The organism is Bradyrhizobium sp. CCBAU 21365, assembly GCF_015291305.1.
Classification (GTDB): Bacteria; Pseudomonadota; Alphaproteobacteria; order Rhizobiales; family Xanthobacteraceae; genus Bradyrhizobium; species Bradyrhizobium elkanii.
In genome coordinates this window covers 681838-739508 of record NZ_CP030036.1, presented here as the reverse complement: position 1 = coordinate 739508, position 57671 = coordinate 681838, and the positions used below count along the sequence as shown (strand labels likewise).

Below are 57671 nucleotides of genomic sequence, written 5' to 3'. Positions count from 1 at the left end.
TTCCTCGGCGGCGCGGTTGCGCCCGCGATCATGGCGGCACTCGTGGCCTCGATCGGCGGCCTCGGCGCGCTGATCGTCGCCGGCGCGGTCGGTCCGCTGGCGGCGCTGTTCCTGATCGTGCTCGGCATTCCCGATGCCGGCGCCAACAAGAACAAGTCAAAGGACGACACGGCATCGAAGGCGAGCGTGATCACGCCAGCGCTGATGGTGCTGACAGCCTTCTTCACGCTGCTCAGCCTGTCGACCTCGGGCATCAACAATTTCGGCGTGGTCGCACTGATGGGCGGTTACGGCGCGTCGTTCTCGACCGCCAATATCGCGCTGACCGCGTTCCTCGGCGCCAGCGCGGCCGGCGTGCTCGCCGGCGGCTATCTCGCCGACTGGACCCATCGCCACAGCCAGGTCGCCGCGGCTTGCTTCGCGGTCAATGCCGCCCTCGTGCTGCTGATTGCGCTGCTCAACCTGCCGCCCGTGGCGCTCACGCTGGCGATGGGGCTCGCCGGATTCCTCGGCGGCGTGATCGCGCCGTCCCGCGACATGATGGTGCGCAACGCGGCCCCGCCCGGCGCCGCCGGCCGCGCCTTCGGCATCGTCTCCACCGGCTTCAATTTCGGCGGCATCGTCAGCCCGCTGCTGTTCGGCTGGATCATGGACCAGCACATGCCGCACTGGGTGTTCGGCGCCTCCGTGGTGTTCATGGTGCTGACCGTGCTGCTTGCTCTGGTTACCGAGCGCAAGCCGCAGGCTTCGGCGTATCAGGCCGAGACCGCCAGCCCGCGCGCCTGACGCGCGAACGTCGTGCGTGCGGCGCGGTCATTCCGACCGTCGCGACAGCACCTGCTTCAGGAGCGGCTCGATCCGCGACAGCTCATCGAGATGGACCGCCGACAATTCGGCGAGATGATCGGCCGCAAGGCCGGTTAATTTCAGCAGCACCCGCCGCTGGTCGGCGGGATCGAGCACGCGCTCGACCAGCCCGGCCTCGGACAACCGGTCGACCAGTTCGACCGTGGTGTGGTGACGAAGCCGCAGCCGTTCGGCCAGATCACCGACCGCAACCGGCCCGCCGCCCGGATACCCCCTGATCGCCAGCAAGGCCTGATGCTGCCGCGGCGTCAGGCCCGCGGCCTTCGCGGCATCCTGGCTGAACTCCAGAAACCGGCGGATCAGATAGCGAAATTGCGACAGCGCCTCGTAATCGGCCTGGTTGGGAACCCGCTTTGGGTCCTGCCTCGGCGATTTCGACGGTCCTTTCAACGCTGTCATTCGATGTCTCCCGCTTGTAATTATATCGTAATGCGATATGACGCCCCGCGTCCACTTCATCCGAGCCTTACGCCACCAATGAGTGTCATTTCCACCAAATCGAGCGCCTCCGCCAAGACCAGTGCCAAGATCGGCGACAAAGCGAGCCACCTCCTGAGCGACTTCACGACCGATCCCCGCGTCGTGGTGATCTCGGCGATCGCCGTGTTCGTCTCCGCCGCCGGCGTGCTGGCCGGTGCGGGACTGCTGCAGCTGATCAAGCTTGCCACCAACATCGCCTATTTCGGCCAATTCAGCTTCGCCGACCTGAAATTGCAGGATTCGCCGCTCGGGCTCTGGACCGTGCTGGTGCCGGTCGCGGGCTCGCTGATCATCGGCCTGATGGCGCGTTTCGGCAGCGAGAAGATCCGCGGGCACGGCATCCCGGAAGCCATCGAGGCCATCCTGCTCGGCCGTTCCCGGCTCGACCCCAAGGTCGCGATCCTGAAGCCGTTGTCGTCGGCGGTATCGATCGGCACCGGCGGCCCGTTCGGCGCCGAGGGCCCGATCATCATGACGGGCGGCGCGATCGGCTCGCTGATCGCGCAGATGCTCCCGGTCAGCGACAACGAGCGCAAGACCCTGCTGGTGGCGGGCGCCGCAGCCGGCATGACCACCGTGTTCGGAACGCCGATCGCCGCGATCATGCTCGCGGTCGAACTGTTGCTGTTCGAATGGACGCCGCGCAGCTTCATTCCCGTCACCGTTGCCGCCGTGGTGGCGGCGGTCGGACGCACCTTCCCGCACATGCCCGCGCCGCTGTTTCCGTTCACCGGCGGCGTCGACATCTCGGTGCTGCAGCTCGGCGCCTGGATGCTGATCGGAATCCTCTCCGGGCTGCTGTCGGGCGTGCTCACCCAACTGGTTTATGGCTGCGAGGACATCTTCCTCAAGCTGCCGATCCACTGGATGTGGTGGCCGCTGATCGGCGGCCTGGTGGTCGGCCTCGGCGGACTGATCGAGCCGCAGGCGCTCGGCGTCGGCTATGACAACCTCGCGTCGATGCTGAGCGGCGACGTCGTGCTGAGGGCCGCGCTGCTGCTGCTCGTGGTGAAGGCCGTCATCTGGTCGGTCGCGCTCGGCTCGGGCACGTCGGGCGGCGTGCTGGCGCCGCTGCTCATCATGGGCGGTGCGATGGGAACGGCGCTGAGCGGCTATCTGCCTGAAGCGAGCCCCGGCTTCTGGGCGTTGCTGGCGATGGCGGCGACGATGGGCGGCACGATGCGCTCGCCGCTGACCGCGACCTTCTTCGCCGTCGAGCTCACCGGCAACACCCATGTGCTGTTGCCGTTGATCGCAGCCTGCGGCACCGCGCATGGCGTCACCGTGCTGCTGATGCGGCGCTCGATCCTGACCGAGAAGGTGGCGCGGCGCGGCCATCATCTGGTCCGCGAGTACCGCGTCGATCCGTTCGCGCTGACCCGCGTGCGCGACGTCATGACCAAGGCGGTCGAGACCGTCGCCGACACCATGACGCTGCACGGCGCGGCCGCCTTCCTGACCAACCCGAAGACAGCTCACCCGAGCTTTCCCGTCGTCGACGCCAACCATCACGTGCTCGGCGTGATCGACCCGCCTTCCGTGCTGCGCTGGCGCCGCGCCGGCAAGCATCGCACCGCGACGCTCAAGCAGCTGCTGGCCGGCACCAAGATCACCGTCGCCTATTCCGACGAATATCTCGACCGGCTCGCCGACCGCCTGATGCAGGTCAACGTCTCGCATCTGCCGGTGATCTCGCGCGAGGATCAGCGCCTCGTCGGCTATATCGGCTGGAAGGACCTGATGCGGGTGCGCGCGAGGCTGCAGGCCGAAGAGACCCAGAAGACAGCGTTCTTCGGCGCTCGATAGGTTCGCGGCGAGTTGCCCGGCGGAACAAATTTCCGCCGGGCGGCAACGCTCGATCCCAGCTGGCAAATCGTCGCCAGCGCATCCCAGAGCTTCATCGGCGCTGGTTGACAGCATCAGGGGCTGACCCATGATGCCGTCAACCAAAAACAGCCTCGGGATGAAATGCCATGACCTCGACCCCAGACCTCGTGATCCGCGGCGGCACGATCGCCGATGGCAAGGGCGGCGACCTCTATGAAGCCGATGTCGCGATCTCAGGCGGCAAGATCACCGAGGTCGGCAAGGTCTCGGCAAAAGGCACGGAAGAGATCGACGCCAAAGGCAAGCTCGTCGCGCCCGGCTTCGTCGACGTCCACACCCATTACGACGGCCAGGTGACCTGGAGCCAGGACATCACGCCGTCGTCGCAGAACGGCGTCACCACGGCGATCATGGGCAATTGCGGCGTCGGCTTCGCGCCCTGCCGGCCGAGCGACCACACCAGGCTGATCCAGCTGATGGAAGGCGTCGAGGACATTCCGGAGCCGGTGCTCTCCGCCGGCATTCCCTGGGCGTGGGAGAGCTTCCCCGACTACATGGAGTGGCTGTCGAAGCGCAGCTTCGACATGGACGTCGGCGCGCAGCTGCCGCATGCGGCGCTGCGGGTCTATGTCATGGGCGAGCGCGGCGCGCGCCGCGATCCGGCAACGCCTGACGACAACAAGGCGATGGCGGCGCTCGCCGGCGACGCCGTGCGTGCGGGCGCGCTCGGTTTCTCGACCTCGCGCACGCTCAATCACCGCACCTCGACCGGCGACTACACGCCGACGCTCAAAGCGGGCGAAGATGAACTGACCGCGATCGCCGGCGCGATGCACGGCGTCGGCCGCAGCGTGCTGCAATTCGTGCTCGACCAGAGCACCGTGCACGAAGACCTGCCGATGATGCTGCGGGTCGCCGAGAACACAAGATGCCCGATCTCGTTCTCGGTCGCCCAGGCTGACAAGGCGCCGCGGCGCTGGCGGCAGACCATGGACACCATCAATGAAGCCGCCGCCCGCGGCCTGTCGATCACGACCCAGATCGCGGCGCGGCCGGTCGGCCTGCTGCTCGGGCTCGAATTGTCGCGCAACCCGTTCCAGACCCATCCGAGCTATCGCGAGATCGCCAGGCTGCCGCTGGCCGAGCGGCTCGCGCAGCTGCGCCGGCCCGAGGTGCGCGCGGCGATCCTGAGCGAGAGCGCGACGGCAACCGACGATCCGCTGTTCTTCCGGCCGAATTACGACAAGATGTACCTCCTGGGTAATCCGCCGGACTATGAGCAGCCGCCGGAAAACGCGCTCGGCCCGCAGGCGCGCCGCCAGGGCCGGCAGCCGGAAGAGCTCGCCTATGACGCGATGCTGACTGACGAGGGCCGCGGCATGCTCTATGTGCCGTTCCTGAACTATGCCGACGGCAATCTCGACGCCGTGCATGAGATGCTGCGCGAGCCGAGTGCCGTGCCCGGCCTCTCCGACGGCGGCGCGCATTGCGGTATTATCTGCGATGCCAGCTTCCCGACCTATCTCTTGACGCACTGGACGCGCGACCGCAGCCGCGGCGAGAAGCTCTCGATCCCGTTCGTCGTCGCGGCGCAGTCGCGCAAGACCGCGCTGTCGGTCGGCCTGCATGATCGCGGCGTGATCGCTCCTGGCTTCAAGGCCGACGTCAACGTGATCGATTACGACCGGCTGCATTTGCACCCGCCGAAGGTGCATTACGACCTGCCGGTCGGCGGCCGCCGCCTCTTGCAACAGGTCGACGGCTATGACGCCACCATCGTGTCGGGCATCGTGACCCAGCGCGAGGGCAAGGCCACCGGCGCGCGCCCGGGCAGACTGGTGCGCGGCGCGCAGGGCTTGAACTGAGAGACACAGCGATCGGCGCGTAGCCCGGATGCAGCGAAGCGCAATCCCGGGCAGCTCTGTCCGCAGATGGGGCAGCCCCGGATTTCGCTGCGCTTCATCCGGGCTACAGAGAGCTCGACATTGATGCGAACTGCGGCCACCGCGTCACCCTCCCCTGGAGGGGGAGGGTCGCTGGGCATGTAGCAAAGCGGAATGCACAGCGGGGTGGGGTGACAGTCTCTCCACACGGATGCTGCCCGTGTTGAGAGATCACCCCACCCCGTCTCACATTTCGCTGCGCTCAATGTGATCCGACCCTCCCCCTCGAGGGGAGGGTGGAAGGTCACGCGCCCCGTTACGTCGGCGACATCGCGCCTTTGATCGTGCCTGCCGGCTGCGACGTGCCGGTCAGCCGCGCCCGCTCGGTATTCGGCCACAGCAGCAGCAATCCGAGCAGGCCGGAGCCGGCCATGATCGCGGCGTTGATGGTGAAGCCGGACATGTAGCCGGCCATCGGCGTGGCCGCGTGCTGGATCACATTGCCCATCACCATCGGCGCCAGAATGCCCGAGATCGTGTACAGCGCGCCGTAGATCGCGATGATCGCGCCGCGCTGCGACACCGGCGTGAACTCGCCGAGCATCGGCGGGCACACCACATAGATCGAGCCGCACAGGCCGGAGCCGATCACCAGCAGCGCGATCATGATCCCGCCGGGCGGCGCATAGGGCAGCATCGCGAGAATGGCGCCGCCGACGATCAGCGGCACCGATCCGAGCACGCCGCGCGCGCCGCGGGTGGTGAAGCCGCGCGTCAGCATCAGCTGCGAGATCCAGCCGGTCAGCAGCACGATCGTCGCGCCGAAGATCCAGGGCAGGATCGAGACGAAGCCGGCCTGGTGCTGCGAGAAGCCGAGCCCCTCGATGATGAAGGACGTGAACCAGGTCAGCCCGAGCGACAGCGCCCAATAGGCGCCGAAGGTTGCCACCACGCAGCCGATGAAGGTGCGCGAGGTCAAAAGCTTCAAATAAGGAATCCGCGGCTCGTCGGCCGTCACGGCAGACGTCGACACCAGCGGCCCTTCCTTGCCGAGCGCGAACCAGGCGACGGCCCAGATCAGGCCGACGATGCCGAGCGCGCCGAAGGCGTGGTGCCAGCTGTGATTGACGATGATCCAGTTCAGCGCGGGCACGGCGAGGATCACGCCGAACGCGGAGCCCTGCGACAGGATCGCGGTCGGCAGCGTGCGCTTCTCGTCCGGAAACCATTTGTAGATCGCGTGCGCGGCGACCGAGAAGGCCGGCCCCTCGCCCGCGCCGAGGATGATGCGGCAGATCACCAGCGTCGTGAAACTGACGGTGCCGACCATCGGAAATTGCGCCAGCGACCAGATCACCGCCAGGATCAGCAGCACCCAGCGGGTGGCGACGCGATTGACGATGAAGCCGACGACGATGGCCGAGATCGAGAACAGCAGGAAGAATGACGAGCCGAGATCGCCGAACTGCTCCTGGGTGAGGCCCATTTCCTTCTTGATCGGCACGCCGGCGAGCCCGACCACGATCTTGTCGGCAAAGTTCACCACCATGAACAGGAACAGAAGGAAGGTGATCTGCCAGGCGCCCTTCGGCGTCCCCTCTGACGTCCTCTTGGACGTCGCTTGCGTCGTCATGTCCGGCTCCCCGTCGTTTCGTTTTTGGCTTCGTAAATCGGCCCCGTCCGGCGATGCTAGCCACGCCTCGCCGTGCAACGCAACACCGCATTTCTTCGGGGAAGTACGACCCGGAGCGCTTCCAGCGGCCTGATCACGATCGCGTCGGTCGCGCCGGTGGAGCGGTGAACTGTCATGCCCCGGCTGCTATGTTCAGGGGCAACGAAAAGCCCGGGGTTATTTCATGAACAGATCGATCCTACGTGCGGCCGCCTGCATTGCATTCGTATCCGCCGCGCTGCTTGTCGTGCCTCAAGTTCGCGCGGAAGACGCTGCCAATCCCGACTACGCCGCGATCGTCGCCGCACCCGATCGCAGCGATGCGGATCGCCAGGTCGACCAGCGCCGGCAACCGGCAAAGATGCTCGCCTTTGCCGGCGTCAAGCCCGGCATGACGATCCTCGACATGGCGGCCAGCGCGGGCTACAGCACCGAACTGTTGGCGCGCACCGTCGCCCCGTCGGGCAAGGTCTACGCGCAGGATTCCGCGACCGTGCTCGAGCGTTTCGTCAAGGACAGGTTCGACACCCGCGCCAAGGCGCCGGCGATGAAGAATGTGGTCCATGTGGTGCGGGACTATGACGACCCGATCCCGCGCGAGGTCAAGGACCTCGACATGATCACCTTCTTCTTTTTCTATCACGACATCACCTATCTGCCGGTCGACCGCGCCGCGATGAACAAGAAGATGTTCGCCGCGCTCAAGCCGGGTGGCTTCCTCGTGATCGCGGATCACTCGGCCAAGGCGGGCGAAGGCACCAGTGTCGCCAAGACGCTGCACCGGATCGAGGAGAGCACCTTGAAGCAGGAGATCGAGGCGGCCGGCTTCAAGCTGGTGGCCGAGGGCGATTTCCTGCATCATGCGGAGGACCCCAAGGACATTCCCGTCTTCAAGGCACCGGTGCCGATCGACGAGTTCGTCCTGAAATACCAGAAGCCGCAATGAGGCACGGCCATCGCTTCATCTGACCAGACCGCCGCGGTGCTTCGCGTCACCGGCCTGACCAAGAGTTACCGCTCTGCCGGCGAACACGTCGCCGTGCTGCGCGGCGTCGACCTTGCCGTTGCAACCGGCGAGAGCGTGGCGCTGACGGGGGAATCCGGCAGCGGCAAGAGCACGCTGCTGCATCTGATCGCGGGGCTCGATGCCGCCGATAGCGGCGAGATCGCCCTCGCCGACATCGTCGTCTCCCGCCTTAACGACGCCGGCCGCGCCGAATTGCGCCGCGACCGGCTCGGCCTCGTCTTCCAGCAGTTCAACCTGATCCCGAGCCTGACGGTCGCGGACAATCTCGTGTTTCAGTCGCGCATCGCCGGCCGGCATGACGCCGCCTGGCACGACGAACTGGTCGAGCGCCTCGGCCTGAAAAGCCTGCTCAGGCGCTATCCCGAGCAATTGTCCGGCGGTCAGCAGCAGCGCGTCGCGATCGGCCGCGCGCTGGCGCCAAAGCCGCTGTTGCTGCTCGCCGACGAGCCGACCGGCAATCTCGACGAGGACACCGCCGACGAGGTGCTGGCACTGGCGCGAGATCTCGTGACCCGCACCGGCTGCGGCTTCCTGATGGTCACGCACAGCGCGCGGCTCGCGGCGACGCTCGACCGCCAGGTCACTTTGCATGCCGGGATCGTCGCATGAGGCGCGCGCTGTGGATCCTCGCAGTGCTGCTCAGCCACTGGCGGCGGCATCCGATGCAGCTCGCGACGCTCTTGATCGGACTGATCTCGGCCACCGCGCTGTGGAGCGGCGTGCAGGCGCTGAACCAGCAGGCCCGCTTCGCCTATGACCGCGCCGCCGCGACCTTCGGCGGATCGCGCACCGCGATGCTGGTCGCCAAGGACAGCGCGACCTTCCCGCAAACATTGTTCGTCGATCTGCGCCGTGCCGGCTGGCCGGTGTCGCCGATACTGGAGAGCCGGGTCCAGATCGACGGCCGCAGCTTCCGGCTGCTCGGCGTCGAGCCGGTGACGCTGCCGTCCGAGGTCGGCAACGCGCCGGCGGTCGGACGCGGCAGCCTGCAATCCTTCGTCACACCGCCGGGCGAAATGCTGGTGGCGCTGGAAACGCTGCGCGATTTCGGCCTCAGGGAAGGCGAGCGGCCACAGGCCAACGGCACGAGCTTGCCGCCGCTGCGCGTGCAGGCCGAGCTCGCGCCCGGCGCACTGATCGTCGATATCGGCATCGCGCAGGACATCCTCAAAATGCCCGGCCAGGTCTCGCGCCTGCTGGTCGGCAAGTCCAAAGCGCCGCACGCAGCGCTGGAAAGCGTGGCGGGTGACAAGCTCCGCCTGGTCGAGCCGAGCGCCGAGAGCGAGCTCGAACGCCTCACCGACAGCTTCCATCTCAATCTCACCGCGTTCGGGCTGCTGTCGTTCTTCGTCGGCCTGTTCATCGTCAACTCCGCGATCGGCCTCGCCTTCGAGCAGCGGCTGCCGATGCTGCGCACGCTGCGCGCCTGCGGCGTCTCGGCGCGAATGCTCAACACCGTGCTGGTGATCGAGCTGGTGTCGCTGGCGCTGGTCGCCGGCCTCATCGGCCTCGTCTGCGGCTACTTCATCGCGGCTTCCTTGCTGCCGGATGTCGCGGCCTCGCTGCGCGGGCTCTATGGCGCGCAGATCCCCGGGCAGCTTTCGCTCAAACCCGTCTGGTGGTTCGCCGGCATCGCCATCAGCATCCTGGGCGCGCTCGCCGCGGCGGCCGCGAGCCTTGCCAAGGCGATCCGGATGCCGGTGCTGGCGACGGCGCAGCCGCAGGCCTGGCAGCAGGCGCAGCGCCGCTGGCTGATCATCCAGAGCGCGGCGGCACTTGCGGTGTTCGCGGTCGCCGCGGGCCTGATCTGGTTCGGCGATTCCCTGATCGCGGGCTTTGCCGTGCTCGCCGCGCTGATGCTCGGCGCGGCGCTGATTCTGCCGATGGTCCTGCAAATCGCGCTTGGCTTCGGCCAGCGCAGCGCGCGGGCGCCGGTCGGCATCTGGTTCTGGGCCGACAGCCGCCAGCAATTGTCGGGCCTGTCGCTGGCGCTGATGGCGCTGCTGCTTGCGCTCGCGGTCAATGTCGGTGTCGGCACCATGGTGGAAAGTTTTAACCGCACCTTCCTGGTCTGGCTCGACGGAAGGCTCGCCGCCGACGTTTACATCAGCGCCGCCAGCGATCAGCAGGCAAAGGAGATCAAGGCCTGGCTGCGCGACCGGCCCGAGGCTGAGGCAATCCTGCCCGGCGGCCGCGCCGACACCCAGCTCGGCGGCGCGCCGATCGAGGTGCTCGGCCTGCCCGACCACGCCACCTATCGCGACAACTGGCCGTTGCTCGAAAGCGCCGCGAATGCGTGGGTTCGGCTGCGGCCCGGCGACACCTGCCTCGTCAGCGAGCAGCTGTCGCGACGGATGAAGCTGGCGATCGGCGATCGTATCGAGGTGCCCGCCCCCGGTGGCAACTGGCCGCTCGAGATCGTCGGCATCTATGCCGATTACGGCAACCCCAAGGGCCAGATCGCGGTCAACTTCGCCGCGCTGACGCGGCGCTTCCCGCAGACGCCAATGACGCGGATGGGCGTCCGCGTAGCGCCCGACAAGATCGCACCGCTGGTCACTGCGCTGCAGGAGACATTCGGGCTCGATGATCGCAACATCGCCGACCAGGCGCGGATGAAAATGGAATCGAAGCGGGTGTTCAACCGCACCTTCTCGGTAACCGCGGCGCTCAACGCCTTCACGCTCGGCGTCGCCGGCATCGCGCTTTTGACCAGCCTGCTCACGCTGGCCAATTCGCGGCTGCCGCAGCTGGCGCCGCTCTGGGCGATCGGCCTGACGCGGCGGCGGCTCGCCGCGCTCGAACTGTTGAAGACCATGGCGGTCGCGCTGATCACTGCGCTGTTCGCGCTGCCGCTCGGCCTTCTGGTGGCGTGGTGCCTGCTTGCGATCGTCAACGTCAAGGCGTTCGGCTGGCGGCTGCCGTTCCACGTCTTCCCGCTGCAGCTGCTCGAGCTGCTCGCGGTGGCGCTGGCCGCTGCATTCTGTGCCGCGGCGCTTCCGGTCGTGAGGCTGGCCCGCATGCAGCCGGCCAGCCTGATCAGGATCTTTGTCAATGAGCGCTAGCGGCACCATCACCCGTCGCGCCTTTGCCGGCGGTGCGCTGGGGCTGGCGCTCGGCGGCAAGACGTTCGCGCAGGGCTTTGCCGGGCTCGGCGAGACGGCGGAAGGATTTGCCGCCGTCTCGCCGGGCAAGCCGTTCACCTTCCCCGCGGACCATGGTCCGCATCCGGAATTCCGGATCGAGTGGTGGTACGTGACCGCCAACCTGTCCGACACGAGCGGCGCGGCCTATGGCGCGCAATGGACGCTGTTCCGCCAGGCGATGAAAGCGGGCGGACCGGCCGAGGGCTGGGCCAATCAGCAGCTCTGGATGGGCCACGCCGCCGTGACCAGCACCGGCACGCACCGCTTCAGCGAGACCTTTGCCCGCGGCGGCGTCGGGCAGGCCGCTGTGGAAGCCACGCCGTTCCGCGCCTGGATCGACGCCTGGGAGTTGCGCGGGCGCGATGCGTTCGATGCGCAGCGTGTCGCGCCGCTCGAGCTCAAGGCCTCCGCCGCCGACTTCAGCACCGCGCTGCGGCTCGAAGCCGACCGCGCGCTGGTGCTGCAGGGCGACCACGGCTACAGCCGCAAGTCGGATCGCGGACAGGCCTCCTATTACTACAGCCAGCCGTTCTACAAGGCGTCCGGCCGCATCGTGATCGACGACAGACCGGTCGACGTCACGGGCATGGCCTGGATGGATCGCGAATGGAGCAGCCAGCCATTGGCGGCCGACCAGACCGGCTGGGACTGGTTCTCGCTGCATCTGCCCGGCGACGAGAAGCTGATGCTGTACCGGCTGCGCCAGAAGGACGGCCGCGAAAACCTGTTCGGCAACTGGATCATGCCGGACGGCCGCTCGGCCGAGATCGCCGCCGGCGGCAACAGCATCGCGCCGCTCGCAACCACCGAAATCGACGGCCGCAAGCTGCCGACGTCATGGCGCGTCAGCCTGCCCGCACGCGGCCTTGCCATCGAGACCACGCCGCTCAATCCGAAGGCCTGGATGGGAACCAGCTTCCCCTACTGGGAAGGCCCGATCCGCTTTGCAGGCAGCCACGCCGGAATCGGCTATCTTGAGATGACCGGATACTAGGTCGCCGACGGAAGATTGGCGCCGCTCCGCATGTCACACCGGGCTTCGCTGTCCCGTCATGACATCGGGGCCAATGGAAAGAGGACACGCCTGACATGTACCACTACACCGCCATCGTCACCTGCCTTGCGGTCGCGCTGCACTTCTTCTTCGCGCTACAGGTCGCACGCGCCCGCGCGGTCTACGGGGTCAAGCTGCCGGCGATCACGGGCAATCCGGATTTCGAGCGCATCTACCGCATCCAGATGAACACGCTGGAATGGATGCCGATTTTCCTGCCGTCGCTCTGGCTGTTCGCGATCTATGTCGGCGATGCCGCGGCCGCGGCGGTCGGCGCGATCTGGGTGATCGGCCGCATCGTCTATTTCATCGGCTATCGCGAAGCGGTGGCGAAGCGCAGCCCCGGCTTCGCCATCCAGGCGCTGGCCTGCGTCATCCTCTGGGTCGGCGCGATCGGCGGCGCGGTGTGGCGGCTGGCGCATTGAAGCTTCAATAGTCGCCACACACTCCGTTGTCGTCCCGGGCTTGACCCGGGACCCATAACCACAGGGCCAAGTTTTGCGATGGCTGGGGCTCCAGCCCGACGCTACGATTGAGGGCGGTGGTTATGGGTCCCTGCTTTCGCAGGGAGGACGGTGATATTGTGTCGTGAGCTGCGCGGTACACCAGCCCCGCCTCACTTGGTCAGCGGGCAGCCGCTTTCCTTGGCAGTGAAGAAGGCCTGGTCGCCGGGCACCACGGCGATCTGCTTGTAATAGTCCCACGGCTTCTTCGACTCCGAGGGCTTCTTGACCTCGAACAGATAGAGGTCGTGGACCATGCGGCCGTTCGCGAGCACCTTGCCCTTGGCGAAGGCGTCATCGACCGGCAGCTCCTTCAGCTTGGCGGCGACCGCCTCGCTGTCCTTGGTGCCGGCGGCCTTCACCGCCTTCAAATAGCTCAGCGTCGCCGAATAGGTGCCGGCGTGAATCATGCTCGGCATCCGGCTGGTGCGCTTGAAGAAGCGCTCGCTGAAGGCGCGCGAGGCATCGTCGTGATCCCAGTAGAAGCCCTCGGTGAGCACGAGACCCTGCGCCGCCTCGAGCCCAAGACCGTTCACCTCCGACAGCGTCATCAACAGGCCGGCGAGCTTCTGGCCGCCGCGCACGATGCCGAACTCGGCCGCTTGCTTGATCGAGTTGGTGGTGTCGAGTCCGGCGTTGGCAAGCCCGATGATCTTGGCCTTCGAGCTCTGCGCCTGCAGCAGGAAGGACGAGAAGTCCGACGAATTGAGCGGCACGCGGACCGAGCCGACCACCTTGCCCTTCTTCGACACGACGATGTCGCTGGTGTCCTTTTCCAGCGCGTAGCCGAAGGCGTAGTCGGCGGTCAGGAAGAACCAGGTGTCGCCACCCGCCTCCGTCAGCGCGCCGCCGGTCCCGACGGCGAGCGCGCGGGTGTCATAGGCCCAGTGGAAGCTGTAGGGCGTGCAGGCATCGCCCGTGATGCGCGAGGTCGCCGCGCCAACCACGATGTCGATCTTCTTCTTTTCCTTCGACAGCTCCTGCACCGCGAGCGCGACCGACGACGTCGTGAGCTCGGTGATCATGTCGACGTTCTCGACCTCGTACCAGCGCCGCGCGATCGCGGTCGCAAGGTCCGGCTTGTTCTGATGGTCGGCGGTAACGATCTCGATCTTCTGTCCCAGCACCTCGCCGCCGAAATCCTCGACCGCCATCCGCGCGGCTTCAAGCGAATATTTGCCGCCGTAGTCGGCATAGACGCCGGACTGATCGTTCAGGATGCCGATCTTGACGCCCTGGGCCATCGCCGGCGCCGCAAGCATCAGGCTGCAAGCCGCGACCGCGGCCAAAAATCCGGACTTCATTTCATGCTCTCCCAGCAGTTTCTATCAGGAAAATCGGCGCGACATTATTTTATAACCCCACGCCTGCCCATCGATTTCCGCTCAGCCAAAAGTATGGGCTGCGTCGACAGCACTTGCTACTTTCCCGTCACCCCGCCACAGTTGCCTTGGGCTCCGCGGGCTTGCCCTCGTTCTTTCCCTCCGCGAGGTTGCGCACCACCATGTAAAAGATCGGCGTGAAGACCAGGCCGAACAGGGTGACGCCGAGCATGCCGAAGAACACGGCAACGCCGACCGCCTGCCGCATCTCCGAGCCCGAACCGGTCGACACCACCAGCGGCAGCACGCCGAGGATGAAGGCGAACGAGGTCATCAGGATCGGCCGCAGACGGAGCCGGCAGGCCTCGATCACCGCGTCCAGCCGCGATCGGCCCTCGAGCTCGATGTCGCGCGCGAACTCGACGATCAGGATCGCGTTCTTGGCGGCCAGCCCCACCAGCACCACGAAGCCGATCTGGGTCAGGATGTTGACGTCCTGGCCCATGATGCGCACGCCGATCGTGGCCGCGAACAGGCACATCGGCACGATCAGGATCACCGCGAACGGCAAGGTCCAGCTGCCATATTGCGCGGCCAGCACCAGATAGACGAACAGCACGCAGATCGGGAACACGTAGAGGCCGGCATTGGCGCCGGTGACCTGCTGGTAGGACAGGTCGGTCCACTCGAAGGAAAAGCCGCTCGGCAATGTCTGGTCGGCGAGCTGCTTGATGGTGTTGAGCGCCGTCGTCGAGCTCACGCCCGGTGCCGGTTCACCCTGCAGTTCGGACGCCGAGTACAGATTGTAGCGCGCGACGCGGTCGGGTCCCGAGACGTCCTTGAAGTCCACGATGCTGCCGAGCATCACCATGTCGCCGGCGACGTTGCGGGTGCGCAGCCTTGCGAGATCGGGGCTGTCTTTCCGGAACGGCAGATCGGCTTGCGCGGTAACGTGATAGGTGCGGCCGAACAGGTTGAAGTCGTTGACATAGGTCGAACCAAAATAGGTCTGGATCGTGTCATTGATGTTAGCGATCGGCACCCCAAGCTTCTGCGCTTTGACGCGATCAATGTCGACGAACAGCTGCGGCGTGTTCGCGGTGAACGGCGAGAACACCGACGTGAGAGACGGCGACTTGCGCGCGGCTGTCACCAGTTCATCGGTCGCGGAAGCCAGCAGTTCGGGTCCGCGTCCCTGGCGATCCTGGACACGGATGGTGAAGCCACCACCGGTGCCGATACCGGGCACGGCCGGCGGCGGAATGACGATGATGAAGGCGCCCTGGATCACCGACAGACGCTTGCGCAATTCGGCCGTGATCGCGTTCGCCGTCAGCCCCTTCTTCAGGCGCGCCTCCGGCTCGTCGAATACCGGAAACAGCGCCGCGGCGTTGCCCTGCTGCGTGCGCGTCGCACCGGAGAAGCCGGCGAAAGCCGCGACGCGAACGATGCCCGGCGTATCCAGCGCAATCCGCTCGATCTCGCGCACAACAGCGGTGGTCCGCGCCAGCGACGCGGCGCCCGGCAGCTGCGCCGAGATGATGACGTAGCCGCGATCCTGCGCCGGAATGAAGCCCTGCGAGGTGGTCGCGAGCAGCCAGCCGGCGCTGCCGATCAGCACGAGGTAGAGCGCAAGCATCACCACCGTATGCCGGATCACGAAGTCGGCCACCGATGCATAGCCGTGCGCGAGCCGGTCGAACACGCGGTTGAACAGCGCGGTGAAACTATCCCAGCCGCGCGCGATGATGTTCCAGCGCGCCGGCGGGCGTTTCTCCTCATGCGGCACCAGGATCTGCGAGGCCAGCGCCGGCGACAGCGTCAGCGAGCAGAAGCAGGAGATCGCGGTCGCGACCGCGATCGTCACCGCGAATTGCTGGAAGAACTGCCCGGAAATGCCGCCGAGGAAGGCGGTCGGCACGAACACCGCGCACAGCACGAGCGCGATCGAGACCAGCGCGCCGCCGACCTCCTCCATGGTCTTGAGCGCAGCGTCGCGCCTGCTCATGCCGTGCTCGAGATGGCGCTCGACATTCTCGACCACCACGATGGCGTCGTCGACCACGATGCCGACCGCGAGCACCAGACCGAACAGCGTCAGATTGTTGATCGAGAAGCCGAGCGCGGCCATCACCGCGAAGGTGCCGACCAGCGACACCGGGATCGCGATGATCGGGATGATCGCAGGCCGCCATCCCTGCAGGAACACCAGCACCACGATGACGACGAGCGCCATCGCCTCGTAGATCGTCTTGATCAGCTCGTGGACCGATTGGGCGATGAATTCGGTCGGGTTGTAGCCGATATTGTAGTCGAGCCCCTTCGGGAAACTCGCCTTCATCCGCTCCATCGTGTCGGAGATGCTCTTGGCGGTGGCGAGCGCGTTCGATCCGGGCCGTTGCGTCACCAGCAGCGCGACGGCGGATTTGCGCAGCAGGAAGCTGTTGGTTGCGTAGGACAGCGCGCCGAGCTCGACGCGGGCGACGTCGCGCAGACGTACCGTGCGGCCGTCGGAGCCGGCCTTCACCACGATGTCCTCGAACTGCCTGATGTCCTTGAGGCGGCCGGTGAAGACGAGGTTCGGCTGGAATGCGCGATCGGCGATCGGCGGCTCGGCGATCTGTCCCCCGGCGATCTGCAGGTTCTGCGCCCGGATCGCCGCCAGCACCTCGGTCGAGGTCAGACCGAGATTGGCGATCCGGTCGGGATCGAGCCACAGCCGCATCGAGTAATCGCGCGCGCCGAACATCTGGATGTCGCCGACGCCATCGAGCCGCAACAGCTGGTCGCGGACCTGCAGCAGCGCGTAGTTGGAGATGTAGAGCTGGTCGAACGTGTCGTCGGGCGACAGCATGAACACGACCATCAGGATGTCGGGCGAGTTCTTGCGCGTGGTCACGCCGTTGCGCTGCACCTCTTCGGGCAGCCGCGGCTGCGCGATCGCGACGCGGTTCTGCACCAGCACCTGAGCCTTGTCGAGGTCGGTGCCGAGCTTGAAGGTCGCGGTGATGGTGAGCTGGCCGTTCGACGTCGCCTGGCTGTAGAGATACAGCATGTCCTCGACGCCGTTGATCTCCTGCTCGATCGGAGCGGCGACAGTGTCGGACACGGTTTGCGCCGAGGCGCCCGGATATTGCGTGGTGACGACGACGGTCGGCGGCACCACTTGCGGATATTCCGAGACCGGCAGCGTCGGATAGGCGATCGCGCCGACGATCAGCAGCACGATCGACAGCACCATCGCGAGGATGGGCTGGTTGATGGAGAGCCTTCCGAGATTCATGGTTTGGCACCTGCGGCGGGCTTGTCGGCGGCCGCGGGCTTGTCGCCTGCCGCAGGCTTGGAATCCGCCGGAGCCTGCGCCATTTTCGGCGTCACCTTGGCGCCGACGCGGGCGCGCTGCAGGCCGTCGACGATCACGTGATCCTCCGCCTTGAGGCCTTCGCGGACGACGCGCAGGCCGTCATCGAGCGGGCCGAGCACGACCGCCCTCGCCTCCACCGTGTTGTCATCCTTGACCACGAACACGATCTTGCGCGACTGGTCGGTGGCAACCGCGCTGTCCGGGATCAACAGCGCCTCATAGGGCGAGGAGCCGATGATGCGGACGCGGCCGAACTGGCCGGGCAGGACCGACAGATCCTTGTTCGGAACCACCGCGCGGCTGCGCAGCGTCGCGGTCGAGACGTCGAGCCGGTTGTCGAGGAAGTCCATCTTGCCCTCATGCGAGGGCTTGGTTTCGCCGGTCAACGCGATCTGCACCGGGTTCGCCGTGTCGCGCGAGCTCGGCCGCCTGCCTTCGAACCACAGCTTGCTGTTGCGCTGATAGGTCGCCTCGTCGACGTCGAAATAGATGTAGATCGGATCGAGCGACACGATCGAGGTGAGCAGCGTCGCGCCGCCCTCGCTGCCCTGCACCAGATTGCCCGGAGTCACCAGATGCCGGCTGACGCGGCCGGTGATCGGCGCCAGCACATGGGTGAATTCGACATTGAGCTGCGCGGCCTTCAGGGTGCCTTCGGCCTGCGTCTCGGCCGCGCGCGCCGCCTGCAACGCCTGGCGGCGCTGGTCGACGACCTGCTCGGAGACCGCGCTGGTCTGCACGAGGTTCAGTCCGCGCTCGAGATCGCGCTTGGCAAGCTCGCCCTTGGCCCGTGCGTCGGCGAGCTGGCCCTCGGCCTGCAGCACGACCGCCTCGAACGGCCGCGGATCGATGATGTAGAGCAGATCGCCGGCGTGGACGATCGCACCGTCCTTGAACTCGACGCTGTTGACGAAGCCGCCGACACGGGCGCGGACCTGGACCTCCTCGATCGCCTCGAAGCGGCCGGTGAACTCGTCCCAGTCGGTGACCGTGCGCTTGACCGGCTGCGCGACGGTCACGGGCGGCGGCGGAGGCGCGGCCTGCGATTGCGCGCTCTTGTTGTCGCAGCCGCCGAGCGCCAGCGCCGCCAGCAGCCCGATCGGCGCAAGGGCGAGCCATGGCCTGAGCGACAGGCCGCGTGAGGCATGGCGGCGAAGCAAATGACGCTCGACGCTGGCCATCGGAGCCACACGCCCCGTTCTGTCAATCGAACTCAATTCCCTCTCCCCCAGGATCAGTGCAGGGCTACGAAAGTCGCAATTGAACTTGCGGTGATTCAACGCGGATGGACCACCGCAATGTCGCGGCAGCGGACGTCACAGATGTAGCCGCTCCCCAGTCTGTTCAAGATGGCCGCCGGATCAAGCAAATAGTTGCGCAATCTGAAAGCCTTACGACGTGATCGCGAAGCCGTGACGACGGGAAGGGACAGATTCACTGGCCTTTCGGGTGAGAAGAGATCACGGAAGGCGCGCCGCGAATCAATCACAAGGCGAATCGCCGACACATATTCGTCACACAACGCCAACTCGGTCTGCGGCGCAGAAACCACCGGGGGCCGCACAAGATTAAAAATGGTCGAATTCCGACACTCTACCTCCCGCTGCATGGCCGAATCGTGGTTAACGACGCGGTGTCACGCGGACACACATTGACACTCGGAAACATCGACAATACGGTCGTGGTTGCCAACCGGTAAATTTTCTTGGCCGCCGCGCTTTTCTCGAACATTCATTGGGTTTTTCTCGCGGCGAGTGTGAGTGGAAGCGATTACGTAATGGCAAGCGTATTTGAACTTGCTGATGTCGGGACTCCGCAACCGTCGCGGTGTCCGCATATTGCGAGCGGACCGGTGCGATCTCGGGTCGCGAGTGGTCAACCTCAACGTGTGAACCGCTTCACACGTCGTCGTCCCCAACAATTGTAGTTATTGATCGGCTTTCACGCCGATCGCGGGAGTGCTCATGACGACCATACCTGCCTATACAATCGGTGGTTTAACACGCCCCGAGCTTCACCTCGATCCGAGCGGCAATATCATTCTGGATCCGGCCGCGCAGGCGTTCGTCAATACCTATGGCCTGCAATATCTTTACCTGGGCTGTCCTCCCGGCACACCGTGGCCGCCGGTGCCCGGCTTCCTGTCGCCTCCGACCGACGCCAATTCCGGCGCCAACACGGTCGTTGAGGGCGCCGCAGCCAACACATCGGTCGGCATCACCGCGCAATCCACCAGCCTGATCGGTCTTCCGGTCACCTATTCGCTGGTGTCCGATTCCTCGCATGGCGGCTTCAAGGTCGATCCGAATACCGGCGTGGTGTCGATTGCCGATCCCTCCAAGGTCGATTTCGAGAGCTCCGGCGGCAGCTACGTCGTCAATGTGCAGGCGACCGACGGTATCTTCGTCTCGTCGCAGAGCTTCACGATCGCGGTCAGCAACGCGCCGCCCTCGACGCCGACCGACGGCAACGCCACCGCCAACGCAGTCAACGAGGGCGCTGCGGTCAACACCTCGGTCGGCATCACCGCCTCGTCGGCCGACGTCAACGGCCCCGGCGTCACCTACTCGCTGACATCGGATTCCTCCCATGGCGGCTTCAAGATCGATCCCAATACCGGCATCGTCACCGTCGCCGATTCCACCAAGATCGACTTCGAGACCGCGCCGGGTCACGCCTACACCATCACGGTCCAGGCCAGCGACGGCCATGGCGGCGTCAGTTCGCAGAGCTTCACGATCAACGTCAACGACGTCGCGATCAACGCGCCGGTCGACGTCAACGCCGCCGCCAACAGCGTCGTCGAAGGCGCAGCCGTCAACACGCTGGTCGGCATCACTGCCTCCGCGGTCGATCCGAACGGCCCCGCAACCACCACCTATTCGCTGACCGGCGACACCTCAGGCGGCGGCTTCACCATCAATGCCACGACGGGCGTCGTCACCGTCGCCGATCCGAACAAGCTCGATTACGAGAGCGCACCCGGCCACGCCTACACCATCACCGTACAGGCCACGAGCGGCGCGACCTCGACGACGCAAACCTTCACGATCGGCGTGACCGACGCCCCGCCGTCGGCGCCCACCGACTCTGACGCCGCGATCAACACAGTGGTCGAAGGCGCCGCCATCGGCACCGCCGTCGGCATCACCGCGCACGCCACCGACATCAATGGCGGCACCGTGACCTATTCGCTGGTCGGCGATGCCCACGGCCTCACCATCAACGCCGCGACCGGTGTCATCACCGTCGCCGATCCCACCAAGATCGATTTCGAAACCGCGCCCGGCCACGCCTACACCATCACCGCACAGGCCAGCGACGGCACGCAGACCAGCACGCAGACCTTCACCGTCAACGTCACCGACGTTGCGCCGTCGGCCCCGGTCGACAACAATGCTGCCGCCAATACCGTCGTCGAAGGCGCGGCCGTCGGCACCACGGTCGGCGTCACCGCATCCTCGACCGACATCAACGGGCCGGCGGTGACCTATTCGCTGACCGGCGACAGCTCCGGCGGCGGCTTCACCATCAACGCGACAACGGGTGTCATCACCGTCGCCGACCCGAGCAAGCTCGATTACGAAAGCGCGCCGGGCCACGCCTATACCGTCACCGCGCAGGCCAGCGACGGCACCCTTGCGACCTCGCAGACCTTCACCATCGCCGTCACCGAAGCTCCGCCCTCGGTTCCGGTCGACAGCGACGCCGGCGCCAATGCGATCGCCGAAGGCGCGGCCAACGGCTCGACCGTCGGTGTCACGGCGTCATCGATCGACGTCAATGGCCCGCCGGTGACCTATGCCCTGATCGGCGACACCTCCGGCGGCGGCTTCACCATCAACGCGACAACGGGCGTCATCACCGTCGCGGATAGCACCAAGCTCGATTACGAAAGCGCGCCCGGCCACGCCTACACCGTCACCGCGCAGGCCAGCGACGGCACGACGGCGAGCTCGCAGACCTTCACCATCGCCGTCACCGACGTCGCGCCGTCGGCCCCGGTCGATGCCGACGCCGGCGCCAACCGTGTTGCGGTCAACGCGCCGGTCGGCGCGGGAACCGGCGTCACGGCATCCTCGACCGACGTCAACGGCCCCGCGGTGACCTATTCGCTGGTCGGCGACACCTCCGGCGGCGGCTTCACCATCAATGCGACCACCGGCAAGATCACGGTCGCCGATCCCAGCAAGATCAACATTGCCGACCCGTCCTATGACGTCACAGTCGATGCGAGCGACGGCACCCTGCACAGCCAGCAGACCTTCACCATCGCCGTCGTGGTCGACCAGGCGCCGGTCGTCACCGCTGGCCACACGCTGAACTATACCGAGAACCAGGCCGCGACCGTGATCGATTCGGCGATCACCGTCACCGACGGCGACGACGCCAATCTGTTGTCCGCGACGGTGCAGATCACCGGCAACTATGTCAGCGGCCAGGATGTCCTCGGCTTCACCAACCAGAACGGCATCACCGGCTCGTTCGATGCCGTAACCGGAACGCTGACGCTGACCGGCTCCTCCAGCGTCGCGAACTACCAGGCCGCGCTGGCGTCGGTGACTTACATCAACACCAGCGACAATCCGTCAGGGCTGGCGCGCACCGTCACCATCACGACCAATGACGGCACGCTCGACAGCTCGCCGGTCACCGACACCATCAACGTCACCCCGGTCAACGACCCGCCCGTCGTCACCGCCGGTCACACCCTCAACTACACCGAGAACCAGGCCGCGACCGCGTTCGACCCGGCGATCATCGTGTCCGACGTCGACAATGCCACGCTGACCGGCGCGACGGTACAGATCACCGGTAACTACGCCAACGGTCAGGACGTCCTCGCCTTTACGTCCCAGAACGGCATCACCGGCTCGTTCAATGCGGGAACCGGCATGCTGACGCTGACAGGCACCGCCAGCGTCGCCGATTATCAGGCGGCGCTCGCCTCGGTGACCTATCAGAACACCAGCGACAACCCGTCGGGTCTGGCGCGCACCGTCACGATCATCGCAAACGACGGCACGGCGACCTCCACGCCGGTCACCGGCACCATCAACGTCACGCCGGTCAACGATCCGCCGGTCACGACCGCCGGCGGCACGCTGAACTACACCGAAAACCAGGCTGCGACCGTGATCGACGCGTCGGTCAACGTGACCGACATCGACAGCGCCAACCTGACCGGCGCGACGGTGCAGATCACCGGCGGCTTCGCCGCCGGCCAGGACGTGCTGGGCTTCGCAGGCCAGATCGGCATCTCGGGATCGTACAATTCCGCGACCGGCGTGCTGACGCTGACCGGCTCCTCCAGCGTCGCCAACTACAAGGCCGCGCTCGATTCCATCACCTATTTCAACTCGAGCGACAATCCGTCCGGCGCGGATCGCACCGTCAGCTTTACGGTCACCGACGGCACCGACAGCAGCAACACCTCGACCTCGACCATCCATGTCACGCCGGTCAACGATGCGCCGGTCGTGAGCTTCGGTGCCATCACCGGCTTCTCCGAGCCGCCGAACGGCACGCCGGCCGCCAACTCGACGCCGGTCACGATCACGCCGAACCTGACGATCACGGACGCCGAAGGCAACAACCTGACCGATGCGACCTTCGTGCTGAACAATCTGAAGCCGTCGGATGCGCTGTCGATCGCCGGCCACGCCGGCAACAGCGGCGATATCGGCGGCATTCACTTCGAGATCACCAGCACCGCGGGCACCGAGACGATCAGTTTCACCGGTACCGACACGCTCGCGCACTACAATGCGGCGCTGGACCTGATCCAGTTCAACAACACCAGCGAAAACCCCGACACCACCGCGCGTTCCTACACCCTGACCGTGCACGATGACGGTGGCACCGCGAATGGCGGCAGCAACACCGGGTCGGGATCGACGACGGGAAGCGTCACTGCCGTGGACGACGGGCCCACCGCGTCGGTGCCGGCGGACAATTCGATCGGCACGGCGTTCTCGCACACCAACCTCGCGATTTCAGGGCTTTCGGTCGCCGACATCGATGCCGCGAGCGGCAACGTCACGGCAACGATTGCCTCAAGCCATGCGAACCTGACCTTCAATACCGCCGGGCTCGCCAGCTTCACCAACAACAGCAGCCACACAGTGACGCTGACCGGCACCGTCGCGCAGGTCAACACCGCGCTCGCCACGCTGACCTACAACAGCGACGACGGCTTCACCGGCTCGGACACCGTCACGCTGAACATCAACGACAACGGCAATACCGGCACCGGCGGGCCGCTCACGTCGGGCGCCCAGACCTTCCATGTCGGCGTCGTCCCGCAGGTGTTCTACATCGACAACTCGCCCACGGCGCTCGCCAACAGCGCCAATCTCGGCACCGCGGCCGATCCATACACCTCGATCGCCGCCTACAACGCGGCCAATCCGGCGGGCTCGGGCGACTATGTCGTGCTGAGGTCCGGCACCTATACCGAGGCCAACGGCATCAACCTCGCCAACGGCGTCAACCTGGTCGGCGGCAGCCACAGCCTGACCTTCACCAATCCGGTGACCGGCGCCGTGGTTACCGCGAACACCGCGACCGGCACCGATCCGGTGATCCAGGTAACCGGCGCCGACAACGGCATCGACCTGCTCGGCACGTCGGGCCACAGCATCAGCGGCGTCAGCATCGATACCTCGGCCTCGACCGGCATGGGCATCAGCGACGACGGCTTCAATGTCGGCACCGTCACGATGTCCGACATCGTGATCAAGACCGCCAGCGGCAGCGGCATGAGCTTCACCCATGGCGGCACGATCGTCGTCACCGGCAGCAACAACACCATCACGTCGACGACCGGCACTGCCCTCGATGTCGAGCACACCAACATCGGCGCGGGCAATCTCACCTTCAAGAGCATTTCGTCGACCGGCTCGTCGGGCAACGCCGGCATCATCCTCGACACGACGGGAGCGGCCGGCGGGCTCACGGTCACCGGCACGGGAACTGCCGGCTCCGGCGGCACCATCAACAACAAGACCGGGGCTGACATCCTGAGCGGCACCGACGCCGGTGGGCAGACGACGTCAGGCACCGGCGGAACCGGCATCTACCTGCACAACACCTCAAACGTGTCGCTGAGCGACATGACGCTGCATGACTTCAGCAACTTCGCGATCTACGGCAACAACGTCACCGGATTCACGTTCGCGGACGGAACCATCAGCGGCGTCAACGGCACCACCAATGCCGGTGACCGCGAGGAAAGCAGCATCCGGTTCGACAATCTGCTCGGCACCGCCTCGATCACCGGATCCGGCATCTCCGGCGGATACAATCAGAACATCGATCTCTACAACACCAGCGGCACGCTGAACCGCTTGACGATGGACAACGACACGTTCGGCCTGATCAATGCCATCGGCGGCAACGACAATGTCCGCGCGCAGGTTTACAATTCCGCGACCGCCAACTACACGCTGACGAACAGCACGTTCGCCGGCACGCGCGCCGACTTCATCGCGATGACCGCCAACAACAATGCGTCGATGGACGCCGTTGTTCGGGGCAACACGTTCCACAACGGACAGGCCATCATTCCCGGCGGCGGCACCGCGGTCGACATCAGGAGCGGATCCGGCGGTCTCGTCTCTGCCGCGACCACCACGTTCGATATCTCGCACAACACCCTGACCGACGGCGGCGCCAACGCCTTCGACACGGTCGGCATCTTCGTGGCGAAGGGCCAGGACAACGGCACCATGTCCGGCACCATCGCCAGCAACGTCATCGGCCCGGCGAAGGTGGGATCCAACTCCGACGGCATCTTCGTCCGCGACGCCGGCGCCGGCAGCCTGACGACGCTGATCCAGAACAACACCATCACCGGGGTCGGCAACAACGGCATCCATCTCCAGAACAACGACGGCAGTTCGACCCTGAACGCCACGCTTTACGGCAACTCGGTGTCGTCTCCGACCTCCGCCAATCCGTTTGCCGCAATGCTTGTCGACAACGGCGCGACGGCGACCGACACCAGCACGACGAATGTCGTCATCGGCATGGGCGCAGGCGGCACGGGCAGCAAGAACACGCTGAACCACAACGCCAGCTATGCCACCGACGTCGAGCTGAGCAACTTCAACGCCAACACCCATCTGAACCTCTCGCGGAACGGTTCGGCATCGGGCACCGCTGCGGGCGTGATCACCGACGACAACACCAGCGGCACGGGCGCCATCACCGTCGACACCACGGGCGGCGTCGGCACGACGACGCTGGTCAACACGCTGCCGACGCTTCCCGCGGTGGTCGCGCCACTGCTCGCCGAAGCGGGCGGCGTTCAGGTGTCGACTCCGGGCACAGGCGAGATGCACCTGACGCAGGCTGAGCTCAACTCGGTAGTGTCGGCGGCGATTGCGCAATGGGCGAGTGCGGGCGCCAGCGCGACGCAGCTCGCTCTCCTGCATGCGACGACTTTCAGCGTCGCCGACCTCGCCGGCCAGATTGTCGGTCAGGAAGGTGCCGGGCATATCACGATCGATACCGATGCGGCCGGCCATGGCTGGTTCATCGACCCGACGCCATCGGACAATTTCGAGTTCGCGCACGCCGTCAATGCCGCCGGCACCGATCTCTTGACCGACCCGTCGACGGCCGCGGCAGGCCATCTCGATCTGCTGACCACCGTCGTGCATGAATTGGGCCACGTTCTCGGCCTTCCCGACACCGTCTCGCCGTCCGATGCCAACAGTCTGATGTATATCGGCCTCGCCGATGGCGAGCGACGGTTGCCAACGGCTACGGATGTCGCTCAATCCAACCTGGCATTGCAGAAGGCCATGCCGACGCAAGGCTCCGTAGCCTCGCAGACGACCAATACGTCGACGGTCAACCTGACCAACCGCGACAGCTTCGACTTCTCGTCATCGACCCAGACGCAATCGCAGACCAACACAAGCCATGTGGACCTGACCAACCAGACCTTGTCCGATCGGTTCAGCGGGCATGCCAATGCCGCCACGCCATGGTGGGTTGGCCACGAGACGATTTTCGCCGCCATGGGCGGCACGCCGACCGATCATCTCCAAACCCATCACGATCTGGTTGTTTGATCGAACGTTGCGACGGCCCTACCACCGCCTGCCGAATCGATCCGGCAGGCGTTGTTGATTTGGTGAGACCGCATTCGTGTCGATCCTGGTGGCGAAGGTCCACGCCATTACAACGACATTTATGCGTCACGCCCTTCGAAAAAATTCACGAAAGCCAGACAATCGTTGAGGTTGCACTTGGTACAAAACACGCTATCGTGCATTTCGTTATCGCATGACAGCATTTGCCTTGCATTTTCATTAACTGAGTCACTGACAAGACGGATCGTCTGGACGGAGGATCGATGTCTCAACCATATCTCTCGGAAATCAGGATGATGTCGTTCGGCTACCCGCCCAAGGGCTGGGCGCTCTGCAACGGTCAGTTGCTGCCTATCAATCAGAACCAGGCATTGTTCTCGCTGTTTGGTACGACCTATGGCGGGAATGGCACGACGAATTTCGCGCTGCCCAATCTGCAGGGAAAAGTGCCGCTGCATATGGGTCAGGGCTTCACGCAGGGGCAGACCGGCGGCGAGACGTCCCACACGCTGACAATCTCCGAGATGCCGCAGCACCCGCACACATTTCAGGGCACGACCAACAATGCCGACAACGCCGTGCTCACCGGCAATCTGATGGCGACGTCAGCCAATCTCTATACGGCCGCGAACAATCTGACGACGCTGGACCCGAGCACCGTCGCCAATGCCGGAGGTTCGCAGCCTCACGAGAACATGCAGCCCTATCTCACGGTCAACTTCTGCATCGCTTTGCAGGGCATCTTCCCCTCCCGGAATTGAAGGACGCGCGCCATGGGCGAGCCATATGTTGGCGAGATACGCATGTTCGGCGGCAATTTTGCGCCGAACGGCTGGATGTTCTGCCAGGGACAAATCCTGGCGATCTCCCAGTACGACGTTTTGTTTAACCTGATCGGTACCACGTATGGCGGCGACGGCCAGTCGACGTTCGCTCTGCCGAACCTGCAGGGACGCCTGCCCATGCACCAGGGCAGCAGCTTCGTCATGGGGCAGAGCGCCGGCGTCGAGCAAGTGACGCTGACCACCCAGCAACTGCCCATCCACTCCCACCCGATGGCGGCATCCCTGAACAACGCGACCGGCAGCACGGTGACGGGCAACGTCGTCGGCGCCGTGGGTGCTACGCAGATTTACCGCGAGGTCCCGGCAGGTTCGGCGATGGCGAACCAGGCCTGCACATCCGTCGGCGGCAACCAGCCGCACGACAACATGCAACCTTACCTCTGCGTCAGCTTCATCATTTCAATGTTCGGCGTTTACCCGAGCCAAACCTAGGACGGGACCATGTCTGACCAATTCCTGGCCGAGATCCGTATTTTTCCGTTCAACTTCGCCCCCGTCGGGTGGGCCCTCTGCAACGGCCAGCTCATGCCGATCTCGCAGAACACCGCGCTGTTCTCCCTGCTCGGCACCACCTATGGCGGTGACGGCAAGAGCACCTTTGCGTTGCCCGACCTGCAAGGCAGTTCGCCGATGCAACCGGGGCAAAGCTCGTTTGGCACCTTGTATGGTCTCGGACAGTCCGGCGGCACGACGACGGTGACGCTGCTGCAATCCGAAATGCCCCTGCACAACCACGGGGTTCAGGGCAACATCAATCCGTCGAACCTCGCCACGCCCAGTCCGGTGCGGTCGCTTGCACGCGCAAACCCGGGGCAAGCCTACACGGCGACGTTGACCAACATTTCGCCGTTTTCGGCCATCAGTTCGATTATGCCGATCGGCGGCAGCCAGCCCCATAATAATATGATGCCCTATCTCACCCTGAGTTTCTGCATCGCATTGCAAGGCATTTTCCCGCAGCGGCCATGACGGATGGTTTGCGCACGGCTATTGTTCCCGCGGCGTCTGGGTGGACACGCGCCGCGGATGCCGGCCTGACGTTTCGCCGTATTGCGGACAGCGATTTAGCCTTCCTTGCGCGGCTCTATGCCTCGACCCGAACCGACGAACTGGCTGTGACGCCGTGGAGCGCCGAACAGAAGGCTGCTTTCCTGGCGATGCAGTTCCAGGCCCAGCATAGGCACTACCAGCAGTATTATCCGACGGCTGACTGGCTGGTGACGATGCGCGGCGGCGAGGATATCGGTCGTCTCTATGTCGACCGCTGGCCGGGCGAGCATTGCGTCATCGATATCGCCTTCCTGCCCGAACATCGCGGATCGGGTCTCGGCGGCGCGCTGATGCGCGACGTGCTCGACGAGGCCGCCCGCGCCGGCAAGGCCGTCTCGATCCACGTGGAGAAATTCAACCCCGCGATGCGGCTCTATCGCCGGCTAGGTTTCCTCACCGAGGAAGACAAAGGTGTCTACGACCTGATGCGCTGGCGGGCGGCGGGAGCTTCCGACCGTCAGGTGAAGACCGCCTGATAGCCATTGCCATCCGCGAGCGGACCGACCGGCACCAAAAAGATGTCCATCACGCCCAGCGCCGGATGCCGCACCGGATAGATCGCCTGCGGCAGCCACGCGCCCTTCGGGCCCGTGAACAACAGCGAGAACGCACCGCCCGGCCGACCGCTGTTGCCCGCGGGCTCGACCTTGGCGAGCTTCAGCTGCACGACGCGATCCCTCTCCGCCTGCATCTCGAACTCCGCATCCTGATGCGGCGTGAAGTCGTCAATGTGCAGTTTGGCGAGATCGACGGTGGATGTCATGCGCACGTCCCTGTTGCTTTTGAGGTGTAACACACGCCGCGATGTTGCCGTCAAGATTTCTGCCGGTCATCCGATTCGACCTGAAGCTTTCACCGTCATTCCGGGGCGCCCTCTGCTTCCAGGGGGAGGCAAGTAAACGCAAGACTCGGATGCAGCGCGCCGCGAGGATGCGGAGGTATGACTCACGCGGGCGCCACATATTCGATGTCGTCCCGGGCAAGCCAACGGGTCGGCGCGAAGTGCCGCCCGATGACAGGCTCCGCGCGACCCGGGACCCATAACCACCGATGCCAATTGTTTAGCCAGCGCTCGGGCCACAGCTCACTTCAACAACGCAACCCTATGGTTATGGGTCCCTGCTTTGGCAGGGACGACACCGGAATGGGCGACGCGACCGTATCAAACCGCCGGCAGGACCCTGATGACGGCTCCGATTTCCTCCGCTAACCTCGCCGCAAAGGGCCGCCAGCAAGGCGGACCGTGTTGAGGGAGGACAGGTGCGTGCATCGAGGCCGTGTCGTATTCGGCGCCATGGACGAGGTCGTGTTCGGGCGGCCCGCGCGTGAGGCCATCGTCGAGCAGCTGGACCGGCTGGGCGCCGAGCGCGCCTTTCTGATGGTGTCGGGCACGCTGAACCGCGAGACCGACGAGATCGAGAAGGTTCGCGCGGCGCTTGGGCCCCGCTGCGTCGGCACCTTCGACAAGATGCCGGCGCATACGCCGCGCGCGGCGGCGGAGCAGGCGCGCGGCGCGAAAGCGGATTTGATCGTCACGATCGGCGGCGGCTCGATCACCGACGGCGCCAAGGCGGTGCAGCTTTGCCTCGCCAACAACGTCACGACGTCCGACGGCATCGAGACGATCCGCACCCATGGCGGCGTCTCACCCGCGATGCATCCGCCGACCGTGCGCCAGATCAGCGTGCCGACCACCATCGCCGGCGGCGAGTTCTCCTCGATCGCCGGCGTCACCAACGAGGCCAAGCGGCAGAAGGAGATGCTGCGGCATCCGCTGGTGATGCCGCGCGCCACCATCCTCGATCCGGAACTGTCGGTGCACACGCCGGAATGGCTGTTCCTGTCGACAGGTATCCGCGCCGTCGACCATTGCGTCGAAGGCATCTGCTCGCGCGAGGCGCATCCTTACGGCGACGCGCAGGCGCTGAAGGGCCTCGAGATGCTGGCGACCGGCCTGCCGCGGGTGAAAGCCAACCCCAAGGATATTTCGGCGCGAATGGATTGCCAGATCGGCACCTGGCTCTCCACCGGCCCGCTCGCCTCGGGCGTGCCGATGGGTGCGAGCCACGGCATCGGCTACGTGCTCGGCGCCGAGTTCGACGTGCCGCACGGCTACACCTCGTGCGTGATGCTGCCCGCGGTGATGCGCTGGAACAAGCGCGACAATGCCGACCGGCAGGCGCTGGTCGCGGCCGCAATGGGGCATGCGGGCGCGGACGCCGGCGATGTGCTCGACCGCTTCATCCGCGACCTCGGCATGCCGCGCAGCCTGCAAGAGGTGCGCGTCGGCCCCGAGCATTTCGACCGCATCGCAACGCAAGCGATGCGAACGCCCTGGGTGCCGCGCAATCCGCGCAAGATCGACGATCCATCCCAGGTTCGCGAGATTCTGGAGATGGCTGCATAGAGCGTTTTCGAGCGAGGTGGGTACCGGTTCGCGTGAGGGAAACGCGTCAAGACAAGAATCTAAAGGGGGATGTGACGTTCGATGTACACCGGCAAGCATGCTTACCTGCGCCCGCTGCAACCCGCCTTCATCATGGCCGGGACCGGCGAGACCGTCACCTATCGTGAGCTCGAGGCGCGCTCCAACCGGCTCGCGCATCTGTTCCGCAAGCAGGGGCTGCGGCGGCTCGACCATTATTCGATCTTCATGGAGAACAACAACCGCTACCTCGAGGCCTGCGGCGCCGGCGAGCGCGCCGGGCTCTACTTCACCTGCGTCAACTCCTACCTCACCGCGGGCGAGCTCGCCTACATCCTGACCAACAGCCAGTCGCGGATCCTGATCACCTCGAAGCTGAAGCTCGACATCGCGCGCGAGGCGCTGAAGGAGTGTCCGCAGGTCGAGCTCTGCATCGTGGTCGACGGCGACAGCGAGAGCGAGCGCATCGTCGGGCTGCGCGAGGCCACCGCGGGCCTGCCGTCAACGCCGATCGCGGACGAATATGCCGGCACCGCGATGCTGTATTCCTCCGGCACCACCGGCCGGCCCAAGGGCATCGTGCGGCCGCTGCCGGAGCAGCCGCCGTCGCAGAACCTGCCGCTGTTCGATTTCCTGACCAAGCTCTGGCACTACCGCGAGGGCATGGTCTACCTCTCGCCGGCGCCGCTCTATCACTCGGCGCCGCAGGCCGCGGTCAATCTCACCATCCGGATGGGCGGCACGGTCGTCATCATGGAGAGCTTCGATCCGGAGCGCTATCTGCAGCTGGTCGAGAAATGGGGCATCACCCACAGCCAGCTGGTGCCGACCATGTTTTCACGTCTGCTGAAACTGCCCGAGGAAGTTCGCGCTCGCTACGATCTGTCGACCCTCGAGATTGCGATCCATGCCGCCGCGCCCTGCCCGGCGCTGGTCAAGGACGACATGATCAAATGGTGGGGTCCCATCATCCACGAATATTACGGCGCGACCGAGGGGCTCGGCTTCACCGCCTGCAACAGCGAGGAGTGGCTCGCGCATCGCGGCACCGTCGGCAGGGTCCTGCTCGGCGATCTGCATATCCTCGACGAGAACATGCAGCCCTGCCCGAAGGGAACGCCGGGCACAGTGTGGTTCAAGACCGCCACGCCATTCGAATATTTCAACGACCCCGCCAAGACCACCGAGGCGCGCTCGGCCGACGGCAGCATGAGCACGGTCGGCGACGTCGGCTATGTCGACGACGACAACTTCCTTTATCTCACCGATCGCGCCACCTTCATGATCATCTCCGGCGGCGTGAACATCTATCCGCAGGAATGCGAGAACCTGTTGATCACCCATCCCAAGGTCGCCGACGCCGCGGTGTTCGGCGTGCCCAATGTCGATCTCGGCGAGGAGGTGAAGGCGGTGGTGCAGCCGGTCGACGGCATCGCGCCGGGGCCGGAGCTTGCCGAGGAACTGATCGCGTTCTGCGCCAGCTCGCTGTCGCGCCAGAAAGTGCCGCGCTCGGTGGATTTCGAGGCCGAGCTGCCGCGGCTGCCGACCGGCAAACTCTACAAGCGCCTGCTGCGTGACCGCTATTGGGGCAACAAGACCTCGCGGATCGTGTGAACGGGCGATGCGTCGGGCCGGGCGAATGCAGCCGGAAGCGCCGGACAGCGTAACAAACTCGCCCGTCGCGCAGATTTCGCGCTATGCTCGGCGATCGCAAGCCAGCTTCGCCGGAGGCCGTCATGCCGTCGCCCCAGCCGCGCGAGCCGGAGCCGGTACAGGCCGGAAGGCTCGAATTCACCGCCGCCGAGATCGGTGCTCTCGCCCACCTCTATCGTGGCGAGATCTACCGCAGTACGGTCTGGCGCACCCGCCTCGACAGCTCGACCAACTGGGCGGTGGTGACGACCGGGATCGCGCTGTCGGCGACCTACAGCAGCGCGGAGGCTTCGCCCTTGCCGATGGTGCTGGTCGGCCTGCTGGTAACGGTGTTCCTGTTGTTCGAGGCGCGGCGCTACCGTTACTTCAACGTCTGGCGCGCCCGCGCACGGTTGCTCGAAACCGATTTCTACGCGCCGATGATCCGAGGCGAAGGTCCCTCGCCGAACTCGGACTGGACCGAGCTGCTTGCCAACGATTACCGCAACCCGAGATACCATATCAGCTATGTCCGGGCGATCGGCCGGCGGCTACGCCGAACCTATGGCTGGATTTTCGCGATCCAGGCCATCGCCTATTACGGCAAGCTCGCGATCCATCCGCTGCCATTGACCACAATGAGCGAGATCTGGGATCGCGCCTCGATCGGCCCGATTCCCGGAGCCATCGTGGTTCTGGCCGGCGTCGCATTCCACTCCAGCTGGGCGCTGTTCGCGTTCGTCACGCATCGCATCGAGATCGCCGATCGGCGCGCGCGGCGCAATCTGATCGCAATGGGATGAGGCGCGAGCCGCGTTGCCGGTGGCGGGCTTTTCCCCTAACCTCACCCCAACAAGAAAAGTCAGGGAGGACTTGCCGATGGAAGTGATCCCACTGCGTCAGGGCTTTGGCGCCGAACTGCGCGGCGTCACGCTGTCGGACGTTGCCGCCAGCGATGCCGCCTATGCGGCGGTGCGCGCGGCGTTCGAGGAACATTCGGTGCTGGTGTTCCGCGGCCAGGAGGTCAGCGACGACATCCAGCTCGCCTTCTCGCGCCGGTTCGGTCCGCCCGAGGTGACCAAGGTCGGTTCGATGGGCACCGGATCGCATTTCGTGATCCTCTCGACCTTCGGGCCCGACGGCAAGGTGGTTCCATCCGATCACCGGCAGCAGCTGCGCGCCAGGGCCAACCAGCTCTGGCACACCGATTCCTCCTTCAAGCGCTTGCCGGCGCTGACCTCGATCCTGTCGGCGCGCATCATTCCTGAACATGGCGGCGAGACCGAATTCGTCTCGATGCGGCTTGCCTTCGAGCGGCTCGACAAGGACACGGCGAAGCGGCTGGAGAACTCGTTCGCCTGGCACTCCTACGCGCATTCGCGCAGCAAGGTGGCCACGGGACTTGCAACAACCGAGGAAGTCGACGCGCTACCGCCGGTGTGCTGGCGCATGGTCTGGCGCAATCCCGTCAACGGCCGCGGCGCGCTGTATCTCGCCTCCCATGCCTATGGCGTCGAGGCCATGGATGCCGAGGCCGGCAAGGCGCTGATCGAGCAATTGACCGAAGCCGCGACCGCGCCCGGCGTCAGCTATCTGCACCAATGGAAGCAGGGCGACGTCGTGATGTGGGACAACCGCGCCACCATGCACCGCGGCCGCCCCTGGCCGGCGCATGAAGGCCGCCTGATGATTCGCACCACGATCTCCGCGACCGAGGCCGACGGCGTCGCCAACATGCACCTGCCCTCGCCGCAGGCGGCGGAGTGAGGTGAATGGCGATGCACCGTCATCCTGAGGAGCGCGTAGCGCGTCTCGAAGGATGCACGGCCCGGCTGGTGGCGTTCATCCTTCGAGGCTCGCTCCGCTCGCGCCTCAGCGACTGTGTTCTTCGTCAAGCGGGTTGCCATTGTTTTTGGTCCCTGAGCATGGATGACGGAGCTACATCGCGATTTGATCGGCGACAAACTGTCGCTGATTGCGGAAAGTCTCACGCCGCACACATCGGCGTCGGCAACCGAATTCAAACGGAGATTCGCCGCTGCAGAGCAAAACAACCGGAGTTCCCCGCAATCACAGCCATTCTTCCCGATCCGTGGAAATTTTAATGTTGTGGGGTCATCCGAATTGCCAATCCCCGCGCGATCCTCGCTGGTTGCCCGACAGCCTCACCGTGGTATCGTCGATGCCAATCGGCCATTGAGACCGAAATGTGGGAGGGGACCATGCGGAGCGTGCAAGCGCTGGCCGTCGCGGTGTTGTCTGTGCTGATCATCAGCGACGTTTCACGCGCAGCCGAGCCGAAATCAGGCGGCATCTTCAGGATCTATCACCGCGACAGCCCCGGCAGCGCCTCGATCCACGAGGGGGCGACCTATTCGCTGAACGTTCCGTTCATGCCGATCTTCAACAATCTCGTCATCTTCGACCAGCACATCGCCCAGAACAGCGCCAGCACGATCAGGCCCGAGCTTGCCGAGAGCTGGGCCTGGAGCGGCGACAACAAGACGCTGACCTTCAAGCTGCGCAAGGACGTGAAATGGCACGACGGCAAGCCGTTCACCGCGGCCGATGTCAAATGCACCTTCGACATGCTGATGGGCAAGTCGCAGCAGAAGTTCCGGCAAAACCCGCGCAAGTCCTGGTACGAACAAGTCGAGGAGGTCACGACCAACGGCGACTATGAGGCGTCGTTCAAGCTGAAGCGGCCGCAGCCGGCGCTGCTGTCGCTGCTCGCCTCGGGCTATTCGCCGGTCTATCCCTGCCATGTGTCGCCGGCCGAAATGCGCACCAAGCCGGTCGGCACCGGCCCGTTCAAGTTCGTCGAGTTCAAGGCCAACGAGTCGATCAAGCTCACCAAGAACCCGGACTACTTCAAGAAGGGCCTGCCTTATCTCGACGGTATCGAGTTCACCATCATCCCGAACCGCTCGACCGCGATCCTCGGCTTCGTCTCCGGCAAGTTCGACATGACGTTCCCGACCGAGGTCTCGATCCCGCTGCTCAAGGACGTCAAGTCGCAGGCGCCCAATGCGGTCTGCGTGGTGGAACCGAACAACGTCTCCACCAACATCATCATCAATTCGACCGCGCCGCCGTTCGACAATCTCGACATCCGCCGCGCGCTGGCGCTGGCGCTCGACCGCAAGGCGTTCATCCAGATCATGTTCGAGGGCCAGGGCGACATCGGCGGTACCATGGAGCCCGCGCCGGACGGGCTGTGGGCGATGCCGAAGGACATGCTGGAGCAGATCCCCGGCTACGGTCCCGACATCGAGAAGAACCGCGAGGAAGCCCGCAAGCTGATGCAGAAGGCGGGCTATGGCCCGGACAAGCACCTGCAGATCAAGGTCTCGACCCGCAACATCGCGGTCTATCGCGACCCCGCGATCATCCTGATCGACCAGATCAAGAGCATCTACATCGACGCCGAGCTCGACGTCGTCGACACCGCGCAATGGTTCCCGAAGATCGCCCGCAAGGACTATTCGCTCGGCCTCAACCTCACCGGCAATGCCGTCGACGAGCCCGACCAGTCGTTCTACGAGAACTATGCCTGCGGCTCGGAGCGGAACTACACCAATTATTGCAACAAGGAGATCGAGAAGCTGTTCGACCAGCAGTCGGAAGAGACCAACACCGACAAGCGCAAGAAGCTGGTCTGGGAGATCGACAAGAAGCTGCAGGAAGACGTCGCGCGTCCGATCATCTTCCATGCCCGCACCGGCACCTGCTGGCAGCCTTACGTGAAGAATGTCACGATCATGTCCAACAGCTCATATAACGGCTATCGTTACGAAGACGTCTGGCTGGACAAGTAGGCGTAGCGTTTTCGAGCGAAGTGAATACCGGTTCGCGTAAAGACACGCGTCGGAAGACAAGACACAGGCGGGATCAGGGAGAGAGCCAGGGTGTTTGCCTATATCGTGCGGCGGCTGTTCCTGATGCTCGTGACCCTGTTCGGGATCTCGATCATCATCTTCGTGCTGCTGCGCGTCGTTCCCGGCAACATCGTCGACATCCTGTTCGACGCCGCGGGCTTCGTCGATCCCGCCGACAAGGCCAATCTCGAGCGCGAGCTCGGCCTGAGCCAGCCGATCGTGATCCAGTATCTGCACTGGATCGGCGGCCTGCTGCACGGGGACCTCGGCTATTCCTACGTCTCGGAGAAGCCGGCGCTGGAGGAAATCCTGCCGCGGATTCCGATCACGGCGCGGCTTGCCGGACTGGCGCTATTGTTCTCCGCCTCGATCGGCATTCCGCTCGGTGTCATCAGCGCCGTCCACCAGGGCTCACGGCTCGATTATGCGCTGCGCGTCGTCAGCCTCAGCGGCCTGTCGCTGCCGTCATTCTGGCTCGGCCTGCTGATCCTGATGGCCTCGGTCTCGCTGTTCGGCACCATGCCGATCTTCAATCCAAACCCGAAGACCTGGCTCGAGGCGCTGACCATCTATGCCGTGCCGGCGATGGCGGTCGGCTTCCGCAGCGCGGCGCTCACCATGCGCATCACCCGCTCCTCGATGCTGGAGATCCTGCGCCAGGACTATATCCGCACCGCGCGCGCCAAGGGCGCCTCCGAGGCCTCCGTGAACTATCACCACGCGCTGAAGAACGCGGTGCTGCCCGTCATCACCGTGATCGGCATCGAGGCCGCGTTCCTGATCGGCGGCCTGATCGTCACCGAGACCGTGTTCAACATCCCCGGCATCGCCCGCTTCCTGGTCGAGGCACTGCGCTGGCGCGACTATCCGATCGTGCAGAACCTCGTGATGTTCATCGCCGTCGTGGTGGTGGTTGTGAATTTCATCGTCGACATGCTCTACGCGGCGATCGATCCACGTATCCGGTTTGGAGACTGAGCGCGTGGCAACAATCAACTTCGACAGCGAATTGCGACGTGCCGGGGCCAACGCCACCGGTGGCTGGGGACGGTTTGCATTCCTCGCGCAGCGCCACGTGCTCGGCACGGTCGGCCTCGTCATCATGCTGCTGTTCGTGCTAACCGCGATCTTCGCTAACGTCATCAGCCGCTACGATCCGCTCAGCGTCGATTCCGCGCACCGGCTGGCAGCGCCGTCCGCGCTGCACTGGTTCGGCACCGACTCCTTCGGCCGCGACGTCTGGAGCCGCATCATCCACGGCGCGCGGATCTCGCTCGCGGTCGGCATCGGCTCGACGACGCTCGGCGCCACGCTCGGCGTGATCGTGGGCCTCGCCTCCGGCTATCTCTCCGGCTGGGTCGACCTCGTGTTCCAGCGGGTGACCGACATCCTGCAATCGCTGCCGCTCTTGGTGCTCGCGCTCGTGATGACGGCGGCGCTCGGCCCCTCGCTGCCGAACGTGATCCTGGCGATCGCAATTCCCCTGATCCCGACGGTCGCACGCGTGATCCGCGCCAACACGCTGGCGCTGCGCGAGCAACCGTTCGTCGAGGCCGCCAAATCGATCGGCATGAGCGAGATGCGGATCGCGCTGCGCCACGTGCTGCCCAACACCATCGCGCCGCTGATCGTGCTCGCCACCGCGCAACTCGGCTCGACCATCCTGACCGAAGCGTCGCTGTCGTTCCTTGGCCTCGGCATCCCCGAGCCTTATCCGTCCTGGGGTCGCATGCTGTCCGAATCCGCCGCCGAATATGTCCGCACCGCGCCGTGGCTCGTCATCTTCCCCGGCATTGCGATCAGCCTCGCGGTGTTCGGCACCAATCTGTTCGGCGATGCGTTGCGCGATATTCTCGATCCGAGGCAGCGCGGCTGATGAGCGAGGCCAAGACGCTCGATACGGTTCTCGACGTGAAGAACCTGCAAACGGTGTTCTTCACCAACTCCGGTCTGTTCCGCGCGGTCGACGACGTCTCGTTCTCGGTCCGTCGCGGCGAGACGCTGGCGATCGTCGGCGAGTCCGGCTGCGGCAAGAGCGTCAGCGCGCTGTCGATCATGCGGCTGGTGCCCGATCCGCCCGGCCGCATCGTCGGCGGCTCGGTGACGCTCGAGGGCACCGACCTGCTGAAGCTCGACGATGCCGCGATGCGCGACATCAGGGGCAACCGCATCTCGATGATCTTCCAGGAGCCGATGACCTCGCTCAATCCGGTGATGCGCATCGGCGACCAGATCATCGAGGCGGTGCGACTGCACCAGAAGGTGAGCAGCAAGGAGGCCTGGAAGCAGGCCGTCGACATGCTGCGGCTGGTACGCATCCCGGAGCCGGAGCGCCGCGCGCTGGAATATCCGCATCAGCTCTCCGGCGGCATGCGCCAGCGCGCCATGATCGCAATGGCGCTGGCGTGCCGGCCGGCGCTCCTGATCGCGGACGAGCCGACCACGGCGCTCGACGTCACCATCCAGGCGCAGATCCTGGCGCTGATCGTCGATCTGCAAAAGCGGCTCGGCACCGGGCTGATCCTGATCACCCACGACCTCGGCGTCATCGCGCAAACCGCGCAGCGCGTGATCGTGATGTATGCCGGCAAAAAGGTCGAGGAGGCGACGGTCGAAGCTTTGTTCGAGACGCCGCTGCATCCCTACACGCGCGGGCTGATGGCCTCGATGCCGGCGGTGATCGCGCTCGGCGCCAAGACCGATGCGCGGCTGACAGAAATCCCCGGCATGGTGCCGTCGCTGACCAGGCTGCCGCCCGGCTGCGCCTTCGCGCCGCGCTGCAAGCTGGCGGTCGACCGCTGCCGGCAGGAGTATCCACCGCTCGACGAGATCAAGAGCAATCATTGGGCTGCGTGCTGGCGCGCCGGCGAGATAGCGGAGGCGTCATGACCGAACAACGCCCGCTCCTCGAGGTGACCGACCTCGTCAAGCACTACGCGGTGCGCGGCGGTGTGCTGCGCCGGCAGGTCGGCACCGTGCATGCGGTCGACGGCGTCAGCTTCGCGCTTGGCGCCGGCGAGACACTTGGCTTGGTCGGCGAATCCGGCTGCGGCAAGTCGACGGTGGCGCGCACCGTGCTGCGGCTGGTCGAGCCGACCAGCGGCGCCATCAAGCTGGATGGCGAGGACATCGCGCCGCTCAGCAAGACCGCGCTGCGGCCGTACCGGCGCTCGATGCAGATCGTGTTCCAGGATCCGTTCGCCTCGCTCAACCCGCGCATGACGGCCGGCGACATCGTCGGCGAGCCCCTCATTGTACATGGCCTTGCGACCGGCGCGAAAAGGCAGGAGCGTGTCGCGGAGCTGTTCCAGCAGGTCGGCCTGCGGCCCGACCAGATGAAGAATTTCCCGCACCAGTTCTCCGGCGGCCAGCGCCAGCGCATCTGCATCGCGCGCGCGCTGTCGCTCGGGCCGCGGCTGATCGTCTGCGACGAGCCGGTCTCGGCACTCGACGTCTCGATCCAGGCGCAGGTGATCAATCTGTTGATCGACCTGCAGCGCCAGCAGAACTTCTCCTATCTGTTCATCGCGCACGATCTCGCTGTCGTCGCCCATATCAGCCACCGCGTCGCGGTGATGTATCTCGGCCGCATTGTCGAGATCGCCGACAAGCACGAGCTGTTCGCCAATCCGCGCCATCCCTACACCCAGGCGCTGCTCGCCTCGGTGCCGATCGCCGATCCGAAGGCGAAACGCACCGCCCCCCTGATTGACGGCGATGTCCCGAGCCCGATCAATCCACCTTCAGGCTGCGCCTTCCACACCCGCTGCCGCTACGCGATGGATCACTGCAAGACGGAACGCCCGGTGCTACAGGCGGCCGGCCCGGCGCATCAGGTCGCCTGCTGGCTGAATGACGGGACGGGGCAAGCGGCCTCATAAATCAGTGTCGTCCCGGCGAAGGCCGGGACCCATTACCCCGAATGCCCGTTGATTTGCCAAACTGGGGCCACAGCTTGCTCCAACAACATACAGCGGTGGTTATGGGTCCCGGCCTTCGCCGGGACGACAGTCTTTATGCCGCCGCCTCGATCTCCACCACGATCTTCCCCGTCGTCACCTGCTCGCCCTCGGCAACATCGATCGACGACACCGTGCCTGCGACGCCGGCAGTGTGGACGTGCTCCATCTTCATCGCTTCCAGCGTCATCACCGGCTGGCCGGCCGCGACCTTGTCGCCCGGCTTCACCAGCACCGCGACGACCCGGCCGTTCATGGCGGCGCGGACCTTGCCGTCGCCGCCGGCCGCCGTCGCGCTCTCCGGCGGCGCAAGCGTGAGATCGCGCGCGGCCAGCGTGACGCCGCGATGCAAGATATAGAGCCGATCGCCATCGCGCAGGAATTGGGCATGCTCCATCACCCCATCGTGGTGGAAGCGGATGCTGTTCTGACCAAGCTCGTCGATCACGAAGCTGAAGCGATCGCCGTTGCGGGTCGCGAGATAGCTGCCGTCGCGCTCGCGGACAATCTCGATCTCCTGCACGCCGTGACCGAGATCGATCCGCAGGCCGAGCGGGAATGTCGCTGCGAGCGACCGGCCGCGCTGCCATGGCGGGGCGTGCGGATTGGTGACGTAGAGCAGCAGCGCCGCAAGCGCGACATCGCTGCCGCGATCGGGCCGGACCGCGAGCAGCGCATCGCGATTGTCGCCGATGAAGGCCGTGGTCGCCTCACCCCTGGCAAAGACCGGATGGCGCAGGCAGTCGATCAGGAAGCCTTGGTTGGTGGTGACGCCGAAGGCCGTGACCTGCTCGAGGGCACAGATCAGCTTGCCGCGCGCTTCATCGCGGGTCGCGCCGTGGCTGATGACCTTGGCGATCATCGAATCATAGAACGGCGGAATCTCCGAGCCGGACTGCAGCGCGTGCTCGACGCGGATGCCGTCGGGCATCTGCCACTGCGCCATCCGGCCGGATTGCGGCATGAAATCGTGCGCGGCATCCTCCGAGCAGAGCCGGACCTCGATGGCATGGCCGGAGAACTTGATGTCCTCCTGGGTCAAGCCGAGCGGCGCGCCACTGGCGACGCGCAGCTGCAATTCGACCAGATCGAGCCCGGTGATCGCCTCGGTGACGGGATGCTCGACCTGCAGCCGCGTATTCATCTCCATGAAGTAGAAATTTCCGGCGCGATCGAGCAGGAACTCCAGCGTGCCCGCACCCTCGTAGCCGATCGCCTTGACCGCCTGCACCGCGACCGCGCCCATCCGCGCGCGCAGCTCCGGCGTCACCGCCGGCGACGGCGCCTCCTCGACCAGTTTCTGGTGCCGCCGCTGCACCGAGCAATCGCGCTCACCGAGATGGATGGCGTTGCCATGGCGGTCGCCGAACACCTGGATCTCGATGTGGCGGGGATTGACGATCGCGCGCTCCAGAATGACGGTCGGATCGCCGAACGCGCCCTGCCCCTCCGACCGCGCGCTGCGCAGCGCGTCGGGAAATGCCGCCGCATCGGTGACCAGCCGCATGCCGCGGCCGCCGCCGCCGGCGACCGCCTTGATCATGACCGGAAAACCAATGGCCCTGGCTTCCGCCAGCATCACGGCATCGCTCTGGTCGGCGCCCTGATAGCCGGGCACGCAGGGCACGCCGGCCCGCTGCAAGATCTCCTTGGCGCCGGCCTTGTTGCCCATCGCAAGGATCGCTTCCGGCGACGGACCGATGAACACCAGACCCGCATCGCGGCAGGCCTGCGCAAAATCCTCGTTCTCGGCGAGGAAACCATAGCCGGGATGCACCGCGCCGGCGCCGCTCGCCTTGGCGGCGGCGATGATCGCATCGATCTTCAGATAGGATTGCGCCGGCAGCGCCTCGCCGATCCGCACCGCCTGGTCGGCCTCGCGCACATGCAGCGCGTCGCGGTCGGCGTCCGAATAGACCGCGACGACGCCATGGCCGAGCCGCCGTGCCGACCGCATGATGCGCAGCGCGATCTCGCCGCGATTGGCGATCAGGATCTTGAAGAACGGCGTCCGCTTCACGATGGTACCGCTCATGGCCGCGCCACCGAGAACTGCATGCGCTGCGGGGTGCGGGCCTCGGCCTCGCGGCAGATCGAAAGCACCTCTGACAGCACCGTCCGCGTGTCGCGCGGATCGATCACGCCGTCGTCGAGCACGCGGGCGCTGGTCGAGAACACGTCCATCTGGCTGTCGAACACCCCTGTGATCTGCGCCTTCATCGCGTCCAGCTTCTCCTTCTCGATCGGCTTGCCGCGCCGCGCGGCGGCGGCTTCGGTGACGATCGCCATGGTTTCGGCGGCCTGCTCGCCGCCCATCACGGCGGTCTTGGCGTTGGGCCAGGAGAAGCAGAAGCGCGGGTGGAAACCGCGGCCGCACATGCCGTAATTGCCGGCGCCGAACGAGGCGCCGCAATACAGCGTGATCTGCGGCACCGTCGCCGAGGTCACCGCCTGGATCATCTTCGAGCCGTGCTTGATCATGCCGGCCTCTTCATAGGCTCGGCCCACCATGTAGCCGGTGGTGTTGTTCATGTAGAGGATCGGCGTGCGCGACTGGCAGCAGGCCTGGATGAAATGCGTCGCCTTGTTGGCGCCGGGCACATCGAGCGGGCCATTATTGGTGATGATGCCGATCGCTTGGCCCTGGATGCGGGCATGGCCGCAGACCGTCGCCGGACCGTAATCGGCGCCGAATTCGGTGAAGTCGGAATCGTCGATGAAACGCGCGATCGCCTGGCGCATGTCGACGGGACGCTTGTGATCCATCGGCATGATGCCGAGCAGTTCCTCGGCGTCATAGCGCGGCGGCTTGAACGCAGCCGAGTCGCGGTCCGGACGATCCCAAGGCAGCTTGGCCATGATGTCGCGCGCGATGCGCAGTGCATCGCGGTCGTCCTCGGCGAGATAATCGCCGAGGCCCGAAATCGAGGTGTGCATCTCGGCGCCGCCGAGCTCCTCCTCGGTCGCGATCTCGCCGGTGGCGGCCTTGAGCAGAGGCGGACCGGCGAGGAAGGCGCGGGTGCGGCCGCGCACCATCACGATGTAGTCGGACAGGCCCGTCTGGTAGGCGCCGCCCGCGGTCGAGGAGCCGTGGGTGACGGTGACGACGGGAAGCCCCGCCGCCGACAGCCGCGCCAGGTTGCGGAAGATGTTGCCGCCGCGGACGAAGTCCTCGACACGGTAGCGCAGCAGATTGGCGCCGGCGCTCTCGACCAGCTGCACATAGGGCAGCTTGTTCTCCAGCGCGAGTTCCTGCACCCGCAGCGTCTTGTCGAGGCCGTAGGGCTGCAACGCGCCCGCGTCGATGCCGGCATCATTGGCGCTGACCATGCAGCGGATGCCGGAGACGAATCCGATGCCGGCGACCAGTCCGCCGCCGGGCACGCTCTTGTCCGCATCCGCCACGTCGAACATGTAGCCGGCGAGCGTCGACAGTTCGAGGAAGGGCGAGCCGGGATCGAGCACCAGCGCGACGCGCTCGCGCGGCAACAGCTGGCCACGCTTGTGGAAGCGGTCCTTTGCCACGGCGGAGGCGGCGCGCGTCCGCTCCTCCAGGGCGCGCATCCGGGCGATCAACGCCAGCATGCCGTCGCGATTGCCCTGGAACGCGGCGCTGCCGGTGGAAATCGTGTTCTCGATGATGGCCACTAGGCGCGCTCCACAAAATGCCCACTGTATTGCTGCCGCAGCTCGACCTTGCGCAGCTTGCCGGTCGCGGTCATCGGCATCTCCTCGAGGATACGCACCAGCTTCGGCACCTGGAAGCCACCGAGATGCTTTCTGCAATGCGCCTCGATGCCGGCCTCGTCGGCCACCGCGCCGGGTTTCAGCTTGACGAAGGCGGAGACCGCCTCGCCCCATTGCGGATGCGGCAGGCCGACCACGGCGGCGTTCTGCACGGCGGGGTGCGCCAGCAACGTCTCCTCGATCTTGACGGAGGCAACGTTCTCGCCGCCCGACTTGATCATATCCTTCTTGCGGTCGAGGAACAGCACCTCGCCATTGCCGTCGATCAGGGCAAGATCGCCGGTATGATGCCAGCCGAACTTGCGCGCCTCCTCGGTCGATTTGGGGTCCTTGTAGTAGCCCATCATCACATTGGGCCCGCGATGCACCAGCTCGCCGATCTCGCCGCGCGGCAGCAGGTTGCCATTGTCGTCCATGATCGCGGTCTCGTTGACGATCAGCGATTCGCCCCAATAGTTGCCGAAGCGGTCGAGCTGCACCTCCGGGCGGGACATCGTCGTCGCCGGATACATCTCGGTCTGGCCGCTGGACAGCACGAAGTTCGGACAGAGATCGGCGATGGCGCGCTCGAGCAGCGGCTTGCCCATCGGCGCCATGGTGTAGATGCAGCAGCGCAGGCCCGACAGGTCGTAGTCGCGCCGGCGCGGATGGTCGAGGATCGCCTGGTACATCAAGGACAGGCCGACGAACACGGTGAGCTTATCGCGCAGGATCGCCTCCATGCAGGCGACCGGGTCGAAGCCGCGCATCAGCGCCATGCGGCCGCCGACCGAGAGATAGCTGAGCAGCAGCACGTGGCCGGCGCAGTGGAACAGCGGAAACTGTCCGGTGATCCCGTCATCGCGCGAGAGCTGCATCTCGATGCAGTTGCTCATCACGGCCATGACCACGGCAAGGTGGCAATGCATCGCGCCCTTCGGCCGCGAGGTCGTGCCTGACGTATAGATGATCATCGCGAGGTCGCGGTCGTTGATCTCGATGTCAGGCTCGATATCGGACTGCCCCTCCAGCAGACCGTTGAACTCCCGCAATCCGGTCTTGCCGGCATTGCCGGTCAGGTCGATCGCGATCATCTCCATGCCGCGCGCTTCCAGCGCGGCGCGGCGGTCAGCCTGGGCATGAAGGGCGTCGTCGATGACGGCGAACCGCACCTCGGCATGGCCGAGAATGTAGTCCATGTCAGACGGTCCGAGCATGGTGTTGATGGGCACCCAGACCAGGCCCGCGCGGTGAATACCGAACAGCGCTTTGACGAATTCGACGGAGTTGTTGCAGATGGTGGAAATCTTCTCGCCCGGCTTCAGCCCGCGCTGCACCAGATGATTGGCGAAGCGATTGGCGTCACGCTCGAGCTCGGTGAAGGTGACCTGCCGGCCGCCGTCGGTCAACGCGACGCGATCCGGAAATCGCCGCGCGGCACGCTTCAGGAGGTCACCGATCGCGACCCGCCCGATGCGGCCCGGCCCGGTGACGCCACCGGTTGCTGCGAGATTGTGCATGTATGTCCTCCTGCCTCGTCATTGCGAGGAGCTCGCGACAAAATTGCAAAGCAATTTTGCGCTGAAGCGACGAAGCAATCCATACTGTCCAAACGGCAAGATGGAGTGCTTCGCTGCGCTCGCAATGACGGCTGGCGTGTCCCTATTGCCTGACCCCGAAAATCTGCCGCGCTTCCGCGGGGCTCGCGATCTCGCGGCCGGCGCGGCGCGCGCAGGCGGCGAGCCCTTCGACGAGCTGTCCGTTCGACGTCACCTTGGTGCCGTCGCCGAGATAGAACGTATCCTCGAGCCCGCTGCGCAGATGGCCGCCGAGATCGGCGGCGCGCTGATGCAGCGGCCAGATCTCGGCGCGGCCGATCGCGGTGACCTGCCAATGCGCCTCCGGCGCCTTCAGCTTCAAGAGGATCGGCAACAGCTCCGGATCGGCCGGCATGCCCGAGGCGACGCCCATGACGAAATTGTATTCGAGCGGGCCGGAATACATCCCGGTCTGCCGGTACATGCCGACGCAGCGCACGATGCCGACATCGAAGCATTCGAATTCGGGAATGGTGCCGGCCGCTTTCATCACGTCGAGATAGTCCTGCACCTTCTCGACGGCGTTATCGAACATCATCGGCGGCCAGGCCCAGGTGTTGTCGGCCTTCACCTTGAGATAGTTCAGCGAGCCGGCATTGCAGGCCGCGATCTCGGGCCGGGTTTCGCGCACGCAATCGAGCGCGCCCTGGTAGTTCGGGCCTGACGTGCCGGTGGTGTGGTTGATGATCACGCCGGGGCAGGCCTCGCGGATCGCCTGCTGGATTTCCTTGCTGACGCCGACGTCCCACGACGGCAGATGGCCCTTGTTCGGCTCTTGCTGCCGCAGATGGATGTGCATGATGCTGGCGCCGGCGTTGAACGCGGCCTTGGCCTCGCGCGCCATCTGTTCCGGCGTCACCGGAACGTTGTGCTGCTTCGGGTCGGTAAGCACGCCGTTCAGCGCGCAGGTGATGACGGCCTTGTCGCTCATGGGTCTCTTGTCCGCTTTGCAGCGCACATGCGCTGCTGATCTTGCCATGATGAGAACTTTGCCTTCGCGCCATCTTGCGTTGACTGGCTAAGTGGATGCGCTCACGACACAATCCGCCGCCAGCTGGTTAACACAAGACGCGACGCCCGCGTGACGCATAGCCTTGCTGTAAGCAGAAGCGGCGCAACAAGCCGGCATCACGGGGAGAAAGTCATGATCTCGATCAACCGGCGCGCATGGCTTACCGGCGCGGCAGGCGTGGGGCTTGCCGCAGTCGCAGGCGTCCGAGCTTCACTTGCCGAGGACACGCCCGGCGTCACCGCGACCGAGATCAGGATCGGCAGCACCACCTCCCTGAGCGGCCCGGTGTCCGCGCTCGGCGTACAGGCGCGCTGCCAGGAAGCCTATTTCAAGATGCTGAACGAGCAGGGCGGCATCGCCGGCCGGCAGATCAAGTACATCTACTACGACGACGCGTTCAATCCGGCGAAGACGGTCGAGCAGGTGCGCCGCCTGATCGAAAGCGACAATGTCGCCTTCCTGTTCAACATGCTCGGCACCGCGCCGAACTCGTCGGTCGTCAAATACATCAACGCCACCAAGGTGCCGCATCTGTTCCTGTCGGTGAACGGCGACAAATGGGGCGACTACAAGACCTATCCCTGGACCATGGGCTTTGCGCCGAGCGCGCGGACCGAGGCGCAGGTGTTCGTCAAATACGCGCTGAGCCAGAACAAGAACGCGAAATTCGCGGTGCTCTACCAGAACGATGATCTCGGCAAGGATTTCGTCGCCGGAGCCAAGGACGTGCTCGGCGAGCGGTTCGCGACCGCAGCCGTGGTGGCCTCGCACGAGGTCACCGATCCCACGATCGATTCCCAGATCGTGGCGCTGCGCGGCGCCAATCCCGATGTGCTGATCTCGGGCACCACGGCAAAGTTCTGCGCGCAGTCGATTCGCAAGATCTTTGAGCTTGGCTGGAAGCCGATGCACTTCATCGCCAGCGGCGCCGCCTCGATCTCATCGACCATTGCGCCTGTCGGCCTCGACAAGTCGCAGGGCACGATCTCGTCGGCCTATGTCAAGGACGTCGCCGACCCTGCCTGGGCCAATGATCCCGGCGTGAAGAACTTCCTCGCCTTCATGGAAAAGTACTTCCCCGACGGCAATCCGAAGGAGGGCTACAACCTCTACGCCTACACGGTGGCGCAGGTCTTGAAGATCGTGCTCGAGCAATGCAAGGGCAATTTCAGCCGCGACAACATCATGGCGCAGGCCAACAACCTGAAGGACATCGAGGTCCCGACGCTGTTGCCCGGCATCCGCGTCAACACCAGCCCGACCAATCATCACCCGCTGCAGCAGCTTCAGCTGCAACGGATCGAAGGGCCCGGCTGGCTGCGGTTCGGCGAGGTGATCCAGGGCGCGAATTTGTGAATGGAGAAGAATCCCAAGTGTCGTCCCGGCGAAAACCGGGACCCATACCCACCATTGTCATGATTTAAAAGCGCGTCTGCCATCCCGCATCACGGATAGATCACGCGGTATGGGTCCGGCTTTCGCCGGGACGACAGTCTAAGTCAATGCGCGCTCGCTTGCCGCCTGTCCGGTGCGATAGATCGCAAGGTCCCGCGAGCCGGAGAAGATCGCGCGCGGCTTCAAGCCATAGAAGCGACGAATCGAATGACTGAAATGCGTCGAGTCGGGATAGCCGATATCCTGCGCGAGATGCGCGAGGTTGATGTCCTGGTTGGCGAAGTGCAGCAGATGCCGCGCGCGTTTCCAGGCGCGGAAGGAGCGGAACGAGATCCCGGTCTCCTCCTTGAACAGATGCAGGAAGCGCGAGGGCGATAGCCCGGCCTCGGCGGCGCAGCCTGCCGCCGTCACCGGCTCGCCGGAGAACTGCCCGATGCGGCCGATCGCGCGCACGACACGCGGATCGAGCACACGCTGCGGCAGCGCGTCGCCGAAGCACATGGTATCGAACTCGGCATTCGCGATCGCATCGCGATGCTGCATCTCGGCGAGCGTCGCATAGGCGTTTCGGATGCGATTGGCGAACAGATGAGAGTCCGGTCCTTGCAAACGGCGGGCGACCGCCTCAAGCGTGCCGTCGGGCACACTCTCCGGCTCGATCGCGACGCAGATCGCCGAGCGATATTCGCTGGTGATGGTGTGGCGCAGGTTCGGCATCGTCACCGCGATCTCGCCATGCGACTCGCGGCCGTCGCTGGTCGACAGATGCAGCCCGTCGCGGATCGCGACATAGACATGGAATGCGCCGGGACAGCGCTCGCGCGGGCGTCCGAGCAGCCCGGCATAGAACACCCGTTCCGGCGTAATCAGCATCCGGTGACCGGATTGCTGGCTGGAGCTCTGGCACTTCGCGTCCACGATCGCGTCCATGGCGGTTCCTCCTCGCGCGGCTCTTTGGGCCGCTGCGGCAGAGCTACCATAACGCAAATTCGAGGCCTGTCACCGATGTGCTGGATCAATTCCGGGACACATCGACGCTTCCGAGATCAGGGCCGCGCCCGCGGCGCAACGTTCTGTTCCTGCCCGGCTTTTTGCTCCGCCGCCACCGCGCGCTGGTAGCCGTCGCGCTGCTGCAGCCGCGCCCAATAGGCCGCGACATTAGGCCCGAAATCCTTGGCGAGACCGATATTGCTGGCAAGCCGCAGCGCATAACCGTTCGTGATGTCGGCCGCCGTGAAGCGTTCCGCGCAGAGGAATTCCGACTTCGCGGCGGCAGCTTCCACCGCGCGCAGCCGGCCCAGGAACCATTTTGCATAATCGCCCGAGACCTGCGGGTTGCGCCGCTCCTCCGGTTCGAGCTGGCTGTAGCGGAGCACCAGCGTCTGCGGAAAGGTCAGCGTCGCATCGGAAAAATACATCCAGTTCAGGAACGCGCCATAGGCCGGCTCGTCGACACCGACAATCAGCGGCGTCGGGCCATATTTGGTGCCGAGATAATGGCAGATGCCTGACGACTCCGTCATCCTGGTCTCGCCATCGATCATGAACGGGATGGTGCCGAGCGGATTGATGCCGAGATATTCCTTGGCGAACACGCGCGGCGGGAACGGCAGCATCTTCAGCTCATAGGGCAGCCCAAGCTCCTCCAGCATCCACAGCGGACGGAACGAGCGCGCGGCGTCGCAGTGATAGAGCGTGATCATCAGGCGTTTCCCTTTTGCTTCAGGCCAGGCAGCGTGCCCATCATCTTGCACAATACCATGAGCATGACCTCGTCGGCGCCGCCGCCGATCGAGGTCAGGCGGCTGTCGCGATAGGCGCGGCTGACCGGCGTCTCGTTGGTGAAGCCCATGCCGCCCCAATATTGCAGGCATGCGTCGGTGAGCTCGCGGCCGAGCCGGCCGGCCTTCAGCTTGGCCATGGTCGCGAGCCGCGTCACGTCCTCGCCCGCGACCAGCGCCTCGCCGGCACGATAAATCAGCGAGCGCAGCAGCTCGACCTCGGTCTGCATTTCCGCGAGCTTGAAGTGCACCACCTGATTGTCCAGGATCGAGCCGCCGAACGCCTTGCGGCCGCGGGTGTAGTCGATGGTCTGGTTGATGATGAATTCATGCGCCTTCAGGCAGGCCGCCGCACCCCACAGCCGCTCCTCCTGAAACTGGATCATCTGGTAGGTGAAGCCCTGGCCCTCCTCGCCGATCCGGTTGCGCTTCGGCACCCTCACATTGTCGAAGAAGATCTGCGCGGTGTCGGAGGAGCGCATGCCGAGCTTGTCGAGCTTGCGCGCGACCTGCACGCCCCTGGTCTTCATCGGCACGCAGATCAGCGACTTGTTGCGGTGGACCTGACCGTCGCTGGTATTGGCCAGCAGGCAGATCCAGTCGGCCTGGGTGCCGTTGGTGATCCACATCTTGCCGCCATTGATGACGTAGTCGTCGCCGTCGGAGCGCGCATGGGTCTTGATCGAGGCGACGTCGGAGCCGGCGCCGGGTTCGGAGACGCCGATACAGGCGACCTGGTCGCCGGCGATCGAGGGCACCAGGAATTCGCGCCGCACCTCGTCGGAGCCGAACCGCGCCAGCGCCGGCGTCGCCATGTCGGTCTGCACCCCGATCGCCATCGGCACGCCGCCGCAGGTGATCGCCCCGAGCTCCTCGGCCATCATCAGCGCGTAGGAATAATCCAGTCCCTGACCGCCGAACTCGACCGGCTTGTTGAGGAGATCCTTCATGATCTCCTCGGTGCCGCCGCCGATCGCGTTGACCTTGACCTCGCGGTAGATGCGTTCGACCTTGACGCCGCGCATGAAGCCGGCGCCGCCGAAGATCTGCACCGCCTCGGAAGCGCAGTGCGCCATGGTCTGCGTCGCCTGGTTCTTCATCATGCAGATCTCGGCGACCGGGCTTTCGCCCTGGCCGAGCCGCCAGGCCAGCATTTCCAGCATCGCCTGCGAGGCCGCGACCTTCTGCGCCATGTCGACGATCTTGTGCCTGATCACCTGGTGTTGGGCGATCGGCTTGCCGAACGTCTTGCGCTCCTTGGCATAGGCGACCGCCTCGTCGAGGCAGACGCGCGCATAGGCGGTGCAGCTCGCCGCCATGCCCATGCGCTCGCTGTTGAAGTTCTGCATGATGATCTTAAAGCCCTGCCCCTCCTCGCCGATCAAGTTCTCGACCGGCACGCGGCATTCGTCGAAATGAAGTGTCGCGGTATCCGACGCCCACCAGCCCATCTTCTTCAGCTTGGTGCGGGAGAGGCCCGGCGTATTGCCTTCAATCAACAGCAGGCTGACGCCGCCGGGGCCCTCGCCGCCGGTACGCACCGCAACCGTCAGGTAGTCGGCCCGCATGCCCGAGGTAATGAAGGTCTTCTCGCCGGAGACGACGTAATGATCGCCCTCGCGCCGCGCCCTGGTGCGCAGGTTCGCGACATCGGAGCCGCCGCTCGGCTCGGTGATCGCGAGCGCGGAGATCTTCTTGCCCGCGAGCACCTCCGGCAGCACCCGCGCCTTGACCTCGGGCCGCGCGGCGCGGGCGATCGGCGGCGAGCCGATGGTGTGGCTCATCAGGCTCGAGGAGACGCCGCCGGCGCCGGCCTGCGCCAGCTCCTGCGAAGCCACGATCTTCATGAACTGGTCGGCGGCGATGCCGCCATACTCTTCGGGGAAGCCAAGACCGAGCAGCCCGATCGCGGATGCCTTGGCATAGAGTTCGCGCGGAAACTCGCCGTCTTCGTCCCATTGATGGGCATAAGGCTCGATTTCCCTGGCAACAAAGCGCCGCATCACCTCGCGAAAGGCCTCATGCTCGCCGGTGTAGAACGGGTTTGCCATCCGCATGCTCCGTTGATTCTTCCCGTCGACGATGTCCGGATTTCTCCCGGTTCACTTGCGTCGAGTGGCTGCCATCGGTGCCGGCGTCCGGTCCGGCGATCTGCCAGCCAATAAACGCAAGACAGTATCCTAATACGCCCCCTCCACTGCCAATTCATGGCATCAATTGAGCCAGGAACAGGCGGCGCAAGACTGCCGTTCCGGAGGAGGGAAATTTGCCGGTTCGTTATTACGACTGGATCGCGCATCATCGCCGGCGCACGCCGGACAAGATGGCGCTTGTCGATCTCGCCAGCGGACGCCGCTTCAGCTATGCGGAGCTCGACGCCCGCGTGTCGCGGCTTGCGGCCTGGCTGCGCGATGGGCTCAAGGTTGCCAGCGGCGACCGCGTCGCGGTGCTGGCACTGAACACGACGGATACGCTGGAAGTACAGTTCGCCTGCTTCCGGATCGGCGCGATCTTCCTGCCGCTCAACACCCGCCTCACCGTTCCCGAGCTGCGCTACATCACCGGCGACGCCGCGCCGAAGGTGATGATCCACGACAACGATCTCGCCGAGACCGCGCTTGCGGTGGCCAAGCTCTGCGATGTCGCTGCGACCGTGAGGCTCGGCCCCGGCGGCGCCTATGAGGCTGGCATCGCGGCAGCCACGCCGCTCGAGCGGTTCGAGGAGGTCATGCTCGATGACATCTCGACCATCATGTACACCTCGGGGACGACGGGTCAGCCGAAGGGCGCGATCATTACGCATGGGATGACGTTCTGGAATTGCGTCAATCTCGGCGGCCCCGCGTACATCTCGCCGGCCTCGGTGCTGCTCACGGTGCTGCCGCTGTTCCACACCGGCGGGCTGAATTGCTACACCAACCCGGTGCTGCATGCCGGCGGCACTGTACTGATCATGCGCGCCTTCGATCCCGGCGAGGCGCTGAAGCTGATCGGCGACCCGGCGCAAGGCATCAACGTATTCTTCGGCGTCCCCGCGATCTACCAGTTCATGGCGCAGCATCCGGCCTTCGCATCAGCGGATTTCAGCCGCCTCGTCATCGGCGGCGTCGGCGGCGCGCCGATGCCGGTGCCGTTGCTCAAGACCTGGGAGGCGCGCGGCGTCGCGCTGCAGCAGGGCTACGGCATGACCGAGACCTCGCCGGCGGTGATGGTGCTCGACCGCGAGGATGCCGCGCGCAAGGCCGGCTCCTCCGGCAAGCCGGTGCTGCACACCGAGGTCCGCATCGTGCGGCCCGACGGCAGCGACGCCGCAGTCGGCGAGCTCGGCGAACTCTGGGTCAAGGGTCCGAACATCACGCCGGGCTACTGGAACAGGCCGGACGCCAACGCCTCCTCCTTCACCGACGGCTGGCTGCACACCGGCGACGCCACGCGGATCGACGAGGAAGGCTTCTACTACATCGTCGACCGCTGGAAGGACATGTACATCTCGGGCGGCGAGAACGTCTATCCGGCCGAGGTCGAGAGCGTGCTGCATCAATTGGCCGCCGTCGCCGAGGCCGCTGTGATCGGCATCCCCGACGAGCAATGGGGCGAAGTCGGCATGGCGATCATTGCCGTAAAGCCAAGCCATTCGCTGACCCCGGCCGAGGTCCACGCGCATTGCCAGGCCAATCTGGCGCGGTTCAAGTGCCCGCGCCTGATCGAATTCATCGAGGTCCTGCCGCGGAACGCGACAGGCAAAATTCATAAGCCGACGCTCCGGCAACAATTCAGCCGGCCGAAGCCAACCGATACCGCGGCGTGAGCCAGACGCGCGCCGCGCGTTCCGGAATTCGCCGCGACAAGGATTACCCCGTTGCCGTCTGCCGGGACCGGCTGCGGGTTCGTTGCGTAAGTCCCCAACCAAGATCAATCGAGGAAATTGCCTTTATGAAAACAACAACACTGCCGCTGCTGGCGGCCGCCACGGCGCTCTGCCTGCTCTCCACCCAGGCCGCCTTTGCTCAAAAGAAATATGATACCGGCGCCTCCGACACCGAGATCAAGATCGGCAATGTCGAGGCCTATAGCGGTCCCGCGTCCGCCTATGGCGTCATCGGCAAGACCGAAGAAGCCTATTTCAAGATGATCAACGACCAGGGCGGCATCAACGGCCGCAAGATCAACTGGATCTCCTATGACGACGGCTACTCGCCGCCGAAGACCGTGGAGCAGATCCGCAAGCTGATCGAGAGCGACGAAGTCTTCCTGGTGTTCAACGCGCTGGGCACGCCGACCCAGACCGCGGTGCAGAAGTATCACAACGCCAAGAAGGTGCCGCAGCTGTTCCTCGCTACCGGCGCCAGCAAGTGGAACGATCCGAAGGATTTCCCTTGGACCATGGGTTTCCAGCCGAGCTATCGCGTCGAGGCGCGGATCTTCGGCAAGTACATCCTGAAGGCCAAGCCGGATGCCAAGGTCGCGATCTTCTATGCCAATGACGATTTCGGCAAGGACTACCTGGTCGGCTTGAAGGAGATCCTCGACAAGTCGAGCGTCAAGATCGTCGCCGAAGAGAGCTACGAGACCACCGAGCCGTCGATCGACTCCCACATCGTCAAGCTGAAGGACACCGGCGCCGACGTATTCGTCAACATCTCGACGCCGAAATTCGCGGCGCAGGCGATCAAGAAGATCGCCGAGCTCAACTGGAAGCCGGTGCAGGTGATGACCGACGTCTCGATCTCGATCGGCGCGGTCATGAAGCCCGCCGGGCTCGAGGCCTCGGAAGGCGTGCTGTCGGCCGGCTATCTGAAGGACGCGTCCGATCCGCAGTGGAAGAATGATGAGGGCATGAAGAAGTTCATGGCCTTCGCCGAGAAGTACATGCCGGGCGCCAACCTCGCCGACGCCAATCTGGTCTATGGCTACGCCGCGGCGCAGACCATGGTGCAGGTGCTGAAGCAGGCCGGTGACAACCTGACGCGTGAAAACGTGATGAAGCAGGCCGCCAGCCTCAAGGACTTCACGCCCGACACGCTGATCCCCGGCATCCGGATCAACACCAGCGCGACCGACTTCGCGCCGGTCGAGCAGCTTAAGATGATGCAGTTCAAGAACGGGCAGTGGGAGCTGTTCGGCGACATCATCAGCGCCGAGACCGGCGGCTAGCGCAGCGCAGGACGCCCACATCAGCCATCGCGAAGCCGCCCATCCGGGCGGCTTCGTTGTTTTTACGGATCGCTGGTGATGCCGAGCCGAGCGACGCGCAAGCTATCTCGCCGTCACCCTGAGGAGCCGCGAAGCGGCGTCTCGAAGGGTCGACGGCCCGGTCGGTGGCCGTGCATCCTTCGAGACGCGCTACGCGCTCCTCCAGCGACAAGGGCGAAGCCTTTGCGCGGGGATGACGGGATTGGCATCGTGAAGTTGACGTAGCCGGTCGATTATCCCGGCAAAAAGATCGCGAACGGCTCGTCGATCGTGCGACGCAGATGCTCGCGATAGGCGGCGTAGTTCGCGTCATCCGCCGACACCCGGCCGAGGCTCGGCTTGGGCACGTTCTTCACCGGCAGGAACGCGATCGGCGCGGCGACCGGCGTCAGCAGCGAGCCGCGGCCGGCGAGCAAGGTCGTGATGATGCCGTACATCTCGCCGGAATTGCGCGGGCGCGACACCGTGATCACGCGATGCTGGCCGTGTCGGTTGGTCACGAGGTAGACGAAGCCGGACTCATTGGGCACCGCCACCTCGCCATACTGGGTGTAATCGGCATCTTGCCGTTCGCCCTCGCGAAAGCCGAGCGACGATGACGCTTCGTCCCAGGTAATCTCGGTGCGATAGGCATAGAGCGCGCCCTGTTCGCCGAACGACGGACGCACCGTGATGTAGGTGCCCTCGATCCGCGCCACCGCGCGGCGCGAATAGGATCCGAGGCTGTCGGGCGCGATCCCGCCATTGGCGGGTGCGGCCACCGTGATCGTCTCCGGCAGCCTGCGCAGGGACACACCGAGCGCCTGCTCCAGCCGCACCGTGGTCGCCAGCGTGAACGGGCGGCGGCCGCCGAGCACCTTTTCCAACGTCGAGAGGCTCAGCTTCGCCTGCTCGGCCAGCGCCTGCCGCGAGATTCGGCGGCGCGCGATTTCCTCGCGAATGGTCTCCGCGACCTGCCGGCTCTGCTCGGCGGACAGCTGCTTGTCAGGCGTCGGCATCCAGATTCCTGCCCGGTTCCCCTTGATTCCGCGCAGTCTAGCAGACCGCACAACCCATCACAAAACCGCACAAACCCGCCTCCCGCGGCGGCGGGCCGCGCCGGACCGCGGCCAATCATTGCCGATCATTCTGCTCGCGCCAAAACCGCCGTTCTCCATGATCGCGAGGCAGCGAAAGCCTCGCTCGGGAGTGACGAAAATGACGATTTACGATGCATGTGAGAGCAGCCCGCAGATCCGCCTGTCGCGCAGGATGCGCATTGCGCTGTTCTTCCTGGTGGAAGGTGTGGCCGCGCTGGTGATCGGCTTTGCGGCCTTATTCGTGAGTTTCGATCCGGTGTGGTCGGCCGAGCTGCCGCAACAGGCGGTGCTGCGGCCAAGCGATGCGCGCTCCGGCTCGCTGCTGTTCAAGACCGACGATGGCTACAGGGATGCGCTCAGGCTCGGCGTCGATGTCGACCTCACGGTGTCGGGCCCGACCGTCCGCGCCCGCGTCACGCAGATCTTCCGCAACCCGACCAAGGACTGGGTGGAGGCGACCTATGTCTATCCGCTGCCGGCGGGCGGCGCGGTCGACACGCTGAAGATGGTGGTCGGCGACCGCGTCGTGGTCGGCGACATCAAGGAGCGGCAGCAGGCTCGCGCGATCTATGAGCAGGCCAAGCAGAACGGCCAGAAGGCCGCGCTCACCGAACAGGAGCGGCCCAACATCTTCACCAATTCGGTCGCCAATATCGGCCCCGGCGAAACCGTGCTGGTGCAGATCGAGTATCAGGAGCCGGTGCAGCAGAACGGCAGCGAATTCTCGCTGCGGGTGCCGATGGTGGTCGGCCCACGCTACAATCCGCGCCCGGTGGTGCAGAGCGTCGACCTTCGCGCTGACGGCAACGGCTGGGGCACCACCGATCCGGTGCCGGACCGCGACCGCATCTCCTCCGAAGTGCTCGATCCCGCCCAGAATGCGCCGGTCAATCCAACCAACGTCACGGTGCACCTCAACGCCGGCTTCCCGCTCGGCGAGGTGAAGAGCCATTTCCATCAGGTCAGGATCGAGAGCCCCGACAGCACCACGCGCATCGTCAAGCTCGCCGAAGGCCCGGTGCCGGCCGATCGTGATTTCGAGCTGACCTGGAAGCCGGCCGCCGAGAAGGCGCCGTCGGTCGGGCTGTTCCGCGAGCATGTCGGCAATTCCGACTATCTGCTCGCCTTCGTCACCCCGCCGTCGGTCGAGCAGGCGCAGCAGAAACCGTTGCCGCGCGAGGTGATCTTCGTGATCGACAATTCCGGCTCGATGGGCGGCACCTCGATCATCCAGGCCAAGGCGAGCCTGACTTACGCGCTCGGTCGCCTGCAGCCGACCGATCGCTTCAACGTGATCCGGTTCGACGACACCATGGATACACTGTTTCCGGCACCGGTCGCGGCCAACAGCGCCAATATCGGCAACGCGACGGCGTTCGTCAGCGCGCTGCAGGCCCGCGGCGGCACCGAGATGGTGCCGGCGATGCGCGCGGCGCTGTCAGACACCAACCACGACGACGCCAATTACGTCCGGCAGGTCGTGTTCCTGACCGACGGCGCCATCGGCAACGAGCAGCAATTGTTCGAGACCATCAGCGCGCTCCGCGGCCGCTCGCGGGTGTTCATGGTCGGGATCGGCTCGGCGCCGAACACCTATCTGATGACGCGCGCCGCCGAGCTCGGCCGCGGCACCTTCACCCATATCGGCTCGGTCGAGCAGGTCGACGAGCGCATGCGCGGCCTGTTCGCCAGGCTCGAGAACCCGGCGGTGACGAACCTCTCGGCGAAATTCTCCGAGGCGACGGCCGATCTGACGCCGTCGGCGCTGCCCGACGTCTATCGCGACGAGCCGCTGGTGCTGGCCGCCAAGCTCGACAAGCTGACCGGCTCGGTCGAGATCAAGGGCCGC

40 protein-coding genes and 2 pseudogenes (2 of these 42 only partly in view) are annotated in these 57671 nt (G+C 65.3%); 26 read left to right on the top strand and 16 right to left on the bottom strand.

Annotation, left to right across the window (positions count from 1 at the left end; genetic code table 11):
- On the top strand, positions 1-786 hold the 3' portion of the coding sequence (locus XI02_RS03290; protein WP_172645979.1) for an MFS transporter. 453 nt of this gene lie to the left of the window's left edge; only the last 786 of its 1239 coding nucleotides appear in the window; the start codon falls outside the window, past its left edge; the stop codon is at positions 784-786.
- 27 nt (positions 787-813) lie between these two features.
- On the opposite strand, the gene XI02_RS03285 is transcribed toward XI02_RS03290, so the two are convergent.
- On the bottom strand, positions 814-1266 hold the full coding sequence (locus XI02_RS03285; RefSeq protein WP_016846984.1) for a MarR family winged helix-turn-helix transcriptional regulator: 453 nt from the start codon (positions 1264-1266) through the stop codon (positions 814-816).
- Positions 1267-1344: 78 nt separating this feature from the next.
- Here XI02_RS03285 and XI02_RS03280 point away from each other — a divergent pair, with 78 nt between their 5' ends.
- Together XI02_RS03280 and XI02_RS03275 are read left to right on the top strand one after the other, a co-directional pair.
- Positions 1345-3153, top strand: a complete 1809-nt coding sequence (locus tag XI02_RS03280) for a chloride channel protein (protein WP_172645980.1) — start codon at positions 1345-1347, stop codon at positions 3151-3153.
- Between the two features lie 167 nt (positions 3154-3320).
- On the top strand, positions 3321-5039 hold the full coding sequence (locus XI02_RS03275; protein ID WP_018269481.1) for an amidohydrolase family protein: 1719 nt from the start codon (positions 3321-3323) through the stop codon (positions 5037-5039).
- A 334-nt stretch (positions 5040-5373) separates the two neighbouring features.
- Here the strand turns inward: XI02_RS03275 and XI02_RS03270 are convergent, their stop codons facing one another.
- Positions 5374-6690 carry an MFS transporter gene (locus tag XI02_RS03270; protein ID WP_016839781.1) on the bottom strand — a complete coding sequence of 439 codons (1317 nt, stop codon included), beginning with the start codon at positions 6688-6690 and terminating at the stop codon, positions 5374-5376.
- 223 nt (positions 6691-6913) lie between these two features.
- On the opposite strand from XI02_RS03270, the gene XI02_RS03265 reads away from it, so the two are divergent.
- The 5 genes from XI02_RS03265 to XI02_RS03245 all read left to right on the top strand — a co-directional run bounded on the left by XI02_RS03265 (position 6914) and on the right by XI02_RS03245 (position 12381).
- Positions 6914-7675, top strand: a complete 762-nt coding sequence (locus tag XI02_RS03265; protein WP_172645981.1) for a class I SAM-dependent methyltransferase — start codon at positions 6914-6916, stop codon at positions 7673-7675.
- Between the two features lie 36 nt (positions 7676-7711).
- The gene (locus tag XI02_RS03260) at positions 7712-8365 is read left to right on the top strand and encodes an ABC transporter ATP-binding protein (protein ID WP_016839783.1); all 654 of its coding nucleotides are present in this window, start codon (positions 7712-7714) and stop codon (positions 8363-8365) included.
- Entirely contained in the window at positions 8362-10821 is a 2460-nt protein-coding gene (locus XI02_RS03255) for an ABC transporter permease (RefSeq protein WP_194483369.1), read from the top strand. The genes XI02_RS03260 and XI02_RS03255 overlap by 4 nt, the downstream gene beginning before the upstream one ends.
- Entirely contained in the window at positions 10811-11896 is a 1086-nt protein-coding gene (locus tag XI02_RS03250; protein WP_172645982.1) for a lipocalin-like domain-containing protein, read from the top strand. The genes XI02_RS03255 and XI02_RS03250 overlap by 11 nt, the downstream gene beginning before the upstream one ends.
- 95 nt (positions 11897-11991) lie before the next feature.
- Entirely contained in the window at positions 11992-12381 is a 390-nt protein-coding gene (locus XI02_RS03245) for an MAPEG family protein (protein ID WP_172645983.1), read from the top strand.
- A gap of 191 nt (positions 12382-12572) precedes the next feature.
- Here XI02_RS03245 and XI02_RS03240 read toward each other — a convergent pair whose 3' ends face one another.
- The 4 genes from XI02_RS03240 to XI02_RS03225 all read right to left on the bottom strand — a co-directional run bounded on the left by XI02_RS03240 (position 12573) and on the right by XI02_RS03225 (position 18754).
- Entirely contained in the window at positions 12573-13763 is a 1191-nt protein-coding gene (locus XI02_RS03240) for an ABC transporter substrate-binding protein (protein ID WP_172645984.1), read from the bottom strand.
- 127 nt (positions 13764-13890) lie between these two features.
- Positions 13891-17064, bottom strand: coding sequence for an efflux RND transporter permease subunit (locus XI02_RS03235; RefSeq protein WP_016839788.1), 3174 nt, complete (start codon positions 17062-17064; stop codon positions 13891-13893).
- Complete coding sequence (locus XI02_RS03230) at positions 17061-18326, bottom strand: efflux RND transporter periplasmic adaptor subunit (protein ID WP_172645985.1); 1266 nt, start codon at positions 18324-18326, stop codon at positions 17061-17063. The genes XI02_RS03235 and XI02_RS03230 overlap by 4 nt, the downstream gene beginning before the upstream one ends.
- A 95-nt stretch (positions 18327-18421) precedes the next feature.
- Entirely contained in the window at positions 18422-18754 is a 333-nt protein-coding gene (locus tag XI02_RS03225; RefSeq protein WP_172645986.1) for a hypothetical protein, read from the bottom strand.
- Between the two features lie 355 nt (positions 18755-19109).
- Here XI02_RS03225 and XI02_RS03220 point away from each other — a divergent pair, with 355 nt between their 5' ends.
- The 5 genes from XI02_RS03220 to XI02_RS03200 all read left to right on the top strand — a co-directional run bounded on the left by XI02_RS03220 (position 19110) and on the right by XI02_RS03200 (position 28620).
- Entirely contained in the window at positions 19110-26228 is a 7119-nt protein-coding gene (locus XI02_RS03220) for a cadherin domain-containing protein (protein WP_194483368.1), read from the top strand.
- A gap of 314 nt (positions 26229-26542) precedes the next feature.
- Positions 26543-27010, top strand: coding sequence for a phage tail protein (locus XI02_RS03215; RefSeq protein WP_016839791.1), 468 nt, complete (start codon positions 26543-26545; stop codon positions 27008-27010).
- A gap of 12 nt (positions 27011-27022) precedes the next feature.
- Entirely contained in the window at positions 27023-27526 is a 504-nt protein-coding gene (locus tag XI02_RS03210) for a phage tail protein (protein ID WP_016839792.1), read from the top strand.
- A 9-nt stretch (positions 27527-27535) separates the two neighbouring features.
- The gene (locus XI02_RS03205) at positions 27536-28063 is read left to right on the top strand and encodes a phage tail protein (RefSeq protein WP_016839793.1); all 528 of its coding nucleotides are present in this window, start codon (positions 27536-27538) and stop codon (positions 28061-28063) included.
- Positions 28060-28620, top strand: coding sequence for a GNAT family N-acetyltransferase (locus XI02_RS03200; RefSeq protein ID WP_172645988.1), 561 nt, complete (start codon positions 28060-28062; stop codon positions 28618-28620). Before XI02_RS03205 ends, XI02_RS03200 begins: the two co-directional genes overlap by 4 nt.
- Here the strand turns inward: XI02_RS03200 and XI02_RS03195 are convergent.
- A complete protein-coding gene (locus XI02_RS03195; protein WP_244980847.1) occupies positions 28602-28907 on the bottom strand; it encodes a hypothetical protein in 306 nt (101 codons plus the stop codon). The genes XI02_RS03200 and XI02_RS03195 overlap by 19 nt on opposite strands.
- A 501-nt stretch (positions 28908-29408) precedes the next feature.
- On the opposite strand from XI02_RS03195, the gene XI02_RS03190 reads away from it, so the two are divergent.
- From XI02_RS03190 to XI02_RS03150, 9 genes are all read left to right on the top strand, one after another.
- Positions 29409-30551, top strand: a complete 1143-nt coding sequence (locus XI02_RS03190) for an iron-containing alcohol dehydrogenase (RefSeq protein WP_172645990.1) — start codon at positions 29409-29411, stop codon at positions 30549-30551.
- 81 nt (positions 30552-30632) lie between these two features.
- Entirely contained in the window at positions 30633-32183 is a 1551-nt protein-coding gene (locus XI02_RS03185) for an AMP-binding protein (protein ID WP_069279228.1), read from the top strand.
- Positions 32184-32305: 122 nt separating this feature from the next.
- Positions 32306-33004 (top strand): DUF2270 domain-containing protein, encoded by a 699-nt coding sequence (locus XI02_RS03180; RefSeq protein ID WP_244980848.1) that lies wholly within the window; start codon positions 32306-32308, stop codon positions 33002-33004.
- Between the two features lie 76 nt (positions 33005-33080).
- Positions 33081-33968, top strand: coding sequence for a TauD/TfdA family dioxygenase (locus tag XI02_RS03175; RefSeq protein WP_172645992.1), 888 nt, complete (start codon positions 33081-33083; stop codon positions 33966-33968).
- Between the two features lie 455 nt (positions 33969-34423).
- Positions 34424-36019 carry an ABC transporter substrate-binding protein gene (locus tag XI02_RS03170; protein ID WP_016848343.1) on the top strand — a complete coding sequence of 532 codons (1596 nt, stop codon included), beginning with the start codon at positions 34424-34426 and terminating at the stop codon, positions 36017-36019.
- 90 nt (positions 36020-36109) lie between these two features.
- A complete protein-coding gene (locus XI02_RS03165) occupies positions 36110-37057 on the top strand; it encodes an ABC transporter permease (protein ID WP_016848342.1) in 948 nt (315 codons plus the stop codon).
- 4 nt (positions 37058-37061) lie between these two features.
- Entirely contained in the window at positions 37062-37955 is an 894-nt protein-coding gene (locus tag XI02_RS03160; protein WP_016848340.1) for an ABC transporter permease, read from the top strand.
- Positions 37955-38968: an ABC transporter ATP-binding protein gene (locus XI02_RS03155; protein WP_172645993.1), complete on the top strand. Its 1014-nt coding sequence runs from the start codon at positions 37955-37957 to the stop codon at positions 38966-38968. Before XI02_RS03160 ends, XI02_RS03155 begins: the two co-directional genes overlap by 1 nt.
- Positions 38965-39960 carry an ABC transporter ATP-binding protein gene (locus tag XI02_RS03150; protein WP_069279230.1) on the top strand — a complete coding sequence of 332 codons (996 nt, stop codon included), beginning with the start codon at positions 38965-38967 and terminating at the stop codon, positions 39958-39960. The genes XI02_RS03155 and XI02_RS03150 overlap by 4 nt, the downstream gene beginning before the upstream one ends.
- A 133-nt stretch (positions 39961-40093) precedes the next feature.
- On the opposite strand, the gene XI02_RS03145 is transcribed toward XI02_RS03150, so the two are convergent.
- The 4 genes from XI02_RS03145 to XI02_RS03130 all read right to left on the bottom strand — a co-directional run bounded on the left by XI02_RS03145 (position 40094) and on the right by XI02_RS03130 (position 46293).
- Positions 40094-42073, bottom strand: coding sequence for an acetyl-CoA carboxylase biotin carboxylase subunit (locus tag XI02_RS03145; RefSeq protein WP_172645994.1), 1980 nt, complete (start codon positions 42071-42073; stop codon positions 40094-40096).
- The gene (locus XI02_RS03140; RefSeq protein ID WP_172645995.1) at positions 42070-43686 is read right to left on the bottom strand and encodes an acyl-CoA carboxylase subunit beta; all 1617 of its coding nucleotides are present in this window, start codon (positions 43684-43686) and stop codon (positions 42070-42072) included. Before XI02_RS03140 ends, XI02_RS03145 begins: the two co-directional genes overlap by 4 nt.
- Positions 43686-45284 (bottom strand): AMP-binding protein, encoded by a 1599-nt coding sequence (locus XI02_RS03135; RefSeq protein ID WP_172645996.1) that lies wholly within the window; start codon positions 45282-45284, stop codon positions 43686-43688. The genes XI02_RS03140 and XI02_RS03135 overlap by 1 nt, the downstream gene beginning before the upstream one ends.
- Before the next feature lie 142 nt (positions 45285-45426).
- Entirely contained in the window at positions 45427-46293 is an 867-nt protein-coding gene (locus tag XI02_RS03130; RefSeq protein ID WP_172645997.1) for a 3-keto-5-aminohexanoate cleavage protein, read from the bottom strand.
- A gap of 213 nt (positions 46294-46506) precedes the next feature.
- Here XI02_RS03130 and XI02_RS03125 point away from each other — a divergent pair, with 213 nt between their 5' ends.
- A complete protein-coding gene (locus XI02_RS03125) occupies positions 46507-47730 on the top strand; it encodes an ABC transporter substrate-binding protein (protein WP_172645998.1) in 1224 nt (407 codons plus the stop codon).
- A gap of 138 nt (positions 47731-47868) precedes the next feature.
- Here the strand turns inward: XI02_RS03125 and XI02_RS03120 are convergent, their stop codons facing one another.
- The 4 genes and pseudogenes from XI02_RS03120 to XI02_RS03105 all read right to left on the bottom strand — a co-directional run.
- The gene (locus XI02_RS03120) at positions 47869-48699 is read right to left on the bottom strand and encodes a helix-turn-helix domain-containing protein (protein ID WP_016842249.1); all 831 of its coding nucleotides are present in this window, start codon (positions 48697-48699) and stop codon (positions 47869-47871) included.
- 116 nt (positions 48700-48815) lie between these two features.
- Positions 48816-49472, bottom strand: a complete 657-nt coding sequence (locus XI02_RS03115; RefSeq protein ID WP_069279235.1) for a glutathione S-transferase family protein — start codon at positions 49470-49472, stop codon at positions 48816-48818.
- Positions 49472-50488: pseudogene (locus XI02_RS03110) on the bottom strand (acyl-CoA dehydrogenase family protein); the annotation flags it as partial. The gene XI02_RS03115 and the pseudogene XI02_RS03110, both read right to left, overlap by 1 nt.
- Positions 50480-51601: pseudogene (locus tag XI02_RS03105) on the bottom strand (acyl-CoA dehydrogenase family protein); the annotation flags it as partial. The pseudogenes XI02_RS03110 and XI02_RS03105, both read right to left, overlap by 9 nt.
- A gap of 215 nt (positions 51602-51816) precedes the next feature.
- Here XI02_RS03105 and XI02_RS03100 point away from each other — a divergent pair.
- Both XI02_RS03100 and XI02_RS03095 read left to right on the top strand, forming a co-directional pair.
- Positions 51817-53358 carry a long-chain fatty acid--CoA ligase gene (locus XI02_RS03100; RefSeq protein WP_172645999.1) on the top strand — a complete coding sequence of 514 codons (1542 nt, stop codon included), beginning with the start codon at positions 51817-51819 and terminating at the stop codon, positions 53356-53358.
- 125 nt (positions 53359-53483) lie between these two features.
- Positions 53484-54704, top strand: a complete 1221-nt coding sequence (locus XI02_RS03095) for an ABC transporter substrate-binding protein (RefSeq protein WP_018269465.1) — start codon at positions 53484-53486, stop codon at positions 54702-54704.
- A gap of 272 nt (positions 54705-54976) precedes the next feature.
- Here XI02_RS03095 and XI02_RS03090 read toward each other — a convergent pair whose 3' ends face one another.
- A complete protein-coding gene (locus XI02_RS03090) occupies positions 54977-55741 on the bottom strand; it encodes a helix-turn-helix transcriptional regulator (RefSeq protein ID WP_172646000.1) in 765 nt (254 codons plus the stop codon).
- 253 nt (positions 55742-55994) lie between these two features.
- On the opposite strand from XI02_RS03090, the gene XI02_RS03085 reads away from it, so the two are divergent.
- On the top strand, positions 55995-57671 hold the 5' portion of the coding sequence (locus tag XI02_RS03085) for a marine proteobacterial sortase target protein (protein ID WP_370143923.1). 537 nt of this gene lie beyond the right edge of the window; 1677 of the gene's 2214 nt are visible here — the first part of the coding sequence; the start codon lies at positions 55995-55997; its stop codon lies beyond the right edge, outside the window.

Bases quoted from the DNA above. Each gene is read 5' to 3' on its own strand.
- XI02_RS03220 (WP_194483368.1), top strand. From the start codon at position 19,110: ATGACGACCATACCTGCCTATACAATCGGTGGTTTAACACGCCCCGAG.
- XI02_RS03255 (WP_194483369.1), top strand. From the start codon at position 8,362: ATGAGGCGCGCGCTGTGGATCCTCGCAGTGCTGCTCAGCCACTGGCGG.
- XI02_RS03205 (WP_016839793.1), top strand. From the start codon at position 27,536: ATGTCTGACCAATTCCTGGCCGAGATCCGTATTTTTCCGTTCAACTTC.
- XI02_RS03135 (WP_172645996.1), bottom strand. From the start codon at position 45,284: ATGCACAATCTCGCAGCAACCGGTGGCGTCACCGGGCCGGGCCGCATC.
- XI02_RS03090 (WP_172646000.1), bottom strand. From the start codon at position 55,741: ATGCCGACGCCTGACAAGCAGCTGTCCGCCGAGCAGAGCCGGCAGGTC.
- XI02_RS03250 (WP_172645982.1), top strand. From the start codon at position 10,811: ATGAGCGCTAGCGGCACCATCACCCGTCGCGCCTTTGCCGGCGGTGCG.
- XI02_RS03130 (WP_172645997.1), bottom strand. From the start codon at position 46,293: ATGAGCGACAAGGCCGTCATCACCTGCGCGCTGAACGGCGTGCTTACC.
- XI02_RS03225 (WP_172645986.1), bottom strand. From the start codon at position 18,754: ATGCAGCGGGAGGTAGAGTGTCGGAATTCGACCATTTTTAATCTTGTG.
- XI02_RS03155 (WP_172645993.1), top strand. From the start codon at position 37,955: ATGAGCGAGGCCAAGACGCTCGATACGGTTCTCGACGTGAAGAACCTG.
- XI02_RS03270 (WP_016839781.1), bottom strand. From the start codon at position 6,690: ATGACGACGCAAGCGACGTCCAAGAGGACGTCAGAGGGGACGCCGAAG.
- XI02_RS03120 (WP_016842249.1), bottom strand. From the start codon at position 48,699: ATGGACGCGATCGTGGACGCGAAGTGCCAGAGCTCCAGCCAGCAATCC.
- XI02_RS03185 (WP_069279228.1), top strand. From the start codon at position 30,633: ATGTACACCGGCAAGCATGCTTACCTGCGCCCGCTGCAACCCGCCTTC.
- XI02_RS03235 (WP_016839788.1), bottom strand. From the start codon at position 17,064: ATGAATCTCGGAAGGCTCTCCATCAACCAGCCCATCCTCGCGATGGTG.
- XI02_RS03285 (WP_016846984.1), bottom strand. From the start codon at position 1,266: ATGACAGCGTTGAAAGGACCGTCGAAATCGCCGAGGCAGGACCCAAAG.
- XI02_RS03265 (WP_172645981.1), top strand. From the start codon at position 6,914: ATGAACAGATCGATCCTACGTGCGGCCGCCTGCATTGCATTCGTATCC.
- XI02_RS03230 (WP_172645985.1), bottom strand. From the start codon at position 18,326: ATGGCCAGCGTCGAGCGTCATTTGCTTCGCCGCCATGCCTCACGCGGC.
- XI02_RS03200 (WP_172645988.1), top strand. From the start codon at position 28,060: ATGACGGATGGTTTGCGCACGGCTATTGTTCCCGCGGCGTCTGGGTGG.
- XI02_RS03175 (WP_172645992.1), top strand. From the start codon at position 33,081: ATGGAAGTGATCCCACTGCGTCAGGGCTTTGGCGCCGAACTGCGCGGC.
- XI02_RS03240 (WP_172645984.1), bottom strand. From the start codon at position 13,763: ATGAAGTCCGGATTTTTGGCCGCGGTCGCGGCTTGCAGCCTGATGCTT.
- XI02_RS03280 (WP_172645980.1), top strand. From the start codon at position 1,345: ATGAGTGTCATTTCCACCAAATCGAGCGCCTCCGCCAAGACCAGTGCC.
- XI02_RS03095 (WP_018269465.1), top strand. From the start codon at position 53,484: ATGAAAACAACAACACTGCCGCTGCTGGCGGCCGCCACGGCGCTCTGC.
- XI02_RS03180 (WP_244980848.1), top strand. From the start codon at position 32,306: ATGCCGTCGCCCCAGCCGCGCGAGCCGGAGCCGGTACAGGCCGGAAGG.
- XI02_RS03245 (WP_172645983.1), top strand. From the start codon at position 11,992: ATGTACCACTACACCGCCATCGTCACCTGCCTTGCGGTCGCGCTGCAC.
- XI02_RS03170 (WP_016848343.1), top strand. From the start codon at position 34,424: ATGCGGAGCGTGCAAGCGCTGGCCGTCGCGGTGTTGTCTGTGCTGATC.
- XI02_RS03115 (WP_069279235.1), bottom strand. From the start codon at position 49,472: ATGATCACGCTCTATCACTGCGACGCCGCGCGCTCGTTCCGTCCGCTG.
- XI02_RS03125 (WP_172645998.1), top strand. From the start codon at position 46,507: ATGATCTCGATCAACCGGCGCGCATGGCTTACCGGCGCGGCAGGCGTG.
- XI02_RS03275 (WP_018269481.1), top strand. From the start codon at position 3,321: ATGACCTCGACCCCAGACCTCGTGATCCGCGGCGGCACGATCGCCGAT.
- XI02_RS03195 (WP_244980847.1), bottom strand. From the start codon at position 28,907: ATGACATCCACCGTCGATCTCGCCAAACTGCACATTGACGACTTCACG.
- XI02_RS03215 (WP_016839791.1), top strand. From the start codon at position 26,543: ATGATGTCGTTCGGCTACCCGCCCAAGGGCTGGGCGCTCTGCAACGGT.
- XI02_RS03210 (WP_016839792.1), top strand. From the start codon at position 27,023: ATGGGCGAGCCATATGTTGGCGAGATACGCATGTTCGGCGGCAATTTT.
- XI02_RS03150 (WP_069279230.1), top strand. From the start codon at position 38,965: ATGACCGAACAACGCCCGCTCCTCGAGGTGACCGACCTCGTCAAGCAC.
- XI02_RS03145 (WP_172645994.1), bottom strand. From the start codon at position 42,073: ATGAGCGGTACCATCGTGAAGCGGACGCCGTTCTTCAAGATCCTGATC.